We start from the raw sequence: 57671 nt of genomic DNA on the forward strand, positions 1-57671 counted from the left end.
ATATTCTCCGGCTCTTGCAGCTTCGATTGAAGCATTGAGTGAAAGAAGATGTGTCTGTTCAGCTATGGCTGTGATCATGTTTGAAGCTTCTGCAATGTTCTTTACTGAATCATTGGTTGTGCGTATCTGAGTGTTGATTTCCTGCATAGAACTCATTACATCAATATTTTTGTCCATGAGAGTGCTAAGTGTATTAACAGTTCTCTGAGCACCTGACATCATTTCACTTGCTGCATTTGAGAGATTTTCAACTCTTCCTGTGATTTCGTCGATACTATCACCCATCTGGTTTGTGTTTGCTACTGAACTTTCCATACTCTCAGCCTGAGATGCAGCGCCACGGCTGATATCTTCAACAGCAGCTGTGATCTGCTCAGCGACGTTAGATGCCGATTCAGCAGAAGTAGCAAGCTTCATACCTGAATTTGTAACGTCTTCTGAAAGTTTTTTTGTTGCGCTGATAACGTCCTGTAACTTGTCACGGACCATAGCAGAGCTTTCTGCAATTACACCAAGCTCATCTTTACGTTTAAATGTACGGTCATTGATATAGAAGTTAAGGTCACCATCTTGGAGGTTTTTAAGACCATCTACTATATCACGGATTGCCTTTGTAGTTGCGGTGATAAGAACCCTTGCTACGCAGAAGTTAAATAAAAAGAACCCTACAAATGTAAATATGATTGATCTAAGAGCTGCATTCATGTTGGCTGTCACAATAGAAGTGTCGCGACCTGCAAAAACCATACCAACTACAGAACCATCAGCATTCTTAAGTGGAAGATAATATGCATACCAATCCTGACCGGCTATTTCGAAATTAGAAGCAAGATATTCGTTACCGCCATTAAGAACTTCACTGATTACTGCTTCAGAAGCCTTTGTGCCCTCCATACGCTGACCTGTTGTAGCGTCTGTAAGTGATGTAACGAAGCGTGTATCACCATAGAATAATGTATAGTGCATACCGGTTTTCTCATGGAGCGAATCAAGCTGTCCCTGATAAATGTCGTGAACTGCAACATCACCCTTCATAAGCTGACCATCAGCTGATAAAGACCAATCACCTGCAAACTGATTGGAAACTTCATCATCAAGGAGAACCGCAGCTGCATGTAATCCTTCTGAAAAAGATGCGAGATAAGCTTTTTGAATGTGTCTGAATCCAATTACTCCGACGCAGAATGACATCAGGAGTGCGAGTACGGATGCGATAAGGATAATACCACGTACCATGTTTTTGTTTTTCTTGTCCATTTTTTCCCCTTTCATAAAACGACTGACAAAAAGCAGTCAAGAGCGCTATATCATTTGAAAATCTTTTTTTCTTTTGATATAAAAAAGCATGGGACAAAATGTCCCATGCTCAAAAATAAACCCTTATAAAGGCACAACTGGCTGACATTTTAAAGTCCCTATAGCTTTGCGCCGCAGGCTTTCGCCTGCTTTGCCAAATGTTAAATTTTAAACTAGTGAGGATTATAAAATATCAGTTTGCTTAATGCAATATTTATTTTTTGTTTATAAAAAATTTATATACTGTTTTAAATAACTAACATGTTTTGCCACTTTAATTTAGTAATATTGCACAAGCGATAAATTGTACACGCAATTTTATTAATAGCATGACATGTGCTGAAAATTTGATCATATAGTCATGGCAGTTGCAACAAGTTCTCCGTTTTCAACATCAAAACTAATTGTATCGTGTGGCTTAACTCTATCTTCAAGAATGATCTTGGCAGAAAGTGTCTCTACATATTTTTGAATATATCTCTTAAGTGGTCTTGCACCATATATTGGATCATAAGCGTTATCGATAACGTACTCTTTGGCTGCGGGAGTAAGATTTATGCTTATCTCTCTGTCTGACAGGCGCTTATTAAGGTCATCAATTACAAGATCAACGATACCGCCTATGTTATCCTTGGTGAGAGGCTTGAACATTATTATTTCATCAAGTCTGTTCAAAAACTCGGGTCTAAAGTGAGAACGCAAATCTTCCATTGTGGCCTTTTCAGCATCTTCACTTATTGAACCGTCATCTCTGATACCATCAAGCAGATATGAAGCTCCGATATTTGAAGTCATTATCAGGATTGTGTTCTTGAAATCAACAGTTCTTCCCTGTGAGTCTGTGATTCTGCCGTCATCAAGTACCTGAAGAAGAATATTGAATACATCAGGGTGAGCTTTTTCTATTTCATCAAAAAGAACTACAGCATAAGGTTTTCTACGAACTGCCTCTGTAAGCTGACCGCCTTCTTCATAACCTACATATCCTGGAGGCGCTCCTATAAGCCTGGACACACTATATTTTTCCATGTATTCACTCATGTCAATTCTGACCATGTTGTTTTCATCATCAAACAATGCCTGCGCAAGACTCTTGGCAAGTTCTGTCTTACCAACACCTGTAGGACCAAGGAAGAGGAATGAACCAATTGGCTTACTAGGATCCTTGATACCTGCCTTGGATCTCATAATGGCCTCGGATACTTTTACAACAGCGTCATCCTGGCCAATTACTCTCTGATGAAGTTCATCAGGAAGATGGAGAGTTTTGTTCCTTTCACTTTCTGTCAGTTTGTTTACAGGAATGCCTGTCCATCTGCTGATTATCCCGGCAATTTCATCCTCAGATACTTTCTCATGTACAAGGGCACCATCGGCCTCTTTTTCTTTGGCTTTTTCTTCAGCCTCTTCAAGCTGCTTCTTAAGAGCAGGGAGTTTTCCATACTGAAGTTCACCAGCCTTTTCATAGTCTCCGTCCCTCTGGGCAATGGCTATTTCAGAATTGATGGTATCGATCTGCTCACGCATTGCTGCAAGCTTATCAACAGCTTCTTTTTCATTGGACCACTGAGCTTTTCTGGTATTAAAGTCTTCTTTTAGTTCAGCCAGCTCTTTTTGTAGGTTAGAGAGCCTTTCCTTGCTCAAAGAATCATCTTCCTTTTTCAGAGCTGCCTCCTCAATCTGCATCTGCATGATCTTACGATTGAGTTCATCGAGCTCAGCGGGCATTGAATCCATTTCCGTTTTAATAAGTGCACAGGCTTCATCCACAAGGTCAATTGCCTTGTCAGGAAGAAATCTGTCGGAAATATATCTGTTAGAAAGAACAGCAGCACTTACGAGAGCACTGTCCATGATCTTAACACCGTGGAATACTTCATATCTTTCTTTTAATCCACGAAGGATGCTGATGGTGTCTTCAACTGTAGGCTCTTCAACCATAACAGGCTGGAAACGTCTCTCAAGAGCGGCATCCTTTTCGATGTATTGTCTGTACTCATTGAGAGTAGTAGCACCGATGCAGTGGAGCTCGCCTCTGGCAAGCATAGGTTTGAGCATATTACCTGCATCCATGGCACCATCTGTTTTGCCGGCACCTACAATGAGATGAAGCTCATCTATGAAAAGAATTATATCGCCATCTGAAGCCTTGACATCCTCAAGAACTGCTTTTAATCTTTCCTCAAATTCACCTCGATACTTGGCACCTGCCACCAGTGCACCCATATCCAGTGAAAAGATTTTTTTATCTTTAAGAGCAGATGGCACATCACCGCTTGCGATTCGCTGGGCAAGAGCCTCTACAACAGCAGTTTTACCAACACCGGGTTCACCGATAAGAACAGGGTTGTTTTTACTCTTTCTGGAAAGAATCCTTATAACGTTTCTGATCTCGGTATCTCTTCCAATTACAGGGTCAAGCTTTTGCTTTTTGGCTTTTTCCACAAGCTCGGTTCCGTATTTGCTTAAGGTATCATAGGTAGCTTCCGGGTTATCGGTTGTGACATTTCTGTTGCCCCTTACCTCTGAAAGAACCTGGAGGAATCTGTTCCTGTCAATGCCAAACTCTCTGAGTATCTCTTTTACCTCTCTGTTTGGTTTCTTTATAAGTGACATGAACAGATGCTCGACAGATACATACTGATCTCCAAGAGCCTTTGCCTCATCCTCAGCAGACAAAAGAGCTTTATTTAAATCAGCTCCAATATAAGGCTGACCGCCGGAAACCTTTGTCCTTTTTTCAATGGCTGAAATAATGCGGTTTAAGAAAGCTTCCCTATCAATACCCATTTTTTCTATGAGTTTGGATATAAGACTGTCCTCGATAGTCATAAGAGAATAGAGAAGGTGTTCCTGTTCGATTTCCTGATTGCCGTATTCAATAGCTACTTTTTCACAGCCATTGACAGCTTCGATAGATTTTTGTGTAAATTTCTGTATATTCATAAAGTTCCCTCCTCATAAAAGGCTTTATGTATAATTGTTATTGTTGTTCTATTACAACTATAACACAGAAAATGATAATGTCAAATGCTGTTATGAAAATTTATTATTGGCTTTATCATATGTGTAACCGATAGCATTTAGCTTGGATACTATTTCTTGTAATTCATCATTTGAAATATCAAGGCCTTCAGAAAGCGCTTCGAGATTTCCATATTCATCTCTGAGTTTCATGTTGATAAAACTAAGTAGCATTACGGGATCCTGTGGAATCATGATTGTTCTCCTTTGCTCGTTCATACTGTAATCTTGGATGCTATCCATATTGCATTTTACAGTTTATCATCAAGAAAATTCATCATCAAGAATAAGCATTTTTTGGATGTTCAACAGATTGGTTAAAATTTTATAAATTACCCCCTTATGTTGATACGCCTGAAAATAAAGGTGTATAATTGATTTGAAATATCATATATAATTGTACGGCCAAACGAAATCGTGTGATATTTTTTAGTATACTACAGCTAAAAAGGTAGATGTTAAATGCAGACTTGTATTGATATTCATTGTCATGTAATGCCAGGAGTTGATGATGGTTCGCCTGATATGGAAACGAGTCTTAAAATGTTGCAGATAGCAGAAAAAGACGGCATTGAAGCCATGATCCTGACACCGCATCACAAACCTATGCATCACAATGTAAGCCCTGCACATAATGAAGCTTACAAAGAATCTCTAAAAAGTCAGGCTAAAGAAATTGGCTTAAGGATAAATCTTTATTCCGGAAACGAAATATACTACAGTGAAACGGCCTTTGAAGAGCTTGAAGAGGGGAAGATATGTACCCTGGCTGGATCAGATTATGTACTTGTTGAGTTTCATCCAACCAATCCCTATAAAGCAATTCATAATGCCATATATCAGATTTTGGGGGCAGGGTATATTCCCATTATTGCCCATGTAGAAAGATATAGTGAAATAGTATCGCACCCTTCTTATATAGAAGAACTTATAAGTATGGGATGTTATATACAGGTAAATGCATCAAGCGTAATGGGAAAATATGGTTTTGGAATTGCTCATTTTACGAAGAAACTATTAAAAAAACACCTTGTTCATTTTGTTGCATCCGATGCGCATGATACCCAAAAAAGAGCGCCGCTTTTACAAGATTGCAGGAATTATGTAGATAAAAAAATAGGTGCTGAATATGGACAAAAGATATTTTGGGAAAATCCTGTAAGAGTACTTGAAAATAAGATGATCTAAACTTCGCAACTGATAATTAGCGTCAGGGAGATTTAGTGTGAACAAAAGAGATGACATTATTGAAATTAATCTTGGGGAACTGTTTGCAATCCTTTTAGGAAGAGCGTTTTTAATCATAAGCTCGGGGATATTTTTTGCCCTAGCGGGATTGTTTGTAAGTAAATTTGTGCTGCATCCTATTTATGAGTCCACAACTAAGATTTACATACTTAACAAAGAAGAAAATCAAACAGTTACATATTCGGACGTGCAGATATCTACGCAGCTCACTCAGGACTATGCAGAGCTTATTAAGAGCAGATATGTTTTAGAAGAGGTTATACAGAGGCTTAATCTTATTGAAATGGACTATAAGGATCTGGCGGATGTTTTGAGGGTAGATACTCCATCTGATACCAGAATTGTTGCTATTACAGTCAAAGATGAAGATCCATTGATGGCCATGAAGATTGCAAACTGTATCCGCGAGGTCGCAAGTGAACATATCACAAACGTTATGGATATTGACGCTATCAATGTGGCGGAAACTGCCAATGTTCCTACTGAAAAGGCAAGTCCAAGTGTGGGAAAATGGGCTGCTTTTTCCGGATTTATCGGAGCTGTGATCATGGCCTTTTTTGTAATACTTGGGTACCTTTTGGATGACACAATAAAGAGTAACGATGATGTGGAAAGATATCTTGGTCTTAGCACATTGGCACTGGTTCCTTTGACAGTTGAGGAACAGGATAAGAAAAAGGCAAAGAAGAACGCCAAGAAAAAATAAATTGGGGGTTATATGCAGAGCGCGAAGCTTCATTTTAGCCAGTCAGAAAACAATTATCAGATAAAAGAAGCATACAAGACCTTGCGAAGCAACATTGAGTTCAGTGGTCAGAATGTGAGAATCATTTCTGTGACAAGCTGTACGCCCGGTGAAGGGAAAACAACTGTTGCCATGGCTCTTGCAAGAGCTTTCGCAGAGGCTGGAAAAAAGACAATTCTTGTAGATGCAGATATGAGAAAGTCAGTACTTGTCGGAAGGTACAGAACAGGATCAGTCAGACTTGGACTTACCCACTGTCTTGTAGGAAGAGAGAGACTTTCGAGTGTTATCTGTGAGACGGATACGCCAAATCTTTATGTTGTATTTAGTGGACCTGTACCACCCAATCCAAGTGAACTTCTTGGGGGAAAGATTTTTGAGAAAGTACTTGAAAACATGAAACAGGTCTTTGACTACGTGATAATAGACACTCCGCCTCTTGGAAGTGTTATTGACGCGGCCGTTGTGTCAAAACTGTGTGACGGCACAGTGATGGTAATTGAGAGCAATTCAATAAGCTATAGATTTGTTCAGAGGGTAAAAGATCAGCTGGATAAAGCAGGAGCTAAGATTCTGGGAGTTGTACTTAATAAAGTTGATATTTCCGGAAAAGGCTATTATGGCCATTATGGGAATTATTATGGCAAGTATTATGGTAAGTATTATGGCAAGTACTACGGAAAATACGGCGAGGATACAGCTGAAAACCAGCCAAGGCCTAAGCCGGCAGAGCCATCGCCACCTGACGATGATGATCTTGAGGAACTGAATTATCTTGCCGGTGTTACCAGAAAAGACTGATTTTTATTGGAGGAGCAGGTGAAAGGAAACATTTTAGGAATACTTTTTACCATATTGAGTGGGGTGCTGATAGCGCTTATTGTGCTTGCCTACGGAAGAAGTGACAGGATAGCACCTGAGTTCAGGTTTTCGGCTCTTAATCTGACTTACGATTCATCGACTGAAGATAAGGATCTGCTTGTTGGAATAAATGCGTATGATTCCGTTGATGGAGACCTTACTGATAGAATCGTTGTGGAAAAAGTAGTTTTGAACAGGGAAGCCGGTACAGCGGTTGTATACTACGCTGTTGCAGATTATAGCGGAAATGTGACAAAACAGTCCAGAGTATTTCCGGCGGATATAAAAGATATGGAAAATAATGGAGATACCGTGGAAGTTATGGAGGATAGTCTTTTTAGTAATATGGGGCTTAATGTCGAAAGTGAGGCAGACCAAGAAAGCAGTGAGGGAGTTTCAACAGAGGGCATATCAACAGAAAGTGGCAACTAGGAGCGATTGAAATGCGAGGAGCAGGTAAGGTTTTTATCATAATCTGGGCAGTTCTGATGACGGTAACGACTCTCGGATTTGCCGGATTTGAAGTAATGAGAATACTTGGAAAATCAAATCTTGTTTCTAAATCTGCGACATCAACACCTATGATGACGCAGATGGATATGTCTGCATATGAAAACACAGGTACTTATTGGGAAGATGACTGGGTTCAATACAATGGAAATGTCTACGATTACAATGATGATATTACAACTTTTTTGATAATGGGAATTGATAAAGATGATGAAACAGTTGTAAAGGTTGAAGAAGGAACTGATGGAGGGCAGGCAGATGCGTTGTTTCTTTTGGTACTGAATCCACGTGATAAGTCAATAAAAGTAATTGGAATTAATAGAAACAGCATGACCGACGTAGATGTTTACGATGAATATGGAAGATACATGACAACTGTTATAGCACAGATTGCAACACAGCATGGCTTTGGAAATGGTATGGAAGAGAGCTGTGGTTATCAGGTCAAAGCTGTTTCAAATATGTTTTACCAGCTTCCGATTCATGGCTATGCGGCTATTAATATGAGCGCCATCCCGATAATAAATGATCAGGTTGGAGGTGTTGATGTAACTGTTTTGGAGGACCTTACCAAATGGGATAAATCGCTGAAAGAGGGAGCACAGGTCCATCTGGTAGGAGATAGCGCTTTTTACTATGTTAAAGCCAGAGATGTACATGTTTTTGGCTCAAATGAGAATAGACTTGAGAGACAGAGACAGTATCTTAAGGGATTTATAGATGCTGCAAGAGAGACAACCAAGGAGAATAACAATGCGGCGGTGGAGCTCTTTTCGGCTATAAACAACAAAATGGTGACCAATATAACTGCAGATGAGATAAGCTATCTGGCACCATATATCTCTTCATTTAGCTTTAGTTCTGATGACATTATTACTATAAAAGGTGAAAACGTGAAAAATGGAAAGTTCGAAGAGTTTTATGTAGATGATGATGATCTTTATAAAACGATAATAGACATTTTTTATGAAAAAATTGATGTAGCGGGCTAAATTAATGAATAAAACTAGACGATATATTGATATATACAGGAAAGCTGTTAAAAGTCTTTTTTTGGCATTGCTTTTTTTGCTGATAGTAACAGGGTGTGGGCAAAACAGGGAAATTGTCGGTACTTCAGAGAACGGCGGACCACTCATAGATTTAGCAAAACTAAAAAATGACAACAGAGACATCTTTGCGTGGATTTATGTTCCCGGGACTTCGATCAATGGACCACTTCTTCAGAATGCTGATGGTGATGACAGTTTCTATGCCACTCATAATGTGGCTAAAGAGCCTGATGCCGCTGGGAGCTATTATATAGAAGCTGCCAATATGTCTGATATGTGTGATTTTAACGAAGTAGTCCATGGAGTACCAACAGAGGAACTGAGCAAATTCCTTGACAGAAGTTATTTTGAAGATCAGCAGTACATACATGTATATATGGAAGGAAATTCCCTGATTTATTATATTATTGCGGCTTATACCAGAGAAAACACAAGGCTCTTGGAACAGTACGATTTTTCCTATGCGTCAGGCTGCCAGCAGTTCATTGATGAGATTTATTCCGGAAGAACTATGAGCAAAAACATAAGACCCGGATGGGAAACAGGCCTTGAACCAAGTCATTTTCTTTTGACATTTACATCGGACGATAGCGACAGACAGATTGTGGTGATCGGATGTCTGATAGGAGATGCGGCAGGTAAGATTGATCGGGAAGTTGACTGGGGAAATCCGGAAGAGGACTTTTCCTTAATAGGTTGGAGTAATCCATGAGTTGGCAAAAGAGCCGTAAAAGGCGCGTTTCATGTTGGATAAAGATAGCTAAGGTGTGTTTTGTGTGAAAGTGTATGGAGGCAAATTATTATGAAGAGAATTCTTGCTCTCACAGTTGCAGGTGTCTTGCTTGCAGGCTCATCATTAAATGTATGTGCAGCAGACAGTACTAATAGTACGGGATCAAATAGTGTTACTACAGATGACCTGATGGAGCAGATTGAAGAGATGCAGTCGACCCTTGAAAAAGCTATAAAGGACAGTGAAAGCAGCTCAAAAAAGGAGATAACAACTCTTCGTGAAAGTGTTGCTACATTGCGAGAAAATGTAGTAACCACGCAGGAAAAGATCCTGAGTCTCAAGGAGGAGATTGCAAAGCTTGAGAGCAGTGAGAGTACTAATACCCAAAAAATACAAGAGCTGAATAACAAGATGGCTGAGTATGAAAAAAAGCTTGAGAGCAGTGAGAGTACTAATACCCAAAAAATACAAGAGCTGTATAACAAGATGGCTGAGTATGAAAAAAAGCTTGAGAGCAGTCAGAGTACTAATACCCAAAAAATACAAGAGCTGAATAACGAGATGGCTGAGTATGAAAAAAAGCTTACAGAGTATGAAGAAGAACTATACGTAAATACAGCTCAGCTTGCCAAGCTTACAACTGAAGTTCAGAATCTTACCAATGCTATCTATGCAGGTGGCGGAAAGAGCTCAGGGTCATCCGGTGGTTCTGGCAGCTCAGGTGGAGGAAGTTCTTCAAATGCAAATGATTTTTATAAGAGAAATAATATTGTCGGCTACGGATCAACAATTGTTGGACAGGGTGGACACGTTGAAATCAACGGCGGAAAGAGCAATGTGACATTTGTTCTTACTCCTGCTGAAGGTGGGCAGGTTACAGCAGCTAGCGGCTTCTCAGCTGGTCTTGGTGGAGAACTTCTCGGCATTGTAAATACAAGTTCTCCCGGAGCTGCATTTAAGACAGCGAAGGTTAACTTCTATGTAAGTGGAGTAAATGAAGGAGACAATATCGCAGTTTATCAGCTTCAGGGAAGCAAATGGATACAACTTCCTGTTGTTGAGACAAGAAAGGACCATGTCGTTGTTAATATGACAAGACATGGCACGATAGCATTTATAAGAGTTCCGGTTCTTGCTTACGCGACAAATTGATACTAAAGAAAAGCTGTTATTTTTCGACCTATGAGGGGGCTAATACATGGCAAAAGCTTTAACGGTACCGGTAAGAGTAGAACGGGTTTTGGCTGGTAAAAAGATAATTGAGCTTAATTTTCAGGAAATCTATGATCATAAGCCCAACATTTATAAATGGATAAAGAGGGTGTTTGATATAGTCGCATCCAGCGTTGCGTTGATTATCCTCTCTCCAGTGTTTATATTGACGGCGATTGCCATTTTTCTTGAAGATGGCGGACCTGTTTTCTTTACCCAGCAAAGAGCTGGCAAAGATATGAAAAGTTTTAAGATTTACAAGTTCAGAAGCATGTACAAAAACGCTGAATCCCAGTTTGAAAGGATGCAGTCACAGAACGAGCAGACAGGACATGCGTTCAAGATAAAAAATGACCCAAGAGTTACTCATGTTGGCAAGTTTATCAGACGATATTCCATAGATGAACTGCCTCAGCTTTTCAATGTTATCAAAGGCGATATGAGTATTGTAGGACCAAGACCAATACTTACTACCCAAATGGAAGAATGTAACGCGTATGAAAAGCAGAGAACCATTGTAAAGCCAGGACTTACCTGTTACTGGCAGGTGTGTGGCAGAGCAAAGATCAAATGGGATAAGTGGGTAGAACTTGATCTTAGGTACATTGAGGACATGAGCATAGCAAAAGATATAGAGCTTATATTTCGTACGTTCCCAGCCATCTTCGGCCAGGACGGAGCGTATTGATTATAAAAAAAGCACTTGCATAATGCAGGTGCTTTTTTAGGGTATCAGATACCATTCAGTTAATGATGACTTCTTGAACTAAATTCCAGAAATCCGCATATACTGCGGATTTCGTGAGAATATGAGTTAAGAGTCAACCAAGCCTCATCGACGAAGTCGATTTAAATTGGCTTGGTTGATGCATTCTTGAATTGTTGATTCAAGAATGCATAGCAAATGGTATTATGGCTATTATTTTTTGAGGTAGGCAGCGTAGTATACTGCTCCGACGCAGAGGCCGCCACCTATGATGTTTCCGATGGTTACAGGAATGAGGTTTGTTATAAAGAAACCTGCAAGCGATAGACCATCACCGGAAATACCGTAAAAGGCTGATGTGAGAAGCCCGGCCGGAATGAAGTACATGTTGGCTACGCAGTGCTCAAATCCGCAGATAATAAAGAGCATTACCGGAAGCCAGAGAGCAAATACCTTTCCTGCAAGTTCATCAGCTGCAAATGAGCACCATACTGCCATGCAGACTAAAACGTTACAGAGGATTCCTCGTAGGAGGCCATCTGTGAAGCTGATGTTCGACTTTGTAATGGCTGTATTTACGACTGACATAGCCAGTGCATTGTCACCAAAAGAGTAAATGTGACTGAAAGTAGCAAGAGCCGCTATGATAAAGCCTCCAATCATGTTTCCGAAATAAACGATTACCCAGTTTTTGAGCATTCCTGAAAGTTTGGCTTTACCTGAAAGAACAGGGATTGTTATAAGACAGTTTCCTGTAAAGAGTTCGGCACCACCAATAAGTACCATGAAAAGACCTATAGGGAATACAACTGAACTGATCATTCTTGCAGATGATGGGTCAGAAGCAAAACAGGAAGCAATCTGGCTTCCAAGTCCGCCAAGTGCAATAAATGCTCCTGCCATTATTCCAAGTAAAAGAGTTTTTCCAAAGGGTGCGGATGATTTGGCTGATCCTGCAGCCTCATATCTTGTAGCAATTTCTGCCGGTGATTTCATATCTTTTTCCTCCCAAATTAACGTGAAGCTATATTATAATCTTAAAGGGTTATTTTTGAAAAGAAAATATTTTTTGGGGAATTAATCATGTATATTTTTGAAACACATTTACACACTATCGAGGGAAGTGCCTGCTCATCTACGCCGGGAGTCAATTATATTGACTACATGAAAAAACTTGGCTACAGCGGTATCATTGTTACAGATCACTTTTTTAATGGAAACAGCGCTGTACCCAAAGATCTTCCGTGGGAGAAAAGAGTTGAATTGTACTGCAAGGGGTATGAGCATGCAAGGGCAGTTGCAGGCGATGATTTCGTTGTACTTTTTGGAATAGAGTATAACTTTGAAGGGGATGAATACCTTCTTTATGGAGTGGATAAAAACTGGCTCTTAGAAAACCCTGACATAATGGAAAAAGACAGATACGAAGTCTATAAGACAGTTCATGAAGCGGGGGCGATAATGATCCATGCGCATCCCTACAGAGAAAGAGATTACTTAAAGGCTATACACCTTACAAAAAATGTCTGCGACGGTGCTGAGGTTTACAACGCATCAAACCCGGACTACCAGAATGCTCTTGGATATCAGTATGCAGTGGAGAACAATATGAGAATGGCTGCGGGCTCTGATATTCACAATTTTGGATTAAAGAATATGGGTGGAATGGGATTTGAGCATCCCATAAGGACTATTGAAGAGTATGTAGAGGCATTTATGGCTGGAGAAGGGATACCTCTTTATAAGAGCGATGCTTTGGATCCGTCAGCAGAGTTTAAGCCGGTTAGCGGCAACGCTGCGCTGACGAACCCAGTAAAAGAGCCTTCTCTTGAAGTTATCTATCATTGAGAAGATAGCTCACATTTTTTATGACAGTCATAATATTTATGCCTGATATTTAAAATCTGAAAAAGAAGCACTTCCACCAAAGGATTTGGTGCTGTATATGAACAGGCCAAATCTTGCACCGGTAAAATGGTCAAGCTTGAACTGTAATTTATGAGTGATACCGAGCTTTTTAGGCGAGGTATCACTTATTTTTTCGTAGTAGCTAAATTCTGCGGTGTCATCTCTAAATTCAACATGCGATTGCAATCTGACTACAGAATCTTCAATTCTGATGCATTCCATTTCATCAAAAGGCTCGTCATCGTGGCGCTCGCCCAAAATACCACCTGTGATGATATCTCTTTTGCCCATGACAAGATAGTATGAATCATGGCGCTTTGTTATAGCTATGAAGCCATAACAGCTTTCCAAAACGCAAAGACCGGCGTAGTCACCATCTTTCAGCTCTGAACCATTGACGATGACCGTGCTGCTACAGCCCGGGAAAAGAGTTCTCTGAGTCAGTGTATTTTTAGCCTGCATCAGGTTGGATGATAGCTTATCAGTTGTTATAGTAACTGTTCCATCTGTAAGATTTCTTTTTATGAGTGATAAGTCAGGTTCATGGTTAAATTGCCAGCATGGCTTAAAACCAAATGAAGAATTTCCCTGAAGAGAATACTCAGTCTTAAAGTCATCGCTTGAAACAAGCGGGTTATAGCAGTGGCCCGGTTTCAAATCTTCAATGTCAAAAGACTCAGGGATGTGGCCGTTATCTCCAAAGACCGGATAATCTCCATCCCAGGTCACAGGCATAAGTATAGGTATTCTGCCTACAGCACCGCTGTCCTGAAAGAGCATTCCATACCATTTACCATTTGGAGTCTTAATTATTCCGCCCTGGGCTACGCCTGAGGAGCGGTAGTTTCTGTCATCATCACAGACATCTTTTCCGGTGTAGGGACCAAAAGGCGAATCTGAAATAAAGCAGCTTTCAGTGCGCTTCCCTGTTGATTTTGGAATGTGAATCAGTAAAATATAGTATTTTCCATTTATCTTGTAAAAATGAGAACCCTCATAGCCAAGATATGCGTCATCGGCATCTGATATTATCAGTTTTTCTGTATCGTGTGTATCAGAATCTGAAAGCCTTTCTCCTGAAATTGCGAGCTTTTTTATGAAGATATTCTTATTGCCATACACGATATAAACCCTGCCATCATCATCGAAAAGAATGGAATTATCGTGATAGAAACCTTCGAGAGTATACTTCTCCCAAGGACCTTCAATTGAAGCAGAAGTGAAAATATAGGTTTTATGGGTGTCGTTGGCAACAAAGCAAATGTAGAATAAGCCTTTATTGTAGCGGAGGCTTGCAGCCCACATTCCCTGGCCGTAGATATTTTCTTTTCCAAAAAGCTTCTGGGCAGGAGTGCTGTCAAGTCTGTATAAGACATAACAGGCGTGTTCCCAGTTCACAAGGTCATAGGACCTTAAAATTTCACAGCCGGGCATGAAATACATTGTGGTGCTGACCATATAGTAGGCACCGTCAACGTAGATAACATCAGGATCCGGGTAATCAAGTTTAGTTATTGGATTTATGTTTTGCGTATTCATAAAACATATTGTAGCATAATAATAAACCGATAATGATAGTGAAATTTAGTGTTTTGAAAAAAGAGGAAAACTATCTGAGATTGATAATGAAAAATACATGTCAGAGTTCGCAAAAACCATGGAGAGTTTTAAGTGATAAAGAGAGGTCGTTATGGCCTCTCTTTTAATTTCTACCAAAAAGAGCACATGGAATTTGTTGACATCTCCGAAAATAATCGTATTTTTAGCGTGATATTGATTTTTATATTATAGATTGTTATTATTTAAACGAACATGTTCATAAAAAATAACCCATAGCATAATTTGCTATATTTGACTTTTTTAACACAGGAATAATAAGTATGCCAAAGATTATAGAAAACCTCAAAGAACAAATAATAGCTGAGGCAAAAAGACAGCTTTTTGAAAATGGCTATTCGAAGACAACAATCCGCTCTGTGGCTACAGCATGCGGTATTGGTGTTGGAACAATGTACAATTATTTTCAGTCAAAAGACATGCTGATATCTTCATTCATGCTTGAAGACTGGATAGCCTGTACTCTGCAGATGAAAAAGCTGGACACTTCGGATGCTCTTATTTTTATTGAGGGAATCCATGATTATCTCAAGGTCTTTATAGATAAATACAGTTTCCTTTTTAAAGATAAAGATGCTGCATCGGTCTATTCAGCAGTTTTTACTGAAAGGCATGCACAACTGCGAGGAGTTCTTGCGGGAATTATAATGCCTGTTTGTACAGGGGAAAAATATGATGATCCGGATTTTATGGCAGGGCATATCGCAGAGTCGTTGCTTTTTTGGACACTTGAGGATGTTCCATTTGAGAAGCAGGCCGGAATTTTTAGAATTCTTTTAAATTAGAAAGGCGCAAAGATGGGGAAGCGCTTTTTTAGTTATATATTACAAAAGCGGAGGGTATGAAATGAGTAGCTTTGAAAACTTGCGAATCGTAGACAATTTTTATCAGACATCACTGTTTTTTCCGATGCCTACTGTTCTTATCAGCACTTTGTGCGAAGACGGATCAACTAATCTGGGACCGTATTCCCTGATTCAGCCATATTATGTAGCCGGTAAGGATTATTATGCAATGCTTCTTAATTGCCGTAATTCATCTAACACAGCCCAGAACATTCTGCGTACCGGTAAGTGTGCTATCAACTTTATCGATGATAATCCCAAGAATTTTCACGAGGCAGTTAAGCTTTCATGGCCTGGTGACAAGCCATCTGAGAAGATGCCAAAGTGTAATTTCAAATTGGAAAAGAGTCTTATTCAGGAAGAAAATCCTAAAGAAGTGCGTCCGATGGTTATGACAGATGCCATAGAAGTAATCGAGTGCACATGGATGAGAGATCTTGATGGAGCTTCAAACGATGCTCCCGGTCAGCTTGAAGGTTATGAAGGTCCATATCATGATTTTAATGGCATAACCAGTAAGTTCGGTGCCCACTTCATCTTAAGAATTGACAAGATCCTTATGAAAAAGAGATACCGTGATGCCATCATCAATGGCGTCACAGCAAGGGATTTTCCACCACTACCTGTGGATTATGGCTACAGGGATTCCAAGAATTTCTGGTTCCACAGAAAGAGAAGAATGAGAGCGGAGCTTTTACAGGTCCGTGAAGCATCACTTGCTTCTGTTCGCTACGCTGCAGAAAGAGCAGATGACAAGGTAAAGTTTACTGATGATGCGCTTAAATGCCTTTTGGGAGTGCCCAGAGTTTTTCTACCTGCTGCGCTTAAAGGCTGCGTTGAGTGGGCTAGAGAAAATAATGTTGAATTAGTAACTGAGGAGCACATGAAGATAATCAACGACAAGCGTGCTCAGGAAAAGAAGAAAAAATAATACATGACGTGGAGGAGATAAAAATGAAGGTTGTACTTGCAGGCGCTTATGGAAATTTGGGCGCAGATATATTCAAAGCTCTGTTAAAGGAAGGGCATGAAGTTGTTGCACTTGATATGATGCAGAGAGATATTGAGCTTAATGGCAAATATTCTTTTACAAAGGTAGATGTAACAAAACCTGAAACACTTTCGGGCACATGCGATAGCGCAGATGCAGTCATTACAACAGTGGGTCTTACAAAGGGATCTGCTACAATTTCCAACTATGATATCGATTATCAGGGAAACCTCAATATTTTAAATGAAGCAAAAAAAGCAGGAGTTAAGCATTTTACATATATTTCAGTAATAAGAGCAGATCAGGCCCCTGAAAAAGTACCTATGGTACATGCAAAATATCTTTTCGAGCAAAAGCTCAAAGACAGCGGCCTTTCATATGTTATTCACAGACCAACAGGCTATTTTTACGACATTGTAAAAGTATTCAGACCAATGGTTGAAAAGGGCGCTGTTAATCTTCTTGGAAAAACACCTGTAAGCTGCAACGTTATTTCAACTGAAGATTTTGCTGATTTCATCGTAAAGCATATGCTTGATGACAACAAGATTTATGATGTAGGCGGAAAAGAGACTTACACCTATGAGGAAATCGCAACAATGTGCTTTAAGGCAGCAGGAAAAGAGCCTGTGATCAAGAAGGCACCCACTTGGCTCTTTGATGTACTTGCATTTGTGAATAAGCTCAAAAAGAACGGAAAAGAAGCAATCATACGCTTCTCAAAGTTTACTTTATCTCAGGATATGGTAGGTTCAACCAAATATGGAGATATGAGCTTTGCTGAATATATAAAAGACAACTTTGACGTCTGATGAAAGTGGCAGGTATTTTCACTTGGAGGAATAATTTATGTATTGGAATTCATTACTTATAATCTGCCTTGTCTGCGCTGTACTAAGTGCAGTGGGCTTCTATAAATATGTGTACTTTCTGTCTATTGGATATGGATTTGCAATTGCCGGTGGCGGCATAACTATTTTAATTATGTCTTTGAAGTATGGCTGGTCAGAAGGAGTTGTTGTTCTTGCTATTTTACAGGCTGCTTTGTTTCTTGCCTATGGCGCACGTTTGTCCGGATTTCTTTTGATAAGAGAGATAAAAAATGCGGCATATCGTAAGACCTTAAAGGAAGCAACCGGAAATGATAAGAAAATTCCTTTATTTGTGAGCGTTGCAATATGGGTATTTGTTGCTGTTCTTTATACTGCGCAGGTAAGCCCGATGCTATTTAGATATGCAAATGGCTCAAAGGATGTGGCCGTTCCTGTAATTGGAATGCTGATTTCTGTCTTTGGACTTGGACTCGAGTCACTTGCAGATAAACAGAAATCAGACCAGAAAAAGGAAAGACCTGATATGGTAGCAACCAAAGGACTTTACAAAATTGTCAGATGTCCGAATTATCTTGGGGAGATTATTTTCTGGACAGGGGTATTTGTTGCAGGAATCACAACTTATCAGGGACTTGGACAGTGGCTTATGGCCATAATAGCATATGTCTGCATCGTTTATATCATGTTCAACGGGGCTCAGCGCCTTGAAAAGCGCCAGATGGCACGTTATGGCAATGATGTTGAATATAATAGATACGCTGACAGCACACCTATCATTCTTCCGTTTGTTCCGATTTATCATTTAAACAAAAAGGCAGCAGGCTGATTTTTGACATCTTGGGGGTTACATATGAAAAATTATTCAATCACAATGGGAATCGTAGATTTTATACCGGTTATATCTTTTCTCTGTTCACTTGCAATGGGATATCTCTCATCCAAAGATTTTACTCAGAGCTACATGAACTGGATTGCCCAGATGATAAACATAGTTGGACAGGGACTTCTATTCTATGGCGTGATAGTCATGAATAAGGCCGGAATTGCTGACCTTGTACTTGGAAAGTGAGGCTGGCTATGACTTGTCTGGATGAACTGATTAAGATTATAAAAACTCATTATGAGTTGGAACCTGTAAATACTTCAGAGTATGATGGATTAAAGATCAATGGCATGTGCTTTGATATAAAGGCCTATGAAGCTAAAAATCTTGGGCATATATCTGTAATGACGGCTAAAGGCTTATTTGGTCTCATGAAAATGGATACCATAATATTTACGCCATCTGAGGCTGATCTGCCTCTTTTATCCTATGACAGGATAAAGGTCATGGGGAATGATATTATGATTGCAGAGCTTTTCGATACTGTGGCTGATACTGATACATTAGACAATCTGGACAGGCTTGAAGCATTGGTATCAAAGTATGACTATCTTCCTTACAGGGATACGGGAAAGCATTGGTATGATGACATCAAGCTTTCAGGTTGTATGTCCTTTAAGGGAAAAAAGAAATTGTCTTCAACATTTAATGCACTTGCAAAAGAGTATCTGGAGACATATTTGAGTCTGCCTTATGCTGTGGTTAGTGATGTTGCACTAAAAAAGCAAAAGACTCTGAACTACGTAAATGACCTGATTGAAAACGGTGGCCCTTCAACAAATGTCTTCATCAAGGCCATAGGAAAAGAGAAGACGAAAAAGCTCTTTTACCAGGTTCTGTTTGGAGTGTAATTAATATTTGCAGTTGGAAAAAACAATCGTAAACAGCAAAAAGAGAGCAATCTGGCATAAACAAAATCTTATGCGAGAATACTCTCTTTTTTCTTCATTATTGATGCATAATACTGTTATTTTGATCACTGAGCCTTTTCTAAAATGGGCTCTTCCTTAACGTCATTTTTTTCTGCATCATCTACAAGTTTCTGATAGATATTTGCAAGGATAGCACCTGAAATATTGTGCCATACAGAGAAGATGGCGCCTGGTACGGTTGCCATTGCAAGGTCTGGGAAAGCTGTCCCTGCAAGAGAGGTTGCAAGACCTGAGTTCTGCATTCCAATTTCGATAGAAAGAGCTTTTTTCTTGGATACAGGAAGTTTTAAAACCTTTCCAAGAAGGTAACCACATGCATATCCTAAAAGGTTGTGAAGGATAACTACTACGAATACAACAGCACCTGTCTCGAGGATTCTTGCTGAGTTGTGTGATACAACGGCTGCTACGATAAGTGTGATAGCTGTAACAGAGATGAGCGGAAGAACATCACCTGCCTTAGCTGTGAACTTTCCGAAGAATCTGTTGATGACAAATCCAAGAGCAATAGGTACGATAACTACTTTAATAATAGAAACGAACATTCCCAAAACATCTACAGTTACAGAAGTTCTAAGAAGAAGGTATGTGATTGCAGGTGTTAAAATTGGAGCGAGGAGTGTATTAACGCTTGTCATCCCCACTGACAAAGCAACATCGCCCTTGCTAAGATATGTGATAACGTTGCTGGATGTGCCTCCGGGACATGTTCCAACAAGGATAACACCAGCCAAAAGACCTGCTTCAAGGCCAAATGCTTTTCCGAGAGCAAAAGCTATAAGCGGCATAATGGTAAACTGAGCCACACATCCAAGAAGGATATCTTGGGGCTTTTTGAAAACAAGAATAAAATCTTCCGGTTTAAGTGTAAGCCCCATTCCGAACATTACTACCATAAGAAGGTAGTTTACCCATGATGTCTGGATCCACAGACATGTTCCGGGTACAAAAAGAGCCAGCGCAGCTACTACCAGTACAATGATTGCCATGTACTTCCCAACAAAACTACTTACTTTTTTCATTGTTCTTCTCCTTAATATGCAATTTTATTTATAATTATACAGCTGTATAGGAGAATGTCCATCCATGATGTATAAAAATACAATAATGATTATTTTTAATCAATAAATTTGCATATAAAATGCCCCTCCATTTTTCAGGAGAGGTTACAGGCGTTTCGTCTTCTTCGTTCTTGGGAAGAGCCTCTAACGGAACTTCAATGGTATGAGTTTCTTTGAAGTCAAAAGAATTTTGGGTATTACGTCATATGGCTCTCCATCATCTGCGTGCTTATATGATATGAACGCGTTATAATAGATAGTATTCAATCTTTATTTCATAAATAATAGATGATAAGAGAAGCTAAGCAGGTAAATATATGACAAAGAAAAAACTGGCGCTTGAGGTAATTGAGAGATTAAAAAATGAATATCCTGATGCTGTCTGCACGCTGGCTTATGACAAGGCCTGGCAGCTGCTTGTAAGTGTAAGGCTGGCGGCCCAGTGCACAGATGCAAGAGTTGATATGATAACACCAATATTATATGAAAAGTTTCCAACAGTTGAAGCTCTTGCAAAGGCTGAAGCTTCAGAGATTGAAGAGATTGTGCGGCCCTGTGGACTTGGTAATTCCAAGGCAAGGGACATTTCAGCCTGCATGAAGGTTATACACGAGAAATACGGCGGAAATGTGCCCGACAATATGGAGGAGCTTTTGGCACTTCCAGGAGTTGGGAGAAAAAGCGCCAATCTTATAATGGGTGATGTGTTTGGAAAACCCGCAATTGTAACAGACACACATTGCATCAGACTCTGTAATCTTATAGGCCTTGTGGATAATATTAAAGAGCCAGCCAAGGTAGAAAAAGAACTCTGGAAGATCATTCCTCCTGAGGAAGGCAATTCTCTTTGCCACAGATTTGTGACTCATGGCAGAGCCGTGTGCGTTGCAAGGCGACCTAAGTGTGAGGAATGCTGCCTGAGAGACATATGTAAGACGGGTAAGACGGTATAAATCCTGGATTCTCAGACAATAATAAAGCAAGGCATATTTTTGATTTTTATTACTAGTTTAAGAGATATTTATAAAAAGGTTATTTGACGAATATTTTTGTGCTATATACAATAATTTTATACATGGAATATTGTCCATAAATTAGAAACTGTTGTTTAAGTACTGACAGACCAAAGATTAATCTGGAGAGATAATATATGGATGTAAACGGACTTAGCGCAGAACAGCAGGAATTACTTGCGAGCATAATGGGTAAATCATCGCAGGCAGGTGGTGGAGGTGGCTTTTCACCATCCAGTGTTCCTGTGGCGAGCGCTCCCGCTCCGGCCCCGGCAGCAGCCGACCCCGGGAGAATGCTTAGTCAGGCAGAAATAGATGCGCTTATTGCATCAATGGGAAAATGATTATATAAGAAATGATAAGCCCTCAAAAGCGTTAGACTTTTGAGGGCGTTTTTATGTTTACAGGATATTTCAAGTATCAGATAGGAACAATTTTTAGCTTTTGAGGTTCCACATGTCTTGACTCACCTTTTCTTCCTCGGCAGATAATGCCATTTTCGATGCTGATCAAGTTGACATGCGCTTTCATGGCTTCCATAATCTGCTTGGCGGCAGTTTCGTAATCTTTTGAATCCATAGGAATGACATAGTCATGATTGAGGTGTTCAGTTGAAATGACAGCGGATCTGTATCTTGTATCATATCTTATGCCATAAAAAGTGCATATCTCAGTGTTTAAAGTGCCGTTACTGTCAGCACATTGCATTGCAATATACATAGCTTACCTCGTTCTTCCTTAAAATGTATTACGTGGGGAGAATATAAGAACATGTTCTCGTAGAATCCCACAATATCTATATACTATAATGATAATACTTCTACGCTAAAATGACAATAAATATAAAGCTTATTTTTTCGGCGTTTTGATACATTATTATATGATATGAAAATATTGTATTTGGAGCATCATAAGTTTGACATAAGGCCAACTTGTGGTAAAATTTTTTAATATCTATGCAGATGTCAGAATTATTCTGAATACGCAGATATTCATATGAGAAAAGTAGAAGGAGTAGAAAGTTCATGTCAGAAGTATACAACCATCACGCAGTTGAACCTAAGTGGCAGAAGTATTGGGAAGAACACGAAACATTTAAGACAGACGTGTGGGATTTTTCCAAGCCAAAATATTATGCATTGGATATGTTTCCATATCCATCAGGAGTAGGCCTACATGCAGGTCATCCGGAAGGGTACACTGCAACTGATATTATGTCCCGAATGAAACGTATGCAGGGATATAATGTTTTACATCCGATGGGATATGATTCTTTTGGACTTCCTGCAGAGCAGTATGCTGTAACAACAGGTAATCATCCTGCCGGTTTTACAGAGAAAAATATACAGACATTCTCCAAGCAGCTTAAAGAACTTGGTTTTGACTATGACTGGTCCAAGATGATTGCAACAAGTGATCCCAAGTTTTATAAGTGGACACAGTGGATATTTAAAAAGTTATATGAAGCCGGATATGCCAAGCACATTGATATGCCGGTTAACTGGTGTGAAGAACTTGGAACAGTTCTTTCAAATGATGAAGTTATCGACGGTAAGTCTGAGCGTGGTGGATACCCTGTAGTTAAGAAGATGATGAAACAGTGGGTTATCGACCAGCAGGCTTTTGCAGAAGAACTTCTGGATGGCCTTAACGAGATCGATTGGCCTGAATCAACAAAAGAAATCCAGCGTAACTGGATCGGTAAGTCAACCGGTGTGGAAGTTGACTTTAAGATCGTAGGCGGCGGAGAGTTCTCTATCTTCACAACCTGTATCGAGACAATTTACGGTATTACATTCATGGTACTTGCTCCTGACGGAGATATTGTAAAAGGCCTTATGGACCGCGTTGAGAATCCTGAAGAGGTTCAGGCATATATCGATGAAACTCTTAAAAAGAACGATCTTGATCGTACAGACCTTAACAAGACTAAGTCAGGTTGCCCTCTTAAGGGAATATATGCTATCAACCCTGTAAATGGTAAGGAAGTGCCACTGTTTATTGGTGATTTCGTACTTGCAAGCTATGGTACAGGTGCAGTTATGGCTGTGCCTACTCATGACCAGCGAGACTTTGAGTATGCAGAAGTTCATGGACTTCCACTTATTCAGGTTATTAACAATACAGAAGGAACTGTAGACGTTACAAAGCATGCTTTCGAAAAGACAGAATACCTCGGTAAGGGCTGCATCCTTATGAATTCTGAAGAATTCAATGGAATGACTGTTGAAGAGGCTAAAAAAGCTATCACAAAGAAGCTCGTTGATATGGGCGTTGCCAGGGAAAAGGTTAACTATCACTTCCGTGAGTGGATTTTTGCAAGACAGCGTTATTGGGGTGAGCCTGTTCCATGTATTTACAAGGAAGATGGAAGCATTCAGTTCCTTGATGACAGCGAACTTCCTGTAGTACTTCCTGAACTTGAGGACTATAAGGGACATGGCGGTCAGGCACCTCTTGAGAATGCAACTGAGTGGAAGCATTATGATAAGAACGGACTTAAGGGCACAAGAGAAACTTCAACAATGCCTGGTTCAGCTGGATCTTCATGGTACTACATGAGATATATCGACCCTGACAATGACAATGAATTTGCTAATCAGGAACTGCTTAAGCACTGGATGCCTGTTGACCTTTATGTGGGTGGTCCTGAGCATGCAGTTGGACATTTGTTATATTCACGTATTTGGAACCGCTTTTTGTACAGCAAGGGACTTTCTCCTGTAAAAGAACCATTTAAAAAGCTTGTACATCAGGGAATGATCCTTGGCGAAAACGGTATCAAGATGGGTAAGCGTTTTCCTGAATTTGTTGTTAATCCAAGTGATATTGTTGAGGAATATGGTGCAGATACTTTGAGGCTCTATGAGATGTTCATGGGACCGTTGGAAGTATCAAAGCCATGGAATTCCAATAACGTAACAGGAGCCAGAAAGTTCCTTAACCGTGCATATTCATTCTTCACAGAAGAAAAAAATATCACAGATGAAAACAATGGTAATCTTGAAAAAGTTTATCATCAGACTGTAAAGAAAGTAACAAATGACTTTGAGGCATTGGCATTCAATACAGCCATTGCACAGATGATGATTTTTGTTAATGCAGTTTACAAAGAGGGAAGCTGCCCAAGAGAGTATGCAGAGAACTTCATCAAGATGCTTTCCTGCATTTGCCCGCATATCGGAGAGGAAATGTGGCAGATTCTTGGACATGACAACACCATAGCTTTTGAAGCATGGCCAACTTATGACGAGGCTAAGTGTGTTGAAGATACAGTAGAGATTGCAGTTCAGATCAATGGTAAAGTTAAGGCGACTCTTGCGATTGGCAAGGAAGATCCTAAGGATGAAGTAATTGCCAAGGGTAAGGAACTTATAGCTGATAAGCTTGAAGGCAAGAACATTGTAAAAGAAATCTATGTTCCTGGTCGTATCGTGAACATTGTAGTTAAATAATAGTTAGTTAGAATTAAAGGGGTTACTGTTCAGACAGAAATGCGCACTAAGCTGCGCATTTCGTGAGAACTTGATACGGGAGTGAGCGCATTCCATCGACGAAGTCGATTTGGAATGAATGCGCGAAGTGGTTACTGGAGCGAGCTGTATGCGAGTGAACAGTAACTTAAAGGGATTAGTTTGCAAGAAGTATAAGTGCAGGCTAATCCTTTTTGTTTGAAAAATATGATATAATTACTGTGTATAGGCTAAAATGATACGGGATTTGGTGAATGCTTCTTGTTTGGAGGTACGAATGTCTAAAAAGCGTAGCATCAGGTTAGGACTTATCACTTTTGCAATCTCACTTATTATTACTACAATGCTTGCAATGGCCTTTCTTAGTAATACCTCGAGAATCAGACGGGAAAGGGCTACTTTTATTGCGGAATCTATTGCTAACAGAATTCATGCTGAAATAAAAAACAGAGAGTATATCACACGAATTCTTGAGATCGAAGTTATGAGCAGCGACGGAGAGCTCACTCAGGACACATTTCAAAAAATAGGTGAAGCTCTTTTTGATGATAATATCGATGTCGTTGATATGACATTGGCTCCAAATGGAGTGATAAATTATGTATATCCAATGAATAGTGGAGTGTCAGAAAGGGTTAATCTTTTTGAGGATTCCCAGAACAAAGTTCATGTTGATAACAGTAAAAATGCAGGTGTCGGAATCATTATGACACCGGTTAATCTTCCTAATGACACTTATGGAATTATCATTAGACGCCCCATATATCTTGGGGATGAAAAATCTAGTGATTCATTCTGGGGCTTTGCTTCTGTCACAATTAATCTTTCAGATTTTCTTTCAGGTGTAAATATTAAAGGTATAGCAGAAGAGGGCTATGAGTATAAGCTTAAAGGAACGGATGTCGTAACAGGTAAGACACAGATAATCATGGAATACTCGGAAAGAGAACTTGCCGCACCTGTTGAAGCTATGATAAGTACCGTTGGTGGAAGCTATTGGACACTTTCTATTTCTCCTTTCGGCAACTGGATGGAGTTATACGAGGCAGCGGGGGTTCTGATCATAGTTATTACAATAAGTATTCTTTTGGCAATGCTCGTTGCAGCTTATGCTTCACTTCAGGCTACGGCCAAAGAACTTGAAGTCTTGTCTTATCGTGATGAACTTACTAATTTGTATAACCCAAGAAGCTATCAGGATCATATGGAAGAACTCTCCAAGAAAAAGCTTCCTTATGGTCTGATATACATTGACCTTAATGATTTTAAACAGGTAAATGATAACTATGGACACGATATAGGTGATGCACTACTTAACATTGTTGCTAAGAGGCTTCAGAATAGTATTCGCGAAAAAGACAGGGCATTCAGAGTGGGTGGCGATGAATTTGTTGTTGTAATACATGGGACGCAGGACAGGAAGTTTTATGAAAGCGTTATTGCCAGAATGCGCGAAAATGTTGCCAGAGAAGTAACTATAGGTGAGATAGAGCTTAAGGCATCAATAAGTGCAGGGTATGCGCGTTGCCCCGAAGATGGCACTAAATTTGAGGATGTTGTGAAAAAGGCTGATGAGGCAATGTATTACAACAAGAGACTTTTGAAAGCAAAAAGGCTTGCCGGACAGGAAAAAGGAAGAATGACTGCCAGAGATTTCAGATAATAAAAGGCATACAGGAGAATGGCTAAAATGGGAGGAACATACGATACAATAAACAGGATTTTTGATACTTTCGCTGTAACATCCAAAAGCCGTTATGTCTATGTATATGATATGGGACGGAATATAGCAAGGTGGTCTAAAAACGCAGTAGATTACTTTGGACTTGCAGGAGAGTATATTTACAATGCAGCGAGTGTATGGACAACAAGAATACATGGTGATGACAGGGACAGATACAATGAATACATAAACCAGGCTTTTGCAGGCGTAGAAGTTGAACCAACCATCGAATACAGAGCCAAGAATAGTAACGGAGAATTTGTTATCTGTTCCTGCAGAGGCGTTGTGATTAAAGATTATGCAGGAAAGCCGGTGTTTTACGCTTGTTCAATCATAAACAAGGGAATAGTTGATAATAATGACCCTATAACTCTTTTGCCCAATCACTATGAGATGCTCAATCATATGAGAAACCTCAAGACTCAGAAAAGTGAGTATATTATCCTGCTTATCAACTTTATTGATTTTGCAAACATAAACAGACGATATGGCTATATGAGTGGCAATAATATTTTGCGGGCCATGGCTGCTAAGTTCAGGCAGGAAGCTGGAATTATGGGCAAAGTCTATAGAGGCGAAGGAACAGTAATGGCCTTTATAAGCGATGCCATGGATATAGATGAGGTAAAAAAGTTATATGGAAAGCTCAGAGCTTTTGCAAGAGAGAATTTGAGTTTTGAAGGAAAAAAAGTAGGAGCAGAGCTTGGTGGAGGGGCTATTATATCAACTGATTTTAATATTGATGAGCATTCAATTTATATCAGTGCTAAATATGCTCTTAGTTATTCTAAAAACCAAAGACATGGAAATCTTATAATTTTCCACAATGATCAGTTGGATAATAATAAAAGCAGCATTGAACTTGTGGATACAGTCAGAAATTGCATATTAAATGGATTTGAAGGTTTTCATCTGGAATACCAGCCGATTTTTTCTATTTCAGATGAGAAGCTTGTTGGTATGGAGGTTTTTCTCAGATGGCAGAAAGAGCCCTTTGGGGATGTTTCTCCTGCTGAATTTATACCATGGCTTGAACAGGATACAGTATTTTATACATTAGGTAACTGGATATTAGAAAATGCTCTTAAGGATGCGCTGGAAATCAGAAAGGTAAAAAAAGATTTTTATTTATGCGTAAACCTTGCTTTTATGCAGCTTGAGAGATCTGATTTCAGAAAAACCCTTATTGATATTTTGAGAAAAATAGGTTATCCTGCTACAGGTTTATGTCTTGAGATGGCACAGAGCAGCAGACAACTCGGAATAGAACATTTAAAGAGCCAGATAGAGTTTTTGAAATCATGTGGAATTAAAGTGGGACTTGATGTTTCTGATTTTGCTTCTCTGGATTATGTAAGACATTTGCCAATTGATTTGGTAAACCTTGTTCCGGCTGTGACTGGTGGAATAGTCGGTAATATTACCACAAGGTACATGGTTGAGGCAATCACTTCATTTACCCACAATCTTGGGATAAGGACCTGCTATACGGGAATAGAAGATAAGGAAACTTTGGAAATAGCAAAAAGTTATCCTATATCAGAAATGATTGGCTTCCATTTGGGAAGACCCTGCAGAATTGATAAATTTAAGGAACAATACCTTGAAAAGAGGAATTAAATGAGTAAAACCTTTCGTTACATTCAAAATGATGATGTGCTCAAGTCTTTTAATGAATTTAAGAATACAATTCTTGTTGAAAGACCGGTTGTGATCGCACGTCATGGAGATTACTCTCTTTTTCTCATACGGATATCGGATGGGGAATTAGGACTTACAATTAAAAACATGGTAAAAAAGGCTGAAGTGGAAAGCCGCAGCTATGAAATAGCCACTACTAATGAAGCTTTGGTTTCCAGAGGTGTAAGGCATGCAGTTCAGAAAATGGCTGAGTTAAGTGATGAGGATGTGAACAGAAAACGTCTTCAAATCTGGAAATGGTATGTTATGGATTGGCAAAAAGCCAATATAGATAAGACTGATGAAATCATGAGCAAAGAACTTTCTTGGGATGAAGAGACCAGTAATAGAAATGGTGAGATCCTTGATATGGAGAGTTTCCTTCATGGAGAATATTTAAATATTGGAAATACCATAGCACTGATTGACAAGTATCTTACAGATGATAAGTATAAGGAGCTGTTTAAGACCTTTGCCATTAATGACATAATGGAGATGACACGTGAGGACACTAAGGATAAATCCATTGCCGAGGCGGAGAGACTTAGTCAGCTGGAAGGTCCCAAGAAGCATACATATCAGTTTGTAGTGAGCGTAGAGGCCACTGATAAGGAGCATGCAAGACAGGCACTGCTTAATTATCTGGCTGGTGATGAGCGAATTAAAGTGCAAAGGTGAAATTTAATTTCATAAAATTTTAATATTTTAAAACAGTAAAGCGTCTACCATTTTATAAGGGCTTGTTATATAATGTACCCATTAGATGAAAAAATGGTGTAGAGATACAATAGGTTGAGGGGCCTGAAAAGGTACTTTACACGCCGTTTCATCTGATGAAAAAAATTTTCTTATGAGATGGAGGAATTAAATAATGAGACGTTCCGCAAAGACAAAAACAGGCATGAGTCAGAGTTGTATTGCAATTATGACTGATGCAATCAAGGCAAAGGAGCAGAACTTATCATACGGCAAATTTAAGGCGCTTGATATGTTGGGTTCAGGAAATATGCAGGACGAGGAAGAGGAATCCGAGTATACAGTTCATACAACCGATCTGGTTCGAAGAACAAAGCATGTTGAAGAAAAGAAGCCGGTGGCTTTTGTAAAGATCAGAGCATAATTAGATAAAAAGAGCTGTGAAATGAGAAATCATTCACAGCTCCATTTTTTACTTGAATTAAAGATGGAAAATGTAGTCGTTTAATTTTTTACCTACGACAGTAATAACTGGACCAAGGAACAGCGCCATAAGGACAATTCCAATATTTGGTGTGCCGCCAAATAAAATTCCTACAATGATGACCAAAAAGTCATATGCCATTCTTATGTAGGTGAACTTTACTTTTTTTAATATTTTGTCAGAAATTATCTGAGGCATTGCATCGTATGGGGCAACTCCCATGGCTGCGTTGATATAAAACGATACGGCAACAATGAAGCAAAAAAGGGCAATTACGAAAATGATTGCTCTTGAAGGAAAAACAGTAAAGAATCTTTCCGGAATTGTTATACTCCATACCCAGCAGAAAAAGTCGGCGATGTAACCTATAAAAACCATGTTTGCAATTGTTCCAAGTCCAATATATTTTCTTCCCCAAATTATAACGAAAATGAAGAGAACTGCATTTAGTGCAAGCTGCCAGGTCCCTAGAAGGATTCCAAGTCGTCTGGATATAGTGAGATTCATGAAAGTACATGGGTCCGTTCCAAGGTCAACTTTGATCAGGAAGGATAAAAAGAATCCCATGAGAAATACGCCGACAAGCATTAAGATAAGGCGCTTTTTAAAATCTTTTTGAGTAAAATATTCTTTGATCGCATTCTTTATAGTGTCCATGATATTTTCCTTTTAAATTATTAGTTATTTAATTAAACTTCATGCAAAGCATAATAAGTATTTTTGTAGTTTATGAGAACAGGTGCACTTGCAAAAACTTCATCTCCTATGTAGCACCGGTCTGTTTCCCTGTCGAAAGTGTATGTTCTTCCTTCGCTGTCGTGCTCGTTGATGTATTGAAGTGCCTGATCAAGTGTCTCATCCCCTTTACAAAGATGAATATTCATACAGAACCTCCTTTTTGATAAAACCAAAATGCGAAACTGATTATATCATAATTTGAGGCTTAAAACAGCTTTTGCTCTTTTATGATTCTTTTATAATTATTTATATATGTATTATGGTAGAATATTATAAATGGAAAGTATGCCCTGATAGGGAACCTAAGGAGAATAAAAGTGGATGAAAAAGCTATAAAGGAGCTTTTGGAATCTGTTAAGAAGGGCGAAAGTTCGATAGACGATGCACTTCTTAAGCTAAAAGAAGCGCCTTTTGAGGATATGGGCTTTGCAAAGCCTGATTTTCACAGGGGATTAAGGCAGGGGGCGCCTGAAGTTATATATGGGCAGGGCAAGACGCCTTATCAGATTCTGGAGATAGCCAAAAAACTTATATCTCATGGACAAAAGAGCGTTCTGATTACCAGAATGTCTGTGGAAGCAAGGGATTTCTTTTTGCAAAATAAAAAAGACGACAGCCTTGAGCTTAACTATGATGAGCTCAGCAGAATCGGCATAGCAGGTCAAATGCCTGATAAAACAAAAGCAGTTGGTAAAATAGTTGTTGCAACGGGTGGGACAAGTGATATGCCGGTGGCAGAAGAGGCAGCCAGAACTGCTGAATTTTTGGGGAATAACGTAGTAAGGCTTTATGATGTTGGTGTAGCAGGAATACACCGGCTTATAAATAAAGAGAGCATGGAACACATTATGAGTGCCAATGTCATCATTGCTATTGCAGGCATGGAAGGCGCACTTGCAAGTGTTGTGGGGGGGCTTTCTGACTGCCCGGTCATTGCTGTTCCGACAAGTGTCGGCTATGGAGCGGCTTTTGGCGGGCTTGCAGCTCTTTTGTCTATGCTCAATTCATGTGCCAGCGGAGTAAGTGTTGTTAATATCGACAATGGGTTTGGCGCAGGGTATCTGGCAAGCATGATCAATAAGAAATGAAGTTACTATTCAGGAACTGAACAATAAGAAGGGGATTTTTATGGTTACAAATGACGAAAGTATGAATCGCTTTAAACACAACATCATGGAGCAGGTCTGCAGGCTCGAGTGGGATGGGATAAATGATCCTGAACACATTGAAGAGCTGATCCTTAAGATCATTCCCGGACCTAAACCATCTTACAGATGCTGCGTTTACAAAGAAAGAGAAATTGTAAGACAGCGTATCAGATTGGCTCAGGCTAAGAGTCCATCCTATAATCCGGATTCGGAGAATATAGTTCAGGTAATCGATCCGGCCTGCGATGAATGTCCGATTTCTGCATACTCTGTTACTGATAACTGCAGATTCTGTATGGGAAAAGCATGTCTTAACTCGTGTAAATTTGGAGCCATAACACCAGGTGATACACATATGCATATTGATCCGGCTAAGTGTAAAGAGTGCGGAATGTGCGCCAATGCATGTCCATATAATGCGATAGTTCACCTTGAGAGACCATGTAAAAAGGCATGTCCTGTAGGCGCTATCACATATGATGAATATGGATACTGCAAAATTGATGAAGATAAATGTATCCAGTGCGGTCACTGCATTCACAGCTGTCCTTTTGCAGCTATTGGCAGTAAGACCTTCCTTGTTGATATCATAAAAGAGATAAAGGCGGGCAAGGAAGTCATCGCCATGTGCGCTCCCGCAACTGAAGGACAGTTCGGTGAGGATATCAGCATGGCATCCATCAGAGAAGGCCTTAAAAAGATTGGTTTTGCTGATATGGTTGAGGTTGGACTTGGCGGAGATATGACAGCTGCCTACGAGTCTGAGGAGTGGACAGAAGCCTTTGAAAAAGGTCATAAAATGACAACATCATGTTGTCCGGCGTTTATAAATATGCTAAAGAAGCACTTCCCGGAGCAGTATAAAGACAATATGTCCAGTACGGTTTCACCTATGTGTGCTATTTCAAGATACTTAAAGGCAACAAGACCGGGATGTGTAACAGTATTTATAGGACCATGTATAGCTAAAAAATCTGAGGCACAGGATAAGTCGGTTCCCGGAAATGCTGATTACGTAGTTACATATGGAGAGCTTAGAGCTCTTATGAGATCTAAGGATGTTAAATTTGAACCGGTTAGTGATGAATATCAGGAATCATCTATCTGGGGAAAGAGATTTGCCACAAGTGGTGGAGTAGCCAATGCAGTTATTGAATGCATGCAGGAAAGAGGAGTAGACACTTCACAGATCAAACTCTTTAGGGCTGCAGGCGGAGCTGAATGTAAGAAGGCACTTACACTCCTGAAAGTTGGCAAGCTTCCTGAAGATTTCATAGAAGGAATGGTTTGCCCGGGAGGTTGCGTAGGCGGACCTTCAAGGCATAAACAGTATACAGAGATTACTAAGGCCAGAGAGACATTGCTATCAAAAGCAGATGAGAGAAAAGTTTTGGATAACCTGAAAAACTATCCGATGGATAAGTTTTCTATGCATCGTGATGGACACATGTGACACAGACTTTAGAGGCTTTTATGGAAAAAAGTAGGAAGATCCCGGAAAAAGTACTGATAGACTTTTTGATGATTGTCTTGGCATCATTTTTTTCGATACTTTACAATAGGCAGATATTGTACGTTGACGAAATGAATCAGGTTCTTGCCGGTGTTTACTATATTTTTAAGTATATTCCGATCGTTCTGGTTACAGCCCTTGGAGGGGCTGTACCCGGAATGATCAGTGTGCTTGTGTTGTTTATCTATAAATCTATAGCTTACAGCAGTTTTTCTTATCTTTGTTTTATTTACCTTCTGGTTTGCTGCGTGACAGATATACTCGCCAGGAGAAAATTCTTTTCCAATATTCCAAAGACATTATTAACATCGGTATTTTTGCAGTTTCTTACAGGCAATTTCTGGGGAATCATTCTGTTTCTTTTGGCAGGAAAGAGCCTGACAGATTTTTCGGGAATAACCCATATATATATTTTTTTGAACGAGGCACCCGGGTGCTTTATAGGGTGTCTTATCGTGTATGCATTTTTCAGGTTTTTGCCGGCAGAAAAAAAGCTAAAACTTGGAAACGGGAAGTATTATGTGGATGCTTCCATTCTTGATGAAGATGAGCGATATGAGGTTGAAGGAAAATCCAAGATTGGCGCGGTTGTAATGAATATAATCGTGTTTGAAGCCATTGTTCTTGGTTTATCCGCAGAGCTTGCTTCAAATACTCTTATTCCTACTATGAAAGTAAGGTCCATTGATGATACGATGGATTCTTATATTGATGAAAGATGGCATGATATTTCAAATACGGAGATGCTTGAGAGTCTGGTCAGCATCACTATGATGAACGATGTTGTCACCAGTACAGAGGAGCTGGAAACAAATGGATACCAGCTTGGAAGTACAGCTTTTGGCGTAAAGCTTTCTATGCTGATTCTGATCATAGTTATTCCTCTTGCGGTATTTGTAAACAGGTATGCTCAACGGAGGATAGCAAGACCAATACGAAGTCTTTCCAAAGCTGTTACGGGAATCTATAACTCTAATGACATTGATATAAACGCTAATGTGAAAGAAGTTCATAACCTGCATATAAACACCGGAGATGAAATTGAAGAACTGTACCACGCAATAGATCTGACTATTTACAGGCTGATGGAGTACATTGAGCTTGTTAAAACAAGGCAGAGTATAGAAGATCAGTTGAATATTGAAAAGAGTGCCAATGAGGCTAAGTCAAGATTTCTTTCCAATATATCTCACGAGATCAGAACACCAATCAATGCAGTTCTTGGGTTTGATGAGATGATTCTCAGGGAGTCCAATGACAGCACTGTGATCAGGTATGCAAAAGATATTCAGAGTTCAGGTAAAACTCTTTTAGCACTCATTAATGACGTACTTGATTTTTCCAAGATTGAAGCGGGAAAGCTTGAGATAATCCCTGTTGAGTATGAGTTAAGATCTCTTATTAATGACGTTGTGAACATGGCCAGAGTCAGGGCTGTGGAAAAAAATCTTGAGTTGCTCGTGAATGTGGAGGAAGAAATACCTCATGTCCTTTATGGCGACGAGGTTCGAATAAAGCAATGTGTTATCAATATAGTGACAAACGCCATTAAATATACTGAGGCAGGAAGTGTCACTATAGATATTTCATATGAGAATGTTGAGGCTGAAAGTCCGGAGGATGCATTTGAAGAAAATAAAATCCTTTTGGGAGTAAAAGTAACAGATACCGGAATTGGAATCAAAGAAGAAGATATTGATAAGCTTTCAGGGGCTTTTGAAAGAATCGATGAAAAGAGAAACAGAACAATTGAAGGATCAGGACTTGGAATAAATATTGTGAACAGCCTCTTATCCATGATGGATTCAAAGCTTGTAGTTAAAAGCGAATATGGAAAGGGATCCGAGTTTTCTTTTGCAATAGTCCAAAGAGTTGTGGATATGGATCCTATCGGTGATTTCAGCGAGGCATATAAAGAGGCAGTTAAGGATACTCATGATTATCATGAGACCTTCCATGCGCCGGATGCTAAGATCCTGGTTGTTGATGATACCAAGACTAATCTCACTGTTGTGGAAGGCCTGCTGAAAAAGACTCAGATAATGGTTGATACTGCAACAAGCGGAATGGAAGCACTTGATCTTGTATCGAAAAATAAGTATGACATAATCTTTTTAGACCACAGAATGCCTGAAATGGACGGTATCCAGACATTCCACGCCATGGAGGAACTAAGCGGCAATCTCAATAAAAAGACTCCTGTAATAGCGCTTACTGCCAATGCTGTATCCGGTTCAAGAGAAATGTATTTCAAGGAAGGATTTACAAATTACATGTCTAAACCTGTAGATCCTGTCAAACTTGAAGATATGATAATGAGTTATCTTCCATCGTTTAAAGTTACAAGGCCCGGTGACAAAGATTTTGTATCAAATGAGGAAGAGGAAAAAGAAACAGATAAAGAGGCAATGCAGGAAATTCTGAAGGTAAGCGGCATTGACATTGAAACAGCTATTGCAAGATGTGGTTCTCCTGACGTTGCGCTGGAGGTAATGAAAGATTTTAAACTTGCAATTGATGAAAGGTCTGGTCTTATTGAAAGATATGAGGCTGAAGGAAATATCAAAAACTATACCATTTACGTGCATGGACTTAAGAGCTCAGCTCGGGCAATTGGTGCAATAGACCTTGCGGACAAGGCAGAATACCTTGAACAGTGCGGCAATGATGAAAATGTTGATGCGATTAAAAAACTTACACCGGATCTTTTGGAGTTGTATAGAAGCTACAACCAAAAACTTTCTTTACTGACTAAGGAAGAAGATAAGGATAAGCCCGAAATAGCTGCAGAGCAGCTTGAAAGTGCATATGAGTCAATAAAAGAATTTGTTTCGGCGTCATATTTTGACAGTGCTGATGATATAATGAAGATGCTTGAAGAGTACCGTATTCCACAGGCGTATGCTTCCAAACATAATGAAATTAAGAGACTTATGGGAGCAGTTGACAGAGATGGGCTTTTGAATATATTGTAATAGAAAGCGAAAAATCGAAAGGAATTGATATGGAAAAGAAAGCATTCCTAATTGGACATACAAAAAGTTTCATGGTTAATGCCATTGTTGTAGGACTTCAGAAAGAGAATTATGAAGTTATAAGTGTAGCTCCAAATTCAAAGGCAATTAAAGAAGTGGAAGATAAACCAAGCATTTATCTTTTGTACCTTGGTGATACGACCATAGATGACGTTGATCTTTTTAAATATCTAAATGAAGCAATTGATACAGAGCGTTTTATGCTTTATCTTATCGGAAACAGAGATGAGCTGACTCTTGCTCTTAGTTATATTGCAAAAGAGAAGGTTCAGGAAACATATCTTAGACCTTTGGATGTAAAGCTTCTTGCGGAACATCTTGACTCTGTGGTAGAATACAGCGCAGTTGATGAGAGTTTAAGAAAAAAGATTCTTATTATAGATGATGACGGTACCATGCTCAGAATGATGAAAACATGGTTGTCGGTCAAGTATCATGTTTACATGGCTAGTTCAGGTAAGATTGCGCTTTCTTTCCTTGCTCAAAACCCTGTGGATCTCATTCTTCTGGATTATGAAATGCCGGTTATGAGTGGGCCTGAGGTGCTTAAGGAAATCAGAGGTAGTTCCAAACTTAAGCATACTCCTGTTATATTCCTTACAGCTAAGGATGATAAAGAAAGCGTTATGAAGGTAGTTAATCTCAAACCTGAGAAATACCTTCTTAAGTCTATGCCAAAAGAAAAACTTACAGGTGCTATCGACGACTTCTTACGAAGCCGTAAATGATAAATAACTAAAAAGGAAATGATCAAATGATATCAAAGCTTATTGACAGAATTGAAAAGACAGCTGCACCAATTGTTGTGGGACTTGATCCAAAACTTAATTTTGTTCCCGATAATATCAAAGAGAGATGTTTTGAGGAAAAAGGCGAGAATTTAGAAGGGGCTGCAGAGGCTTTTTGGCAGTTCAACAAAGAGATCATCGATAACATTTATGATCTGGTTCCGGCAGTTAAACCTCAGATTGCAATGTATGAGGAACTTGGACTCCCCGGACTTGTTACATTTAAGAAAACAGTAGATTATTGTAAAGAAAAAGGTCTTTTAGTAATTGGTGATATAAAAAGAGGAGATATTGGCTCCACATCAGAGGCTTACGCTGTTGGACATCTTGGCTCAGTCAAGATTGGCGACAAGGTATTTAGAGGATTTGACGAAGATTTTGCTACCGTTAATCCCTATCTTGGTTCCGACGGTGTGAAGCCTTTTATTTCGGTCTGCAATACTGAAGACAGAGGAATATTTGTGCTTGTAAAGACATCAAATCCTTCAAGCGGAGAGTTTCAGGATAGAGTCATTGATGGAAGAGCTTTATATGAACTTGTTGGAGAACAGGTTGAAAAATGGGGCCTTGACTCAATGGATGGTTCGTACAGTAATGTTGGAGCAGTAGTTGGTGCTACATACCCTGAACAAGGCAAGGTTTTGAGAGACATTATGCCTCATGCTTACATTCTTGTTCCGGGTTATGGTGCTCAGGGCGGAAAGGGAAAAGATCTTGTTCACTTCTTTAATAAAGATGGCCTTGGCGCTATTGTAAACTCATCCCGCGGAATCATTGCAGCATGGAAGAGCGAAAACTACAGTCAGTTTAATGATGGCAAGGTTGGTGAAGCCGCAAGAGCAGCAGTTATTGATATGAAAAAAGACATTGCTGATGCGCTTGCGAACAGATAAATTGAAAACCTGTTTTTAGAGTTTTTCAAATTGTGTATACAGTACTTAGGTGTTATAATCTACTAGTGATTTTTGTAATCTTAAAATGTTGCTCAAAGGAGACCAGAGTATGGAAAGATACAAGGAAGAGTTCATAGAATTCATGGTTGACAGTAATGTTCTTAAGTTCGGAGAGTTCACTTTGAAAAGTGGACGTAAGTCACCATTCTTTATGAATGCCGGCGCTTATGTAACCGGATCTCAGCTTAAAAAGCTTGGTAACTATTATGCCAAAGCTATTCATGATACATTCGGGCTTGAGTTCGATGTTCTTTTTGGACCTGCATATAAGGGAATTCCACTTGCTGTTGCTACAAGCATGGCAATCAGTGAACTATATGGAAGAGAAATCAGATATTGTTCCAATAGGAAAGAAATTAAAGACCACGGTGATAAGGGAATTTTATTAGGCTCTAAGCTTAGAGACGGAGACAGAGTTCTTATCATCGAGGATGTTACAACATCAGGAAAGTCAATTGAAGAGACTGTACCGATCATTCAGGAGCAGGCAGATTGTGATATTGTCGGCCTTATGGTATCTCTTAACAGACAGGAGAAGGGGCAGGATTCTGACGCGAGTGCTCTGGATGAGATTAAAGAGAGATATGGCTTTAGTGCATCTTCTATTGTCAAGATGGATGATGTTGTAAATTATCTGTACAACAGACCAATCGATGGTGAAGTTGTTATTACAAAAGATATCAAGAAAGCCATTGATGAGTATTATGCTGAGTACGGTGCAAAATAATTTTTGCAGAGTGCAGGCAATATGAGGAGGGTCATATGGACGAACATACATATAAGGTACTTGGAGGCACAGGGGCTCTTAATATAGCCTTTGGCATAATTTCCATTATTGCGGGGATTGCAGTCGGGGTGCTTCTTATTATAAGTGGAGCTAAGCTCCTTGGAAGCAGAAAGAGAGTTATTATTTAAGCATCAAATGAGTAAAAAGAGTTCTTTTCGATTAAAGATAAAAAAACTTGAGCCGGTCAGAGACAGGTATATGTTTACAGATAATAGACATCCTGAAAAGGGGATAATGTCTACTGTTCTTGGTGTACTCTCTGTGACCGCGCTTTCTCTTTCGGTTTATTTTTCATATGTAAATGGTGGACAGGCTATTATGAGATACGCCGCAGCGGCTTTTGTTGCGGCGATATTTTCATGTATAGGGCTGGTGCTTGGTATCAGATCCAGATTTGAAAAAGACATTTTTAAATTGTTTCCAAATCTGGGAATAGCACTTAACCTAATAGCCTTCCTTTTTGTTGTATTTATTTTAGTTTTAGGATTGGGATAAAGAATGAGTGAAGAACTTTACTACGAATTTTCAACTGACAGCGAAATGATAGGTGAAAGATATCAGCTTGCAGTTTCAAGGATAAAAGAAATAAAAAATGAAAAGCTTGGCATGCCGGAATATGACGAGTATTTCCGGTTTGTTTCAGGCTTTATTGAGATGATGGATGATACACTGAACTGGTCATTGGAGGGAGGACTTGAGAAGGACTCCATTGAAGAGCTTGGCAAAAGAAACAAGGCTCTTTATGAGGATATTCTTCCTGAAAATTATGGCAGCTCTTTTGGTAATCCTGAGGTAGCTGTCCAAAAACTTGGAGAAGAGTTTGGAAAGATATTATCGAGCCTTTACTTTGAAATCCGCTCAATGATCCCAAGTGCGTTTGAGCATAACAGATTTGATATGGTCATCAGGGCAGAGCTGTTTTTAGAGGTATATGGAGCTTTTTCATCTGCCTGTGAGGAAGGAAAGCTTCCTGAATATGAAACTATAAGACAGATAATGTACTGGTTCTACAGTGATTATGCTGAAGAAGAAAGGTGCATACGATTTGCACAGATGGTAGCTCCTGAGTCAGATTATGCAAGAGACATCATAATGAATAGTGATCTTACTGATCTGCGTTACTTATATAAATTCGGAGAATATATTACAGACAACGAGCTTAAGACTGCAGAGCATCTAAATACTCTGTCTCAGGAAGAGATTGATAAGCTCGCAACCACTTATACAGAAGGATATCGCATTGGCTTTGCCATGACAGGCAAGGATATTACTATTAAGAAGACTGCGGCTATTGTTTATGAGCTTGGATTTGAAAGAATTGTAAAAAAAGCTGTTTCCAATTTTAAAGAAATTGGTCTTAAGTCCAGTATTTATAGGGCTAACATGTCTGTCTTTACAATGCTTGGAAGTGCCAGACGGTCGGGATATACAGGAGCAGTTCCCAATAAGCAGTTTGACTATGACCATAAAGATGACGATGCTCTTTATCTTGATGGAGCGCTTGTTACCAGAAGGCTTGAGGCCATGAGAGCTGCAGGTGAAAAGTATAAAAAGGAAGCTAAGGTTTTTGGAGGCCCGGCTGTTATCGAGACCTTTGGAGAAAAGCCCTTTGCCCCTGTTCCTAAAAAGGACGCTGTTCACTATAGCGATACTCAGAAGAAGCTTTTAAGCGACTTCAAGATTCAGAACAGTCTTATTATGAACGAATACATAATAGGAAAGGAAAGAAGCTTTACTATCATTGCTTTCCCTGTTCCCGAGATTGGGCCAAAGTTCCAGGAGATATTCAATGAAGTCGTTAAGATAAATACACTTGATTACAAGCTGTATCAGAATATTCAGCAGAAGATCATAGATGCACTTGACGAGGCTGTTTACGTTGAAGTTAAGGGCATGAACGGCAACAGAACAGATATGAAGGTTATGCTTCACGAGCTTAAAGACAAGGCTCATGAAACCAACTTCGAGAACTGTGTTGCCGATGTCAATATTCCTGTCGGAGAGGTATTTACATCGCCTGTTCTTAAGGGAACTAATGGTACACTCCACGTATCGGGAGTTTATCTGGAGGGACTTTTCTTTAAGAATCTTGAGATTACTTTCGAGGATGGATGTATAAAAGATTATAATTGTTCAAATTTTGAATCCGATGAAGAGAACAAAAAGTATATAAGCGATAACATTCTTTTTAATCATAAGACTCTTCCGATTGGAGAGTTTGCCATCGGAACTAATACAACTGCATACAGAATCGCGAGGGACTATTCTATAGCGGATAAGTTACCAATCCTTATAGCTGAAAAGACGGGACCTCATTTTGCCGTAGGTGATACATGTTATTCTCACGAAGAAGACAATATTACATACAACCCAGATGGAAAGAGCATTATAGCAAGAGATAACGAGATTTCTTTAAATAGAAAGACTGATCCGGATAAAGCTTATTTTAGCTGCCATACTGATATAACCATTCCATATGATGAACTTGGAGAAATCAGAGCAGTAAAAGAAAACGGAGAAGGAATTGTTATTATTCAGAACGGGGAATTTGTTCTGCCGGGTACTGAAGAGCTGAATATACCAATTAAGGGTTAAAGAGGGAAAAGTAGCACAATATATTGTGTTATGTTATAGTAAACAAAAAATAGCATTTTGTTTACTGGATATATAAAAGACAAAATGGAGGATTTATATGGCACAAGTTGGAATTGTAATGGGTAGTGACTCAGACATGCCGGTAATGGCAAAGGCAGCAGATGTTCTGGAAGAGCTGGGAATATCTTATGAGATGCGCATTATCTCAGCGCACAGAGAACCGGATGAGTTCTTTGAGTATGCTAAGACTGCTGAAGAAAAAGGCTTTAAGGTAATCATTGCAGGAGCAGGAATGGCAGCACACCTTCCGGGTATGTGCGCAGCAATTTTTCCTATGCCTGTTGTAGGAATACCTATGCATACAACTTCACTTGGAGGCCGTGATTCTCTATATAGCATTGTTCAGATGCCAACAGGAATTCCTGTAGCTACAGTTGCTATAAATGGCGGCGCTAACGCAGGAATACTCGCAGCCAAAATTTTGGCTACATCAGATTCAGAACTTCTTAATAGATTGAAAGCATATACATCTTCACTGAAAGATAGCGTTATTAGAAAAGATGAGCATCTTCAGGAAGTAGGATACAAGAATTACTAATTTATTATTCAGATAAAATTATAGAAAAAGAGGAGTTTTATTATGGCACTGGATTACAAGAAAGCTGGCGTTGACATCGAGGCAGGTTACAAGTCTGTGGAGCTTATGAAGGCTTACGTTAAGGAGACTATGAGACCTGAGGTACTTGGAGGACTTGGCGGGTTCTCCGGAGCATTTTCCTTAAAAGATATTAAGAACATGGAAGATCCGGTTCTTTTATCAGGAACAGATGGAGTTGGTACCAAGATCAAACTTGCTTTTCTTTTAGATAAACATGACACTATTGGAATTGATGCAGTAGCAATGTGCGTTAACGACGTTGCCTGTGCGGGTGGCGAGCCACTGTTTTTCCTTGATTATATAGCTTGTGGTAAGAATATTCCTGAGAAGATCGCAGCCATTGTTAAGGGCGTTGCAGAAGGATGCAAACAGTCTGATGCAGCACTTATCGGTGGTGAGACAGCAGAGCATCCTGGACTTATGCCTGAAGATGAGTATGATGTAGCAGGATTTGCTGTTGGTGTTGTTGATCGTAAGAATATGATCGATGGAAGCAGCATCAAAGCGGGTGATACACTTATCGGTGTAGCATCAAGCGGAGTTCATAGCAATGGTTTTTCACTTGTTCGTAAAGTATTTGATATGACAAAGGAAAGCCTTGATACTTATTATGATGAACTGGGTGCAACTCTTGGAGAGACTTTATTAACTCCTACAAGAATCTATGTAAAGATGATGAAGTCCATCAAGAATGCCGGAGTTAAGGTTAAAGGTTGCAGCCATATTACAGGTGGCGGATTCTACGAGAATATTCCAAGAATGCTTCCTGAAGGCATAACAGCAGTTGTCAAAAAAGACAGCTATGACATTCCACCTATTTTTACACTTATGCAGAAAAAAGGCGGAATTGAAGAACAGATGATGTACAACACATACAACATGGGACTTGGTATGGTTCTTGCAGTTGATCCAAGTGATGTGGAAAAGACTCTTAAAGCTATTGAAGCTTCAGGAGATAAGGCTTGGGTAGTAGGCGAGACTAAGGCCGGCGAGAGAAAAGTTGAACTTGTATAACAAATAAGAGTGTGGTGGAGTACATATGAAAATTGCAGTCATGGTATCCGGAGGAGGTACCAATTTACAGGCGATAATCGACGGAATAGGAGAGGGAAGGATCACAAATACAGAAATTTGCCTTGTGTATAGCAATAATCCCAACGCTTATGCCATTGAAAGAGCCAAAAAAGCAGGAATCCCTTATGTCGTAAAGAGCCCTAAGGAGTTCGAAAACAGAGCGGAATTTAATGAAGCTCTGTTGCAGATATTAAAGGACGCTGAGCCGGATCTTATTGTTCTTGCAGGCTGCCTTGTTGTTATACCTGAGATTGTTGTAAAAGAGTTTAAGAACAGAATTATAAATATACATCCGTCACTTATCCCGTCTTTTTGTGGAACGGGGTACTATGGACTAAAAGTTCATGAGAAGGTTCTTGAAAGAGGAGTAAAGGTTTCAGGTGCCACAGTTCATTTTGTGGATGAAGGAACGGATACAGGACCAATTATTTTGCAGAAGGCAGTTTATGTGAGAGATGATGATACTCCAGAGTCGCTGCAGAGACGCATAATGGAACAGGCTGAATGGAAAATAATGCCTTTAGCAATCGACTTGATTGCCAATAACAAGGTTAAGGTTGAAGACGGCAAAGTCATTATTGATGGGTATGAAGAAGTACAGGAGAGTATTTTAGGATGAAGGTTTTGATTGTTGGTGGAGGCGGAAGAGAGCACGCTATAGCAGAGGCTGTTTCAAGAAGCTCTCAGGTTGAGAAGATTTATTGTGCACCGGGAAATGGCGGTATTGCTGAGCTTGCAGAGTGTGTTCCAATTACTCCTATGGAGTTTGACAAGCTTGTAGCATTTGCTAAAGAGAAAGAGATTGATCTTACTGTTATCGGTATGGACGATCCTTTGGTTGGCGGTATTGTTGATGCTTTTGAAGCAGCAGGTTTAAGGGTATTTGGACCAAGGAAAAATGCAGCAATTCTTGAGGGAAGTAAAGCTTTTTCAAAAGATCTTATGAAGAAGTATGGTATTCCTACAGCTGCCTATGAGACTTTTGATGATCCTCAAAAAGCAATAGAATATCTTAAGAATGCGAAGTTCCCTATTGTTCTTAAGGCTGACGGACTTGCTCTTGGAAAAGGCGTTCTTATCTGCCAAAACTATGATGAGGCAGAAGCTGGCGTGAAAGAGATCATGCAGGATAAGAAATTTGGAGATGCCGGAAATCACATGGTTATCGAAGAGTTCATGACAGGAAGAGAAGTGTCAGTTCTTTCATTTGTTGATGGAAAGACTTATAAGCTTATGTCATCTGCTCAGGATCATAAGAGAGCTGGTGATGGAGATACAGGGCTAAATACCGGCGGAATGGGTAATTTTTCTCCTAGTCCTTTTTATACAGAAGAAGTTGATAAATTCTGCCGCGAGCATATCTATGGCAAAACTGTAGAGGCTATGGCCAACGAGGGAAGAGAGTTTAAGGGAGTTATTTTCTTTGGACTTATGCTCACAGAGGATGGCCCAAAAGTTTTGGAGTATAATGCAAGATTTGGAGATCCCGAAGCTCAGGTGGTGCTTCCAAGACTCAAAACTGATATAATAGATGTGTTTAATGCATGTATTGATGGTAAGCTTTCTGAGACAGACCTTGAATTTGAGGATAAAGCAGCAGTATGCGTTGTCCTTGCAAGTGAAGGATATCCAGTCAGCTATGAGAAAGGAAAGCTCATCACAGGCCTTGATAATTTCAAGGGTAAAGAAGGCTACTATTGCTTTCATGCAGGAACCAAAGCTACTTCAGAGGGGATAGTCACAAACGGAGGAAGAGTTCTTGGTATAACAGCTAAGGGCGATACACTCGCAGAGGCCAGAAAAAAGGCCTATGAGGCTACAGAATGGGTTAGCTTTGAAAACAAGTACATGCGTCATGATATTGGAAAGGCTATCGATGACGCGAAGGAGGTAAAATGAAAAACAATAAGGGAAAGAGATTTTGCAACGTATTACTTTCACTGATTGCTTGCGTGGTTATTTTTGCCGGAACCGGTATTCAGGCTTTTGCCTATACTGAAACAACTGGTACAGTTAGCCAGGATAATGTAAAGGTAAGAGAATCGGCCAGTACTACAGCAACCCAGGTTTCAAGCTTAAAGATTGGGGATACAATTGATATAGTAGATGAAGCAACAGATGCTTCAGGCTATGTTTGGTACAAGATCAGAGTTAACAAGAGTGAGTATGGATATGTAAGAAGTGATCTTGTTAACAAATCCGGATCAACAGACAGTAATTCAGCTACAACAACTACTACATCTACAACTAGCCAGACTAATGCAGCAGCGGCATCACTTCCTGCAACAACAGTAACAGCTACAGATCAGAAGAGCGCAACAGCAGTTGACAACTGTAAGGTTCGTTCCGGCGCAGGTACCGGCTATGATCAGGTTGGAAACCTTACTAAGGGTGATACAGTTACTATAACCGGTGAGGCAACAGGCTCAGATAGTAAGACATGGTACCAGATTTCTTATGGTGCAAACGGTACGACAGGTTTTGTAAGAAGCGATCTTGTGAATGTTGTAGAGGCAGCTCCTGTTGAAGCTGAAGTGACACCAGAGAGTACTGAAGGCGAGAATGCTGAAGTCACAGAAGTTGCTGAAGGTGAAGCAACAGAGGCTCCTGCTGAGACAGAGGCTCCTGCTGAAGAGACAACAACACAGGTAGGAGATGGATCTTTTGAACTAAAGTTCGAAGATGATGTCTGGTATCTTTACGATTATGAGAAAGGACAGAGAGTACAGGTTAAGCAGCTTATAGAAGTTGCTGAGTCTGTGCCAACTATTACAAAGCAGGCCAACACATATAAGACAGTTGTAATCGCACTTGGTATTGCCATTGCAGTACTTGTTATCGCACTTATCATTCTCGCGCTTAAGCTTAGAGATTCCATGTATTATGAAGATGATGAAGAAGATGAAGATGAGGAATATGATCGTTATTCATCACGTGATAAGAAGCGAAGAAATGATGAAGAAGACGAAGATGCTCATGTAGTCAGAAGAACAAGTGGTGAAGAGGAAGAAGAACCTGCTCGCAGATTGTTTAGAAGAAACGTAGATGACTCTTCAAGAAAAGAAAACGAAGGAAGAACTATTCGTCCTTCAAGAGATGAAAAATCTACTGATGAGAGATCGAGAGGCGCTGAAAGACTTTCAAGAAGAAATGCGGAAGAAGAGCGAACAGTAAGACCTGAAAGAAAGTCAGATGAAAGATATGCCAGAAGGAATGCCGATGATGACAGACAGGCAAGGCGTGTAAAAAGAGATGCCAATGATGAGCGTATCTCCAAAAGATCTGAGGAGCGTGCATCAAGGCGTATCCGTCAGGCACAGGAAGAGGCAGAAGACAGAGTTTCTAGAAGAGATGATGTTCAGGAAGAATCACCACGTCGCAGAGCAAAGAACTTTATCGGTGATGATGATGATTTCGAGTTTGAGTTCCTTGATCTTGATGATTGATCTTTTTAATTAGAAGATTAGATAAAAAAGTCAGAAGACACGAGAATTGTCTTCTGACTTTTTTTATATCATAGGAAATTGCTTCCTATGATATAAAAGATCGCTCCGCTAAGGAAGCGCACTCGCGCGATTGGAAGATGTTGCATAAATGCAACCGCGCTCGGCGCGAGAATGTCGCAAGCGACATTCTTTTTTATAATTACGATTAACTTATCTTAATGGTGTACTCTGTCTTTCTGGACTTTTTTGGCTCAAGATGCTGTTCGCAGTATTTTTCTGGAAGCTCGCCATCAAAGCCTTTGTTGTCGCAGCGGCCAATCCATGGCTCAAGGCATACATATCGTGCTTCAACTTTTTCTTTTGACCACAGACCAAAGCTTGGGAAGCCTTTGCAGTTCATGGTGATATAAGGTTTACCGTCAGGAGTACAGAGGCTGATCTCATCTACCTGGTAATCGTCGAAAATAAGCGCGTCCTTATCAAAAAGATGTGCATCGATATCAAGGTATCCATCATTTAATTCAAGAGTTTTTGGATTTTCAAAGTCAACTTCTCTGGTCTCCTGGATTATAAGTGAATATTTTAAGCTGTTCCTGGAGAACTTTACTTTATAATCTGTTCTCTTTTCATTGTCATAGATAGGGCAGTTAAATGCAGGATGACCACCAATTGAGTAATACAATGGTTCATTTTCTGAAGGATTTTTAACCTCCCACTGAACCTTTATTGTATCTCCATCAAGGACATGTGTGATTATAAGTTCAAAGTCAAAAGGATATTTCTTTTTTGTTTCTTCATCTGATTTGAGGACGAAAATGATAGAGTTGTCAGTTTTGGCAAGCAGCTCAAAGTCCATGTCTCTGGCAAACCCGTGGGAAGACATTGGATACTCTTTTCCTCTGTACTTAAATATTCCTTTATTTACATTACCTACAATTGGGAAAAGAACAGGTGCATGTCTGTTCCAAAATGCAGGATCAGCCTGCCATAGCATTTCTCTGTTTCTTCTTTTGTCGAAAATGCTGCTGAGCTCTGCTCCGTGAGTAGCTACTCCGATTTTTAGTAAATCATTTTCAATATATTCCATTTTTTTCGCCTTTCTTAGGTTCTATAGTTTTGTATTTTGTTTTCTGAAATGTAGAGGTGTCATACCAAATTCTTTTTTGAAACTGCTGGTCATGTTGCCCGGATAGGAAAAACCACATTCTAAGGATATTTCCATCACTGACTTATTTGTAGTAAGTAGCATGTTTTGTACGTGTTTAAGTCTTGTGATGCACAGGTATTCTGTAAAATCTGATCCTAGCTGTTTGGCAAATATCCGTGAAAAATAGGAGACAGAGTACCCTGAAATGCGGGCAACCTCTTCTATTTTTAGTGGTTTCATATAGTTTTTTTCTATATAATAAACAGCTTCCATGATGGGCTCTGTGAGCTCGCTTTCGTGGATTGTTGCCTTGGTGCGGTCAAAATGTCCCTTGTCGTACACTTCGAGAAGTATATAGGTTAAAAGGTTCTGAAGACGGTATCTGGAAATTGAGCCTTCAGAAATATCAAGGCCTTGTTCTTTGATTTCATTGTACAACTGATATATTTCTCTGGCTAATGAGAATATTTTTTCTCTGTCATTGTCTGAAAAAGAAATTGGTGGATATCTGAATATCTTTTCCATGATCTGTGGACCAATCTTCTCAGTCATGTCAGCTACAAAGTCAGGTGAAAACTTAATAAGAATGCTGATATATTCTGAATTAGAAGCAGGTATCGTCCTGTGATATAAAAGAGGACGCATGGCCCCAATGTAGCCTGCATGAAGAGTGAAATTCATTTTGGGAGTTATTATCCGCCTGTCACCCTTGATCATAAAGCCTAGAGAATAGTGATCAGAAGCAACCTCCATTGAAGGCATTTCGTAATCAGATGAGATTTCTCTGTATGCAACTGTTATCTGTTTTCCTTTTGGAAGTGGAAGAGCCATAGCTATTCTCCTAAATTTTAATCTGTAATCAAATATGACATATAAAGATTATTTTTGCAATGAATTTGGAAGTTTTAGATAAGAAAATTATTATTTTAAGTACGATGATATTAATATAATAGATTAGTTATGCGCGTTTTTGCAAAGATTAGGATTATATCACATGGAAGGTTGTGTATCGAAAAAGAAAAGTTCAAAAATAGATATGACTTCAGGAAGCATAATGAAAAATGTACTTCTTTTTGCAATACCTATTGTGATTGGCAATATTCTGCAGCAGATGTATACGACTGTGGACACACTTGTTGTCAGTAATTTCTGCGGAGACAGCGCACTTGCCGCTGTAGGAACAAGTTCGCAGCCTGTGGAAGTTTTGCTGTGTATTTTTTTAGGAATCGGAGCAGGAGTATCTATTTTAGTTTCCCAGAGTGTGGGCGCAGGCAGGATGGACAGGGTAAAAGACTTATCTGCTACAGCGATTGTACTTGTTTATATCAGTGGCATACCCATTGCGCTAATTGGATGGATCCTGGCACCTGCAATCCTGCAGTTTATGCATGTACCGGCGGATGTATGGGATGAGGCCCTTATCTATACGAGGCTTGTTTTTCTGGGAGCTTTGGGAAATATCGGCTATAACATGAATGCCGGAATCCTTAGAGGACTTGGCGATAGTGCAGCATCCTTGTGGTTTTTGATAGTTTCAGGAATTACCAATATAGTTTTTGACCTGGCTTTTGTTGCAGGTTTTGGATTTGGCGTTGCAGGAGCAGCTGCGGCTACGAGTATAGCTATGTTTTTATCCTGGATCGTCAGCATAGTATATATCAGAAAGAAGTTTCAGAAACTTGAGTTTACTGTTTTTCCAAGAAGATATAACAGTCATGACCTAAAGGCTATCCTTAAGATAGGTCTTCCAATCGGAATTAATAACTCTTTGTTTTCATTTGGACATATGGCACTTCAGATATTGGTAAATGAGCAGGGAAGGCAGTTTATGGCCGGAGCTTCTGTGGCAGGAAGGATAACAGGGCTCACTAATATAGCCATTACTGCTATGTCGTCAGCCGCGTCCACATTTGCGGGACAAAACTATGGAGCCTCAAATTATAGAAGATTAAGAGAAGGATATATAAAGATTCCTACTGTTTCAGGACTTTTGACGCTTTCCTTCGGACTTATGGCGATTTCGTTCAGAATGCCTATCCTAAGATTTTTTTCACAGGATGAGATGGTTCTTTTGTATGCGGGAAGATACGTTGTGGTGATACTGTTGTCCCAGTGGTGCTATGCCGTATTTAACTGCATTTCCAATATTGTTAACGGCCTGGGATATGTAAAATACACTACTATAATTAATCTTATGATGCTATGGGCAGTAAGAATACCCACAGCATACGTGATTGACAGATTTTTTGATGGAACATATATAATGGTTTGTTTCCCCATATCATTCCTGTTTGGAATGCTGTGCATGATAGGGTATTATATTTTTTCACCTTCATGGAAAGAAGTAATGTCAAGGGCAGACAGATTCTGATACTCCTTGGGCGACATTCCGTATTCTTTTTTAAAGGCTTTAAAAAAGCTGGAATAATCTCTAAAACCAAATTTTTCATAGGTGCCTGTAATGCTGGCACCGCTGATTATAGCGTTTCGGCATTCTGCCAGACGCTTTTTTATTATGTACTGATGAAGAGAAATGCCAAGAGTGTCCTTGAATAAATGAGCAACATAGTACTTGCTGACAAAAAACTGTCCGGCAATATCATCAAGTGAAAGGGTATCCTCAAGATTACTCTCAACGTATGAAAGGATATTCTGGAAAAGAGCCAGCTCATCATTTCCGCTCTGTATATGGTCGTCATCATATACAATTCTGTTGATAGTAAGGATCAGGTCGCAGAGGCACAGATGGCTCATGGCGCCGCTTCCGTATCTGTCACTGGACTTTTCCTCAAGAAGTCTTAAAAATTTTGATTCCACAAGGTGAAAAGAGGCAGGGGAAAGGTGATAAATATACTTGTGAAAAGCCTCTGCTTTTTGTATGAGATACATGTAATCAACTGATTCCTGCATCAGAGAATTGCAACAATCCTTGCTGATCCAGAAGACAAAACGCTTGTAGTCCTTTTCTGATGTGTGCATAATGGCGTGATGTGATATTCCAGGCGGCACAACCATTAAATCCCCCGGGTACATATCAATGTGCTCTTTTTCTCCATCAGTTCTAAATATCTCCATGGTGACATCACCGTCCAGGAAAAGATAAAACTCATAGTAATCATGGGCATGGGGATTCAAGGTCTTGAAGTCCCTGTCCAGATAATAGAACACCTCGAAATCAGAGGAAATCATATACTGTCTTGAATTAAATGATGATCTTAATTTATTTTTCATAAGAACATAATAGCATCAATAACAACTTTTGCAATACAGGAAACAAGTTATTCCATTCAATTTTTCCCCAAATGAAAGTATTGTGTATATATCAAGAAAGTCAATTCAGGTGATAATAAATCAGACATCGCCTGTGAACAAATTGGATATTAGATATACACCATAGGAGGAAAAGAATATGGAAATGACACTTCGCTGGTATGGCACAGATTATGATACTGTTAAACTCTGGCAGATCAGACAGATCCCTGGAGTACATGGAGTTATCACAACTCTTTATAATAAACAGGCAGGAGAGCTCTGGGAGCAGGATGAAATCAAGGCTCTTAAGAATGAAGTTGAGGCAGGCGGACTTAAGATTGCCGGAATTGAGTCAGTAAACGTATCTGATGCGATTAAGGCTGCAACAGCTGACAGAGATAAGCATATCGATAACTATATCAAGACACTTGAAAATCTTGGTAAAGAAGATATCCACATGGTATGTTACAACTTCATGCCTGTATTTGACTGGACAAGAACAGAGCTTGCAAGAAAGAGAGCAGATGGTTCAACAGTTCTTGCTTATACACAGGAAGCAGTTGATGCGATCGATCCTGAGAAGATGTTTGAGTCAATTTCAGGTGAGATGAACGGCACAGTTATGCCTGGATGGGAACCTGAAAGAATGGCTAAGGTAAAAGAGCTCTTTGAGCTCTATAAGGGAATCGATGAGGATAAGCTTTTTGAGAACATTGTTTACTTCCTTAAGGCTATCATGCCTGTATGTAATAAATATGACATTAAGATGGCTATTCATCCGGATGATCCTGCATGGTCAGTATTCGGACTTCCAAGAATCATCAACAATGAAAAGAATATCTTAAAGCTCATGAAGGCTGTAGATGATGTACACAATGGTGTTACATTCTGCTCAGGATCTTACGGCACAAGCCTTGAGAACGATCTTCCACACATGATCAGAGCTTTAGAGGGAAGAATTCATTTTGCACATGTTCGTAACCTTAAATTTATTTCTCCTACAAACTTCGAGGAGGCAGCTCATCTTTCATCAGATGGAACATTTGATATGTATGAGATAGTTAAGGCGCTTTATGAGACTGGCTTTGACGGACCTATCCGCCCTGACCACGGAAGAATGATCTGGGGTGAGGTTGCAATGCCTGGTTATGGCCTATACGACAGAGCACTTGGTGCAACATACATAAACGGCCTTTGGGAAGCAATTGAAAAGTCACATTTAAGAGGGCTGTAAGCACTTGACGAGAGTTTCGAGTCTAGTGCGCACGTGTTCTGGCGAGGCGAATGCCGAGAGCAGAACTTCCTTATAAATTGAACATGAAGGAGATAAGATCATGAAACTTTGTGATAGTAGTATTAAAACAGATGCATCTTGGAAGAATAAAGGATACGAACTTCCAAAATTTGATAGAGATGCGATGATAAAGAAAACAGTAGCTGAGCCTGAGTGGGTGCACTTCGGCGCAGGTAACATCTTCAGAGCTTTTCAGGCAAATCTTGCTCAGAGAATGCTTGATGAGGGAATGAATGACAAGGGGCTTACTGTTGTTGAGGGATTTGATTATGAAATTGTAGAGAAAATGTACAGACCTCACGACAATCTTTCTATTCTTGTTACACTTAAGGCTGACGGATCGGTTGATAAGAAGGTCATTGGAAGTATCGCAGAGTCCTGCATTCTTGATTCTAACGATGACAAAGAGTTCAGCAGATTAAAAGAGATATTCAGAGCAGACAGCCTTAAGATGTGTACTTTTACAATCACAGAAAAAGGATATAGCCTTGTAAATCCTGCAGGTGAGACTCTTCCTGCAGTAAAAGAAGATTTTGAGAATGGCCCACAAAAGCCTCAGAGCTATATTGGTAAGGTAGCAGCTCTTTTGTATGAGAGATATACAGCAGGCAAAAAGAAGATTGCCATGGTAAGCACAGATAACTGTTCACATAATGGTGACAAACTCTATGCAGCTATGGATGCCTTCGCCAAGAACTGGACAAAGAACGGTAAGGCAGATGCTGGATTCCTTGACTATGTACATGATGAGACACTTGTTTCATTCCCATGGTCAATGATCGATAAGATCACACCAAGACCGGATGATTCTGTAAATGAAATTCTCAAGAACGACGGTGTTGAGGAACTTGAAGCAGTTGTTACATCTAAAAAGACATGGGTTGCTCCTTTCGTTAACGCTGAAGAGAGCGAATACCTTGTAATTGAGGACAAATTCCCAAATGGAAGACCTGCTCTTGAGAAGGTTGGAGTTATCTTTACAGATAAGGAGACTGTAGACAAGGTTGAGAGAATGAAGGTTTGCACTTGCCTTAATCCTCTTCATACAGCACTTGCTGTTTACGGATGCCTTCTTGGATATACAAAAATCTCAGATGAGATGAAGGATGATGACCTCGTTAAGCTTGTAAAAGAAATCGGTTATGTAGAGGGACTTCCTGTTGTTACAGATCCGGGCGTTATTAAGCCAAAGGAATTTATTGATACTGTAGTAAATGTGCGTATCCCTAACAAGTTTATGCCTGACACACCACAGAGAATCGCATGCGATACTTCACAGAAGCTTGGCATCAGATTTGGTGAAACAATCAAGGCATATCTTGCTTCTGATAAACTTAACGTTGCTGACCTTAAACTTATACCACTTGTTCATGCAGGTTGGCTCCGTTACCTTATGGGAGTGGACGATAAGGGCCAGAGCTTCGAGCCTAGTCCTGATCCACTTCTTGAGGAGGCTCAGAGCTTCGTAAAAGACATTAAGCTTGGAGAGACAGATGAGAACAAGGTAAAAACAGCTGTTTTACCACTTCTTAAGAACGTTTCTATATTCGGAACAGATCTTGAGAAAGCAGGTCTTTCAGACACAATTGTTCATTACTACCTTGAGCTGCTTAAGGGAGAAGGCGCTGTAAGGGCTACTCTTCAGAAGTATTGCAAATGATAACCTAACAATGTAAAATCTATTAGGTGGGTGCTTGGTTAAGTGCCCACCTAATATTAGAGTTGGAGGGGATTAATATGAAAACATGTCCTAATTGCGGTAATCAGATCGCTGATGATGCAGCATTTTGCAATAATTGCGGTGTTTCAGTGACAGTAAATCAACAAGCAGAAAGTGCACAGGCTACTAATCCACAGCCACAGGTTCAACCGGCACCACAGCCACAACCTCAGCCTCAGCCTCAGCAGTCATATGGCCAGGCACCATATCAGCAGCCACTTGTTTATTCAGATCCTAAAGATCATACAAAAGAGTTCGATGCTCAGGATATTGCAGATAACAGAATCATTGCACTTGCAGCTTATCTGTTTGGAATTATCGGTGTTCTTATTGCATTCATTGCGGGAACTCCATTTACAAGATTCCATGCAAGGAATTCTCTTAGAATTTCTATAGCAGCAATTATCATACTTATCCCAAGTATCATTCCATTTCTTGGATGGCTTGTTACAGGTATATGCGCAGCAATTCTCGGCGTGATCAAGATCGTTGCTATTGTTTGGGTTTGTATGGGAAAGGCTAAAGAATTACCTATTATTTCTGATATAGGATTTCTTGGTTAATTAAATTACTTATAAAAAGGCTGTGAAGAAAAACATCATTTCTTCACAGCCTTTATTCATAATCTGTAGTATCTTTCAAACACATCATTCGTAGTGTATAGTTCAATAATCGCTTGGATTGTCCCTTTAGCTTGTGGTAATAATAGATAATCTCTCTGTCCTCTATTGATGACCATTTATTCAGATCATCAGGAGTCATATCTGCACATTCCATCAAAAAATCTTTATAGAGAAGGTCAAACTTGGATTCTATTTCTTCATCGCTGGTAATATATTCGGCGGCTTTTTCGGTTGTTTTACCGTTATTGCTACTCATGATGGCAAGCTTGACCAATTTACTTAAGGATACCTTATAGAAAGCTGATAGTTTATAGAGTGAATCTGTGGGAGGTATGAGTCTTGCATTCTCGTAGTGAGAGTAAGTAGCTCTTGTTATTCCCAAGTATTTAGCTATATCGTCCTGTTTATATTCGTGATTTGATCTTAAAAGCCTTAAATACTGAGATAAAGGCGTATCCGACATGATAAAAACTCCTTATATATTAAGTTAGAGAATGACTAAAGTAAGCATACATTATAAAAATATATTCTAAGAAGCTATCGATATGGATAATATCATAAGAGTACAAAAATGTACAAAAAAAATCTTAATAACGAAAATCAGAGTATGCAATATCAACAAAATATATTAAATATATCGTAATGCGCTTGAAATATATTACTAATATCGTAAAATAGAAAATAGCTACGAATTAGAGATGAAGGCAATACAATTTTACAAAAACTAAAAACAAATTATGAAGGGAGATAATACGTTATGAACATGAAGTTGGTCAAGAAGGTTCTCGCTGTTACCATGGCAGCAAGCATGATTGTTATGCCTCTTACTGCAGGAGCAACAGATTCGGCGCAGCCATCAAGCTCAGACACAACAGTAACACCTGCACAGGCAGAAGCAGTTGCTACAACGAGTGAAGTTACAGTTACACAGGAAGAAGAAGTTGCTACAACGAGTCAAGTTACACAGGCAGAAACAACATCTACTACAACCAATAATGTTATAGCTGGAGGGACAGTAATTAAAAACGAACTTCCGGGAGCATTTCAGATTTCTTCACAATCAGCTATTTCTGGAGTAGCTATCAGACAGAGTGCGAATACAATTAAGACATCAGCCGGACTTTCATCAAATCAGACACCATTTGCAAGAGTATATACTCTTGATCCTAATAAGAGCAAGGCTGTATATGCAAGCTTTAATGCAGCAGCTGAAGTATATGGCGGATCAGTAGTTGCTGCTATCAATTCAGATCTTGGTGCACTTACAGGTGGTAAGTTCACATCACTTCCTGAGGGAGTTTCAGTTCCTGTAACTATTGGAATCAAGAACTTTGATCCCAATGCGGAGTATTATATCATTAAAGTTTCTAAAAAGGGCTTAATTGAGAAAATTCCTGTAACTATTGAAAATGGAAAAGCTACTTTTGATATCACAGGTGGATTATCAGCATACGCTCTTATGAAAAAGTGATATTTAGATTGACTTGACTGGGAAATGGCTGGAAAGTCATTTCCCAGTTTTTAAATTTTTATTCTTGGGGGAGAAAAAAGTAAGCATGGGGAAAGAAGAGAATAGGCAGGATATCAGATTTGTCGTTTTTTTTATTGTTTTTTCTCTTGTTTGTCTATGCATGTACGGCCTTCACAGAATATATGGTTTTTCACTATTTCCCGATGAATTTGGATATTGGGCAAGCGCAGCAAAGGTGCTGGGATATAACTTTAGCGAAGTCGCTTCAATAGGTTCGTACTATTCTTTTGGGTATTCACTTATTCTTTTACCAATACTACATTTACTATCTGATTCGGTACTGGCTTATAGATGTGCAGTTGTGGTAAACCTGCTGCTTCAGATTTTATCTTTTTTTATATTAAAAGAAATATTTCTTAAATTCTTTCTTAAAGATAAAAAGACTGTTTCGTATGTTTTAAGTGGCATTGCAGTTCTTTATCCTCCGTGGGTGTTTTATGTTCAGATGACAATGTCTGAAGCACTTCTTTTTTTTATGTTCGTTCTTGTTACATATCTTATGTTTAGGTACATTGAAAAACCCGGGATGGCCAGAGGAATACTTTTAGCACTTTCGACTGTATATATATACTCGGTTCATATGAGAACTATAGGTGTTTTCATATCAGTTTTCCTAATGATTATTTTTGAAGGCATATGGAGATTTTGCATAACAACAAGGAATTGGCCTGGATATAAGGTTATCAGAAATGTAAGACCTTATATATTAGCAAATGCAGGGATGATAGTTACGATAACATTTTTAATTGCCGGTTTTTTGATATGCACTTCTTTTAAAAATGTTATTACAGATCAGCTTTATAACAGCGGAAACATAAATACGGTCTACATCAATGACTACTCCGGACAGATTGGAAAACTACTTGAGCTTCTTACAATAAAAGGTTTTATCAGTTTTTTAATGAGTATTACCGGAAAATTATTGTATTTTGGCTGTGCAACTTTTGGACTTGGTTTTATTGGAATATATCACTTGTTAAAACGAGTATCAGAAAAAGATAGATTTTCTTTTTTTGTTCTAATGGCTGTATCAATGCAGTTTATGGTCATGAACATCTATCTTTGTCGCAGTGCAGATTTTGATGCGACAAGGTTTGATTTGTTTCTACATGGAAGATATTTTGATTTTGTTATACCGATTTTAATTTCGCTAGGGCTTTATGAACTTATTAAGGAATCGGGCGGATGTCTGAAAATGTGTCTGTCTCTTTTATTAGTTGTCTTAAGCGGGCTACTTTCTCTTTTAGCGGTTCTTATGAATCGCACTGGAATGAGGGATCCGCATGGAATGTTGATGATAGGCATGAGCTATTTTCTTGATGAAGAAAATGTCAGACCTGCTGAAACAATTTTGTTTAGTATGATTTTTGCTTTGCTGATCAGTTGCATTATTATTGCAGTTACACATAAGTTCAAAGAAAACCGCAATATAGCAATTATGCTAGTGATAATGATTATATTTGTGGGATTATCTTTTCATGCATGTGATCATTTCATATATAGGGGACAGTCCTATATATATGGAGATCTTCAGGTGGCAGATAAAATAGATGATTTAAGAAACTCGGGCTATAACGGAAATGTAGTTCATCTTTATGAGGGTGGTATTGAATATATTGACACAGTTCAGTTTAAGCTAAGAAATGAAAAGATCAGTGTGGAATACGTTGAGGATGGCAGTTCTTTTGACATAGAGGCTTTATCTTCAAACGATATAGTGCTTGTCGATTTTAACAGTAAATTAAAGGATGAACTAAGTAAAAAATATAAAAAGAATTGGGAATCAGGGCATTTTGATATTTATTACAATATGGTCAAGGGGGAAATGTAATGAAGCTTATAA

The 57671-nt window shown here is 39.4% G+C and carries 56 protein-coding genes and 1 riboswitch (2 of these 57 cut by a window edge); of the genes, 43 read left to right on the forward strand and 13 right to left on the reverse strand.

The window, feature by feature from the left end:
* The 3 genes from BM146_RS06650 to BM146_RS06660 form a co-directional block, all read right to left on the reverse strand.
* Positions 1-1257, reverse strand: the 5' portion of a protein-coding gene (locus BM146_RS06650; RefSeq protein ID WP_074886207.1) for a methyl-accepting chemotaxis protein. The gene continues 477 nt to the left of window position 1, outside the view; only the first 1257 of its 1734 coding nucleotides appear in the window; its start codon is at positions 1255-1257; its stop codon lies beyond the left edge, outside the window.
* A 129-nt stretch (positions 1258-1386) separates the two neighbouring features.
* Positions 1387-1462: riboswitch (cyclic di-GMP riboswitch) on the reverse strand.
* Positions 1463-1647: 185 nt separating this feature from the next.
* A complete protein-coding gene (gene clpB / locus BM146_RS06655; RefSeq protein ID WP_074886210.1) occupies positions 1648-4242 on the reverse strand; it encodes an ATP-dependent chaperone ClpB in 2595 nt (864 codons plus the stop codon).
* 90 nt (positions 4243-4332) lie between these two features.
* On the reverse strand, positions 4333-4515 hold the full coding sequence (locus BM146_RS06660) for a DUF4250 domain-containing protein (RefSeq protein ID WP_074886213.1): 183 nt from the start codon (positions 4513-4515) through the stop codon (positions 4333-4335).
* Positions 4516-4782: 267 nt separating this feature from the next.
* Here BM146_RS06660 and BM146_RS06665 point away from each other — a divergent pair, with 267 nt between their 5' ends.
* The 8 genes from BM146_RS06665 (at position 4783) to BM146_RS06700 (ending at position 11369) form a co-directional block, all read left to right on the forward strand.
* Positions 4783-5508: a CpsB/CapC family capsule biosynthesis tyrosine phosphatase gene (locus tag BM146_RS06665; protein WP_074886216.1), complete on the forward strand. Its 726-nt coding sequence runs from the start codon at positions 4783-4785 to the stop codon at positions 5506-5508.
* A 37-nt stretch (positions 5509-5545) separates the two neighbouring features.
* Positions 5546-6274, forward strand: a complete 729-nt coding sequence (locus BM146_RS06670) for a YveK family protein (protein ID WP_074886218.1) — start codon at positions 5546-5548, stop codon at positions 6272-6274.
* Between the two features lie 12 nt (positions 6275-6286).
* On the forward strand, positions 6287-7114 hold the full coding sequence (locus BM146_RS06675) for a polysaccharide biosynthesis tyrosine autokinase (protein ID WP_074886221.1): 828 nt from the start codon (positions 6287-6289) through the stop codon (positions 7112-7114).
* 18 nt (positions 7115-7132) lie between these two features.
* On the forward strand, positions 7133-7606 hold the full coding sequence (locus BM146_RS06680; protein ID WP_074886224.1) for a DUF5011/hyalin repeat domain-containing protein: 474 nt from the start codon (positions 7133-7135) through the stop codon (positions 7604-7606).
* A gap of 11 nt (positions 7607-7617) precedes the next feature.
* A complete protein-coding gene (locus tag BM146_RS06685; protein ID WP_074886227.1) occupies positions 7618-8676 on the forward strand; it encodes an LCP family protein in 1059 nt (352 codons plus the stop codon).
* A gap of 4 nt (positions 8677-8680) precedes the next feature.
* The gene (locus tag BM146_RS06690) at positions 8681-9448 is read left to right on the forward strand and encodes a class B sortase (protein ID WP_074886230.1); all 768 of its coding nucleotides are present in this window, start codon (positions 8681-8683) and stop codon (positions 9446-9448) included.
* Between the two features lie 90 nt (positions 9449-9538).
* Complete coding sequence (locus BM146_RS06695; RefSeq protein WP_074886233.1) at positions 9539-10621, forward strand: coiled-coil domain-containing protein; 1083 nt, start codon at positions 9539-9541, stop codon at positions 10619-10621.
* 46 nt (positions 10622-10667) lie between these two features.
* Positions 10668-11369 (forward strand): sugar transferase, encoded by a 702-nt coding sequence (locus BM146_RS06700; RefSeq protein WP_074886236.1) that lies wholly within the window; start codon positions 10668-10670, stop codon positions 11367-11369.
* A 231-nt stretch (positions 11370-11600) separates the two neighbouring features.
* On the opposite strand, the gene BM146_RS06705 is transcribed toward BM146_RS06700, so the two are convergent.
* On the reverse strand, positions 11601-12383 hold the full coding sequence (locus tag BM146_RS06705) for a formate/nitrite transporter family protein (protein WP_074886237.1): 783 nt from the start codon (positions 12381-12383) through the stop codon (positions 11601-11603).
* An 87-nt stretch (positions 12384-12470) separates the two neighbouring features.
* On the opposite strand from BM146_RS06705, the gene BM146_RS06710 reads away from it, so the two are divergent.
* Positions 12471-13235: a PHP domain-containing protein gene (locus BM146_RS06710; RefSeq protein ID WP_074886240.1), complete on the forward strand. Its 765-nt coding sequence runs from the start codon at positions 12471-12473 to the stop codon at positions 13233-13235.
* Between the two features lie 36 nt (positions 13236-13271).
* On the opposite strand, the gene BM146_RS06715 is transcribed toward BM146_RS06710, so the two are convergent.
* Positions 13272-14834: a glycoside hydrolase family 43 protein gene (locus BM146_RS06715; RefSeq protein ID WP_074886244.1), complete on the reverse strand. Its 1563-nt coding sequence runs from the start codon at positions 14832-14834 to the stop codon at positions 13272-13274.
* 341 nt (positions 14835-15175) lie between these two features.
* On the opposite strand from BM146_RS06715, the gene BM146_RS06720 reads away from it, so the two are divergent.
* The 6 genes from BM146_RS06720 to BM146_RS06745 all read left to right on the forward strand — a co-directional run bounded on the left by BM146_RS06720 (position 15176) and on the right by BM146_RS06745 (position 19315).
* Positions 15176-15697 carry a TetR/AcrR family transcriptional regulator gene (locus tag BM146_RS06720; protein WP_074886248.1) on the forward strand — a complete coding sequence of 174 codons (522 nt, stop codon included), beginning with the start codon at positions 15176-15178 and terminating at the stop codon, positions 15695-15697.
* Between the two features lie 61 nt (positions 15698-15758).
* Positions 15759-16688, forward strand: coding sequence for a hypothetical protein (locus tag BM146_RS06725; protein ID WP_074886251.1), 930 nt, complete (start codon positions 15759-15761; stop codon positions 16686-16688).
* 23 nt (positions 16689-16711) lie between these two features.
* Complete coding sequence (locus BM146_RS06730; protein ID WP_074886254.1) at positions 16712-17560, forward strand: SDR family oxidoreductase; 849 nt, start codon at positions 16712-16714, stop codon at positions 17558-17560.
* Between the two features lie 37 nt (positions 17561-17597).
* Entirely contained in the window at positions 17598-18407 is an 810-nt protein-coding gene (locus BM146_RS06735) for a DUF1295 domain-containing protein (RefSeq protein WP_074886258.1), read from the forward strand.
* Between the two features lie 24 nt (positions 18408-18431).
* A complete protein-coding gene (locus BM146_RS06740; RefSeq protein ID WP_074886261.1) occupies positions 18432-18650 on the forward strand; it encodes a hypothetical protein in 219 nt (72 codons plus the stop codon).
* 8 nt (positions 18651-18658) lie between these two features.
* The gene (locus tag BM146_RS06745; RefSeq protein ID WP_074886264.1) at positions 18659-19315 is read left to right on the forward strand and encodes a hypothetical protein; all 657 of its coding nucleotides are present in this window, start codon (positions 18659-18661) and stop codon (positions 19313-19315) included.
* A gap of 125 nt (positions 19316-19440) precedes the next feature.
* Here the strand turns inward: BM146_RS06745 and BM146_RS06750 are convergent, their stop codons facing one another.
* Positions 19441-20418, reverse strand: a complete 978-nt coding sequence (locus BM146_RS06750; protein ID WP_074886267.1) for a bile acid:sodium symporter family protein — start codon at positions 20416-20418, stop codon at positions 19441-19443.
* A gap of 356 nt (positions 20419-20774) precedes the next feature.
* On the opposite strand from BM146_RS06750, the gene BM146_RS06755 reads away from it, so the two are divergent.
* On the forward strand, positions 20775-21410 hold the full coding sequence (locus tag BM146_RS06755) for an endonuclease III domain-containing protein (protein ID WP_074886270.1): 636 nt from the start codon (positions 20775-20777) through the stop codon (positions 21408-21410).
* A 197-nt stretch (positions 21411-21607) separates the two neighbouring features.
* Positions 21608-21814 carry a hypothetical protein gene (locus BM146_RS06760; RefSeq protein ID WP_074886274.1) on the forward strand — a complete coding sequence of 69 codons (207 nt, stop codon included), beginning with the start codon at positions 21608-21610 and terminating at the stop codon, positions 21812-21814.
* A 76-nt stretch (positions 21815-21890) separates the two neighbouring features.
* Here the strand turns inward: BM146_RS06760 and BM146_RS06765 are convergent, their stop codons facing one another.
* Positions 21891-22190, reverse strand: coding sequence for a hypothetical protein (locus BM146_RS06765; protein ID WP_074886277.1), 300 nt, complete (start codon positions 22188-22190; stop codon positions 21891-21893).
* A gap of 305 nt (positions 22191-22495) precedes the next feature.
* Between BM146_RS06765 and leuS the strand changes: the two genes are divergently transcribed.
* The 5 genes from leuS (at position 22496) to BM146_RS06790 (ending at position 29466) form a co-directional block, all read left to right on the forward strand.
* Positions 22496-24925, forward strand: a complete 2430-nt coding sequence (gene leuS / locus BM146_RS06770) for a leucine--tRNA ligase (RefSeq protein ID WP_074886280.1) — start codon at positions 22496-22498, stop codon at positions 24923-24925.
* Between the two features lie 295 nt (positions 24926-25220).
* Complete coding sequence (locus BM146_RS06775) at positions 25221-26606, forward strand: diguanylate cyclase domain-containing protein (RefSeq protein WP_074886284.1); 1386 nt, start codon at positions 25221-25223, stop codon at positions 26604-26606.
* A gap of 27 nt (positions 26607-26633) precedes the next feature.
* Positions 26634-28286 carry a sensor domain-containing phosphodiesterase gene (locus tag BM146_RS06780; RefSeq protein ID WP_074886287.1) on the forward strand — a complete coding sequence of 551 codons (1653 nt, stop codon included), beginning with the start codon at positions 26634-26636 and terminating at the stop codon, positions 28284-28286.
* Positions 28287-29024, forward strand: a complete 738-nt coding sequence (locus tag BM146_RS06785) for a hypothetical protein (protein ID WP_074886290.1) — start codon at positions 28287-28289, stop codon at positions 29022-29024.
* Positions 29025-29217: 193 nt separating this feature from the next.
* Entirely contained in the window at positions 29218-29466 is a 249-nt protein-coding gene (locus BM146_RS06790; RefSeq protein WP_074886293.1) for a hypothetical protein, read from the forward strand.
* 57 nt (positions 29467-29523) lie between these two features.
* On the opposite strand, the gene BM146_RS06795 is transcribed toward BM146_RS06790, so the two are convergent.
* Together BM146_RS06795 and BM146_RS06800 are read right to left on the reverse strand one after the other, a co-directional pair.
* Positions 29524-30183, reverse strand: coding sequence for a YczE/YyaS/YitT family protein (locus tag BM146_RS06795; RefSeq protein WP_083413436.1), 660 nt, complete (start codon positions 30181-30183; stop codon positions 29524-29526).
* Positions 30184-30215: 32 nt separating this feature from the next.
* Entirely contained in the window at positions 30216-30410 is a 195-nt protein-coding gene (locus BM146_RS06800; RefSeq protein ID WP_074886296.1) for a hypothetical protein, read from the reverse strand.
* Positions 30411-30581: 171 nt separating this feature from the next.
* On the opposite strand from BM146_RS06800, the gene larB reads away from it, so the two are divergent.
* The 14 genes from larB (at position 30582) to BM146_RS06865 (ending at position 46261) form a co-directional block, all read left to right on the forward strand.
* Positions 30582-31352, forward strand: a complete 771-nt coding sequence (gene larB, locus BM146_RS06805) for a nickel pincer cofactor biosynthesis protein LarB (RefSeq protein WP_074886299.1) — start codon at positions 30582-30584, stop codon at positions 31350-31352.
* 40 nt (positions 31353-31392) lie between these two features.
* Complete coding sequence (locus BM146_RS06810; RefSeq protein WP_074886302.1) at positions 31393-32865, forward strand: 4Fe-4S dicluster domain-containing protein; 1473 nt, start codon at positions 31393-31395, stop codon at positions 32863-32865.
* A 20-nt stretch (positions 32866-32885) separates the two neighbouring features.
* The gene (locus BM146_RS06815) at positions 32886-35900 is read left to right on the forward strand and encodes a response regulator (protein ID WP_074886305.1); all 3015 of its coding nucleotides are present in this window, start codon (positions 32886-32888) and stop codon (positions 35898-35900) included.
* A 29-nt stretch (positions 35901-35929) separates the two neighbouring features.
* On the forward strand, positions 35930-36688 hold the full coding sequence (locus BM146_RS06820; protein WP_074886308.1) for a response regulator: 759 nt from the start codon (positions 35930-35932) through the stop codon (positions 36686-36688).
* A 26-nt stretch (positions 36689-36714) separates the two neighbouring features.
* Positions 36715-37641, forward strand: a complete 927-nt coding sequence (pyrF, locus tag BM146_RS06825) for an orotidine-5'-phosphate decarboxylase (RefSeq protein WP_074886312.1) — start codon at positions 36715-36717, stop codon at positions 37639-37641.
* Between the two features lie 109 nt (positions 37642-37750).
* Entirely contained in the window at positions 37751-38428 is a 678-nt protein-coding gene (pyrE, locus tag BM146_RS06830) for an orotate phosphoribosyltransferase (RefSeq protein ID WP_074886315.1), read from the forward strand.
* Between the two features lie 35 nt (positions 38429-38463).
* Positions 38464-38616, forward strand: coding sequence for a hypothetical protein (locus BM146_RS19410; protein ID WP_022775412.1), 153 nt, complete (start codon positions 38464-38466; stop codon positions 38614-38616).
* A 7-nt stretch (positions 38617-38623) separates the two neighbouring features.
* Complete coding sequence (locus BM146_RS06835) at positions 38624-38983, forward strand: DUF6142 family protein (RefSeq protein ID WP_074886444.1); 360 nt, start codon at positions 38624-38626, stop codon at positions 38981-38983.
* Between the two features lie 3 nt (positions 38984-38986).
* Positions 38987-41083: an aminopeptidase gene (locus BM146_RS06840; RefSeq protein WP_242949357.1), complete on the forward strand. Its 2097-nt coding sequence runs from the start codon at positions 38987-38989 to the stop codon at positions 41081-41083.
* Between the two features lie 97 nt (positions 41084-41180).
* Positions 41181-41681: a 5-(carboxyamino)imidazole ribonucleotide mutase gene (gene purE, locus BM146_RS06845; protein ID WP_074886318.1), complete on the forward strand. Its 501-nt coding sequence runs from the start codon at positions 41181-41183 to the stop codon at positions 41679-41681.
* Between the two features lie 48 nt (positions 41682-41729).
* Positions 41730-42755, forward strand: coding sequence for a phosphoribosylformylglycinamidine cyclo-ligase (purM, locus tag BM146_RS06850; RefSeq protein ID WP_074886450.1), 1026 nt, complete (start codon positions 41730-41732; stop codon positions 42753-42755).
* 25 nt (positions 42756-42780) lie between these two features.
* Positions 42781-43434 carry a phosphoribosylglycinamide formyltransferase gene (purN, locus tag BM146_RS06855; RefSeq protein WP_074886321.1) on the forward strand — a complete coding sequence of 218 codons (654 nt, stop codon included), beginning with the start codon at positions 42781-42783 and terminating at the stop codon, positions 43432-43434.
* Positions 43431-44714: a phosphoribosylamine--glycine ligase gene (purD, locus tag BM146_RS06860; RefSeq protein WP_074886324.1), complete on the forward strand. Its 1284-nt coding sequence runs from the start codon at positions 43431-43433 to the stop codon at positions 44712-44714. The genes purN and purD overlap by 4 nt, the downstream gene beginning before the upstream one ends.
* Complete coding sequence (locus tag BM146_RS06865) at positions 44711-46261, forward strand: SH3 domain-containing protein (RefSeq protein ID WP_074886327.1); 1551 nt, start codon at positions 44711-44713, stop codon at positions 46259-46261. Before purD ends, BM146_RS06865 begins: the two co-directional genes overlap by 4 nt.
* Before the next feature lie 205 nt (positions 46262-46466).
* Here BM146_RS06865 and BM146_RS06870 read toward each other — a convergent pair whose 3' ends face one another.
* Entirely contained in the window at positions 46467-47348 is an 882-nt protein-coding gene (locus BM146_RS06870) for an aldose 1-epimerase family protein (RefSeq protein ID WP_074886330.1), read from the reverse strand.
* A 21-nt stretch (positions 47349-47369) separates the two neighbouring features.
* On the reverse strand, positions 47370-48239 hold the full coding sequence (locus BM146_RS06875; RefSeq protein ID WP_074886334.1) for an AraC family transcriptional regulator: 870 nt from the start codon (positions 48237-48239) through the stop codon (positions 47370-47372).
* Between the two features lie 223 nt (positions 48240-48462).
* Here BM146_RS06875 and BM146_RS06880 point away from each other — a divergent pair, with 223 nt between their 5' ends.
* Positions 48463-49779 (forward strand): MATE family efflux transporter, encoded by a 1317-nt coding sequence (locus BM146_RS06880; protein WP_242949358.1) that lies wholly within the window; start codon positions 48463-48465, stop codon positions 49777-49779.
* Here the strand turns inward: BM146_RS06880 and BM146_RS06885 are convergent.
* Positions 49725-50639 carry a helix-turn-helix domain-containing protein gene (locus tag BM146_RS06885; protein ID WP_074886341.1) on the reverse strand — a complete coding sequence of 305 codons (915 nt, stop codon included), beginning with the start codon at positions 50637-50639 and terminating at the stop codon, positions 49725-49727. The two genes, BM146_RS06880 and BM146_RS06885, sit on opposite strands and share 55 nt — an antisense overlap.
* Positions 50640-50817: 178 nt before the next feature.
* Here BM146_RS06885 and uxuA point away from each other — a divergent pair, with 178 nt between their 5' ends.
* From uxuA to BM146_RS06900, 3 genes are all read left to right on the forward strand, one after another.
* Positions 50818-51894 carry a mannonate dehydratase gene (gene uxuA, locus BM146_RS06890; protein WP_074886344.1) on the forward strand — a complete coding sequence of 359 codons (1077 nt, stop codon included), beginning with the start codon at positions 50818-50820 and terminating at the stop codon, positions 51892-51894.
* 100 nt (positions 51895-51994) lie between these two features.
* The gene (locus BM146_RS06895; protein ID WP_074886348.1) at positions 51995-53614 is read left to right on the forward strand and encodes a mannitol dehydrogenase family protein; all 1620 of its coding nucleotides are present in this window, start codon (positions 51995-51997) and stop codon (positions 53612-53614) included.
* Between the two features lie 77 nt (positions 53615-53691).
* Positions 53692-54237, forward strand: coding sequence for a zinc-ribbon domain-containing protein (locus BM146_RS06900; protein ID WP_074886351.1), 546 nt, complete (start codon positions 53692-53694; stop codon positions 54235-54237).
* Between the two features lie 52 nt (positions 54238-54289).
* Here BM146_RS06900 and BM146_RS06905 read toward each other — a convergent pair whose 3' ends face one another.
* Positions 54290-54760 (reverse strand): helix-turn-helix transcriptional regulator, encoded by a 471-nt coding sequence (locus BM146_RS06905; RefSeq protein ID WP_074886354.1) that lies wholly within the window; start codon positions 54758-54760, stop codon positions 54290-54292.
* A gap of 294 nt (positions 54761-55054) precedes the next feature.
* Here BM146_RS06905 and BM146_RS06910 point away from each other — a divergent pair, with 294 nt between their 5' ends.
* The 3 genes from BM146_RS06910 to BM146_RS06920 all read left to right on the forward strand — a co-directional run.
* Positions 55055-55768 (forward strand): hypothetical protein, encoded by a 714-nt coding sequence (locus tag BM146_RS06910; protein ID WP_074886358.1) that lies wholly within the window; start codon positions 55055-55057, stop codon positions 55766-55768.
* A gap of 85 nt (positions 55769-55853) precedes the next feature.
* The gene (locus BM146_RS06915; RefSeq protein ID WP_074886362.1) at positions 55854-57659 is read left to right on the forward strand and encodes a hypothetical protein; all 1806 of its coding nucleotides are present in this window, start codon (positions 55854-55856) and stop codon (positions 57657-57659) included.
* A protein-coding gene (locus tag BM146_RS06920) for a glycosyltransferase family 2 protein (protein ID WP_074886365.1) crosses the window boundary here: on the forward strand, positions 57659-57671 show its 5' end (the start). The gene runs 944 nt beyond the window's last position; the window shows 13 of its 957 coding nt (coding positions 1-13); the start codon lies at positions 57659-57661; its stop codon lies beyond the right edge, outside the window. The genes BM146_RS06915 and BM146_RS06920 overlap by 1 nt, the downstream gene beginning before the upstream one ends.

Source organism: Butyrivibrio proteoclasticus (genome assembly GCF_900115735.1).
Lineage (GTDB): Bacteria > Bacillota > Clostridia > Lachnospirales > Lachnospiraceae > Butyrivibrio > Butyrivibrio proteoclasticus_B.

Bases quoted from the DNA above. Each gene is read 5' to 3' on its own strand.
- clpB (WP_074886210.1), bottom strand. From the start codon at position 4,242: ATGAATATACAGAAATTTACACAAAAATCTATCGAAGCTGTCAATGGC.
- BM146_RS06660 (WP_074886213.1), bottom strand. From the start codon at position 4,515: ATGATTCCACAGGATCCCGTAATGCTACTTAGTTTTATCAACATGAAA.
- BM146_RS06665 (WP_074886216.1), top strand. From the start codon at position 4,783: ATGCAGACTTGTATTGATATTCATTGTCATGTAATGCCAGGAGTTGAT.
- BM146_RS06675 (WP_074886221.1), top strand. From the start codon at position 6,287: ATGCAGAGCGCGAAGCTTCATTTTAGCCAGTCAGAAAACAATTATCAG.
- BM146_RS06685 (WP_074886227.1), top strand. From the start codon at position 7,618: ATGCGAGGAGCAGGTAAGGTTTTTATCATAATCTGGGCAGTTCTGATG.
- BM146_RS06690 (WP_074886230.1), top strand. From the start codon at position 8,681: ATGAATAAAACTAGACGATATATTGATATATACAGGAAAGCTGTTAAA.
- BM146_RS06695 (WP_074886233.1), top strand. From the start codon at position 9,539: ATGAAGAGAATTCTTGCTCTCACAGTTGCAGGTGTCTTGCTTGCAGGC.
- BM146_RS06700 (WP_074886236.1), top strand. From the start codon at position 10,668: ATGGCAAAAGCTTTAACGGTACCGGTAAGAGTAGAACGGGTTTTGGCT.
- BM146_RS06705 (WP_074886237.1), bottom strand. From the start codon at position 12,383: ATGAAATCACCGGCAGAAATTGCTACAAGATATGAGGCTGCAGGATCA.
- BM146_RS06710 (WP_074886240.1), top strand. From the start codon at position 12,471: ATGTATATTTTTGAAACACATTTACACACTATCGAGGGAAGTGCCTGC.
- BM146_RS06715 (WP_074886244.1), bottom strand. From the start codon at position 14,834: ATGAATACGCAAAACATAAATCCAATAACTAAACTTGATTACCCGGAT.
- BM146_RS06720 (WP_074886248.1), top strand. From the start codon at position 15,176: ATGCCAAAGATTATAGAAAACCTCAAAGAACAAATAATAGCTGAGGCA.
- BM146_RS06725 (WP_074886251.1), top strand. From the start codon at position 15,759: ATGAGTAGCTTTGAAAACTTGCGAATCGTAGACAATTTTTATCAGACA.
- BM146_RS06730 (WP_074886254.1), top strand. From the start codon at position 16,712: ATGAAGGTTGTACTTGCAGGCGCTTATGGAAATTTGGGCGCAGATATA.
- BM146_RS06735 (WP_074886258.1), top strand. From the start codon at position 17,598: ATGTATTGGAATTCATTACTTATAATCTGCCTTGTCTGCGCTGTACTA.
- BM146_RS06740 (WP_074886261.1), top strand. From the start codon at position 18,432: ATGAAAAATTATTCAATCACAATGGGAATCGTAGATTTTATACCGGTT.
- BM146_RS06745 (WP_074886264.1), top strand. From the start codon at position 18,659: ATGACTTGTCTGGATGAACTGATTAAGATTATAAAAACTCATTATGAG.
- BM146_RS06750 (WP_074886267.1), bottom strand. From the start codon at position 20,418: ATGAAAAAAGTAAGTAGTTTTGTTGGGAAGTACATGGCAATCATTGTA.
- BM146_RS06755 (WP_074886270.1), top strand. From the start codon at position 20,775: ATGACAAAGAAAAAACTGGCGCTTGAGGTAATTGAGAGATTAAAAAAT.
- BM146_RS06760 (WP_074886274.1), top strand. From the start codon at position 21,608: ATGGATGTAAACGGACTTAGCGCAGAACAGCAGGAATTACTTGCGAGC.
- BM146_RS06765 (WP_074886277.1), bottom strand. From the start codon at position 22,190: ATGTATATTGCAATGCAATGTGCTGACAGTAACGGCACTTTAAACACT.
- leuS (WP_074886280.1), top strand. From the start codon at position 22,496: ATGTCAGAAGTATACAACCATCACGCAGTTGAACCTAAGTGGCAGAAG.
- BM146_RS06775 (WP_074886284.1), top strand. From the start codon at position 25,221: ATGTCTAAAAAGCGTAGCATCAGGTTAGGACTTATCACTTTTGCAATC.
- BM146_RS06780 (WP_074886287.1), top strand. From the start codon at position 26,634: ATGGGAGGAACATACGATACAATAAACAGGATTTTTGATACTTTCGCT.
- BM146_RS06785 (WP_074886290.1), top strand. From the start codon at position 28,287: ATGAGTAAAACCTTTCGTTACATTCAAAATGATGATGTGCTCAAGTCT.
- BM146_RS06790 (WP_074886293.1), top strand. From the start codon at position 29,218: ATGAGACGTTCCGCAAAGACAAAAACAGGCATGAGTCAGAGTTGTATT.
- BM146_RS06795 (WP_083413436.1), bottom strand. From the start codon at position 30,183: ATGGACACTATAAAGAATGCGATCAAAGAATATTTTACTCAAAAAGAT.
- BM146_RS06800 (WP_074886296.1), bottom strand. From the start codon at position 30,410: ATGAATATTCATCTTTGTAAAGGGGATGAGACACTTGATCAGGCACTT.
- BM146_RS06810 (WP_074886302.1), top strand. From the start codon at position 31,393: ATGGTTACAAATGACGAAAGTATGAATCGCTTTAAACACAACATCATG.
- BM146_RS06815 (WP_074886305.1), top strand. From the start codon at position 32,886: ATGGAAAAAAGTAGGAAGATCCCGGAAAAAGTACTGATAGACTTTTTG.
- BM146_RS06820 (WP_074886308.1), top strand. From the start codon at position 35,930: ATGGAAAAGAAAGCATTCCTAATTGGACATACAAAAAGTTTCATGGTT.
- pyrF (WP_074886312.1), top strand. From the start codon at position 36,715: ATGATATCAAAGCTTATTGACAGAATTGAAAAGACAGCTGCACCAATT.
- pyrE (WP_074886315.1), top strand. From the start codon at position 37,751: ATGGAAAGATACAAGGAAGAGTTCATAGAATTCATGGTTGACAGTAAT.
- BM146_RS19410 (WP_022775412.1), top strand. From the start codon at position 38,464: ATGGACGAACATACATATAAGGTACTTGGAGGCACAGGGGCTCTTAAT.
- BM146_RS06835 (WP_074886444.1), top strand. From the start codon at position 38,624: ATGAGTAAAAAGAGTTCTTTTCGATTAAAGATAAAAAAACTTGAGCCG.
- BM146_RS06840 (WP_242949357.1), top strand. From the start codon at position 38,987: ATGAGTGAAGAACTTTACTACGAATTTTCAACTGACAGCGAAATGATA.
- purE (WP_074886318.1), top strand. From the start codon at position 41,181: ATGGCACAAGTTGGAATTGTAATGGGTAGTGACTCAGACATGCCGGTA.
- purN (WP_074886321.1), top strand. From the start codon at position 42,781: ATGAAAATTGCAGTCATGGTATCCGGAGGAGGTACCAATTTACAGGCG.
- purD (WP_074886324.1), top strand. From the start codon at position 43,431: ATGAAGGTTTTGATTGTTGGTGGAGGCGGAAGAGAGCACGCTATAGCA.
- BM146_RS06865 (WP_074886327.1), top strand. From the start codon at position 44,711: ATGAAAAACAATAAGGGAAAGAGATTTTGCAACGTATTACTTTCACTG.
- BM146_RS06870 (WP_074886330.1), bottom strand. From the start codon at position 47,348: ATGGAATATATTGAAAATGATTTACTAAAAATCGGAGTAGCTACTCAC.
- BM146_RS06875 (WP_074886334.1), bottom strand. From the start codon at position 48,239: ATGGCTCTTCCACTTCCAAAAGGAAAACAGATAACAGTTGCATACAGA.
- BM146_RS06880 (WP_242949358.1), top strand. From the start codon at position 48,463: ATGAAAAATGTACTTCTTTTTGCAATACCTATTGTGATTGGCAATATT.
- BM146_RS06885 (WP_074886341.1), bottom strand. From the start codon at position 50,639: ATGAAAAATAAATTAAGATCATCATTTAATTCAAGACAGTATATGATT.
- uxuA (WP_074886344.1), top strand. From the start codon at position 50,818: ATGGAAATGACACTTCGCTGGTATGGCACAGATTATGATACTGTTAAA.
- BM146_RS06895 (WP_074886348.1), top strand. From the start codon at position 51,995: ATGAAACTTTGTGATAGTAGTATTAAAACAGATGCATCTTGGAAGAAT.
- BM146_RS06900 (WP_074886351.1), top strand. From the start codon at position 53,692: ATGAAAACATGTCCTAATTGCGGTAATCAGATCGCTGATGATGCAGCA.
- BM146_RS06905 (WP_074886354.1), bottom strand. From the start codon at position 54,760: ATGTCGGATACGCCTTTATCTCAGTATTTAAGGCTTTTAAGATCAAAT.
- BM146_RS06910 (WP_074886358.1), top strand. From the start codon at position 55,055: ATGAACATGAAGTTGGTCAAGAAGGTTCTCGCTGTTACCATGGCAGCA.
- BM146_RS06915 (WP_074886362.1), top strand. From the start codon at position 55,854: ATGGGGAAAGAAGAGAATAGGCAGGATATCAGATTTGTCGTTTTTTTT.